Source organism: Pseudomonas sp. GW821-FHT01E10 (assembly GCF_059422365.1).
Genome location: NZ_JBWKWT010000004.1, coordinates 70,814 through 126,129, shown reverse-complemented (window position 1 = coordinate 126,129; position 55,316 = coordinate 70,814). Strand labels below are relative to the sequence as shown.

Sequence of the window (55,316 nt, the reverse complement as noted above, 5' to 3'; positions counted from 1 at the left end):
AAGCGCGTGGTGGCCGGCAGCATCGTGAAGATTCATGCACTGGTGAACGACATTCGCAGCAGCGGCGTGTCCCTCGACAGCCTGCAGAAAGACGTGTCGTCGATTGTCAGCGTGCTCGGGGTGATCCGTTCGATTGCCGAGCAGACCAACCTGCTGGCGCTCAACGCCGCCATTGAAGCGGCCCGCGCCGGTGAGGCCGGACGTGGTTTTGCGGTGGTCGCCGACGAAGTGCGGGCGCTGGCCAGTCGCACGCAAATCAGCACCCAGGAAATCCAGGGCATGATCGACCGCTTGCAGGCCGGCACCCAATCGGCGGTCGAGTCCATGCGCCGCTCCAGCGAGGCCGGCGACGGCACGTCGGCCCAGGCCAACGAGGCCGGGGCGTCGCTGGACGCCATGGCCCAGTTGATCGGCACCATCAACTCGATGAACGCGCAGATTGCCAGCGCCGCCGAAGAGCAAACCGCCGTGGCCGAAGAGATCAACCGCAGCGTGCACCAGATCGCCGTGGCGGTAGACAGCGTCGCCGACGAGACCCAGCGCGGTGCGCAAACCTCGCGCAGCCTGGCCGATCTCGGTCAGCGCCTGGGGCAATTGGTCGGGCAATTCCGTATTTGATTGATGTCGCTGAGAGCGTTTTGCGATCTGCAGCAGCTGCCGAGCCCGCGAGGCTGCTGCTACGGGGGAGCCACATCGCGACTACCCTCAATAGTAAGCAAACTCCGTCCAGGCATCTGTTTGAACCGGTTTCCGCAACGGGCGGTCATTTGCTTCAGGTGCCGCGCACCCGCGGCACCCGGACGACCCTAACCATGGAGTCAGACTCATGAACGACGGTACCTGCGACTGCCCGAAATGCTCCTGCAAACTGGGCGATCACCCCATCGTGCGTCACGGCAAGCACTATTGCTGCGAAGGCTGCGCCAAACATCACGAACACGGCGAAGAATGTTCCACCAAAGGCTGCAAGTGCGCTAAGCACTGACCGCTCATCCAAAAAAAGTGGAGCCGCTGCGGCTCCACTTTCAGTTCGAATATTCACCCTCCCGTTCAACGTTCAACTCGTCGGCCGCCAGGTCACGTTCTCGACGCCGAATTTTTCCGCCACAGGTTTGCTGGTCTTTTGCACCCGCTCACGGCCAAAACGAGGGATCCGGCCTACGCCGGCATCGCAACTGGCCCAGTGCCAGGCTTCTGCGTTGTCCATTTTGTCCTGGCGGATGATGAAAGACTTGGGCTTGCCATGAAGTGTGTATTCAATGACGAAAAGCTTTGCGTTGTTCATAAAGCCTGTATTCCTCCCTGTTGTTATAGAAGGATCGTGAGGCGCGCGAAAAATTCCGTCGGATTGTCAGTCGGTTACAGCGACTGGCGACACGTCGCACGCCTCGCTACCATGGAGCCTTTCCGTCCCCTAATGATCCTAGCCTATGGCCAAGGCCGCCCCCCCTGATTTAAGCGATACCGATGTGCCCGTGCAACCGCTGGCGCGTACTTACCCACGTGGGTTGTATATCGAGCCTCACGAACATGCGTGGGGCCAGTTGCTGTACGCGATGAGCGGCGTGATGTGGGTCGAGACGCCCAATGAAGCACTGGTGGTGCCGCCGCAACGGGCGGTCTGGCTGCCGCCGGGTGTGCCGCACGGGATTCGCGTGGTCTCTGACTTGCAGATGCGCAACATCTACCTGCGGCCGTCATTGGCGGCGACACTGGACGACAGTGTGCAAGTGATTGAAGTCGGCGGCTTGCTGCGCGAACTGATCGTCGGGTTGGTGGAGCAGGGCGACGACGGTGCCCCGGATTACTACGACGCGCTGGTCGGCCTGGCCTTGCTGGAGCTCAAGCGCGCCCGGCGCTCATTGCTGAAAATACCGCTACCGGACGATTCCGACCGGCGGCTGATGAACCTGTGCCAGGCGGTCATGGCCTCACCGTCGCTGGACATTCCCTTCGAGCAGCACGCCGAAAATGCCGGTGCCAGCGTGCGTACCCTGGCGCGGTTGTTCAAGGACGGTTTGGGCATGGGCTTCGCCGAATGGCGGCGGCAGGTGCAACTGGCGACCGCGGCGGCCGAATTGATTCAGGGCGTACCGGTCAGTGCGATAGCCCGGGAACTGGGTTATTCGCCGAGCAGCTTCAGCGACATGTTCCGCCGGGAACTGGGTGTCGCGCCTTCGCAGTTTTGCGTGAGCCAGCAACGGGGCGGCGCTGCGTAAAAAGCGCTTTGGCCGACATTCAGAAGTACTTGGCCGACGTCCGTGGCGACCTCTCTCTAGACTCTGCGCATACCCTCTTATGCCACGGAGTCTGTCATGAACTACCTTATCTCGTTGGGTATCGGTCTGGGCGTCGGCCTGCTCTATGGCGCGCTGGATTTTCGTTCCCCCGCACCGCCGGCCATCGCGCTGGTGGGCCTGCTGGGCATGCTTGCCGGTGAGCAGTTGTGGCCCTTGGGTCGGCAACTGGTGGCGGGCTGGATCTCCTGAAACCTCTTATCCATTTGGTGGAAATGCCCATGAAAGCACTGCAATTCGACAAAACCGGCGACCTCTCGGCCCTGCGCTACGTTGAGGTGCCCACCCCCGTTCCCGGCGCTGACGAAGTGCTGGTCCAGATCAAGGCGGCGGGCCTCAATCCCAGCGATGTGAAAAACGTACTGGGGCGCTTTCCCTACACCACATTGCCGCGGATTCCCGGGCGTGATTTCGCCGGTATCGTCGTCGAAGGCCCGCAGGCGCTGATCGGCCAGGAAGTCTGGGGCACCGGCCGGGAGCTGGGCTTCTTTGCCGACGGTTCCCACGCGCAATTCGTCAAACTGCCGGCCAATGGCGTGGCGCTGAAGCCGACGCATCTGAGCTTTGCCCAGGCTGCCAGCCTCGGTGTGCCGTACACCACGGCGTGGGATGCGCTGGAGCGCAGTCTTGTCACGACCGGAACGCGGTTGTTGGTGATCGGCGGCGGGGCGGTGGGCAGCGCAGCATTGGCGCTGGCCAAAGTCCGGGGCGCCCAAGTGCTGGCGGCGGCGCGGCGGCCGGAGCAGGTCAAGGATTTGCAGGCTCAGGGTTATCAGACGCTGCAACTGGATAAGCCTGAGGACCTGGGCGCACAGGTCAACGCCGTGTATGCCGGCGGTGCCGACGTGATCTTCGACACCACCGGTTTCTGGCTACCGGCCTCGGTCCCGGCGCTGGCCGCGTTCGGTCGCATCGCAATCATCGCCGCGCCGGCGGATGGGCATGTGCAATTGCCGGCCCTGGCGCTGTATCGCAAGGGCGGTTCGGTGGTAGGGATCAATTCGTTGCTGTACGGGGTTCAGGCGTGTGCGGCGATGCTCGAACAGTTCGGAAGCTTTTTCGATCAGGGCCTGTTGCCGTTGCCGGAAGGGCTAGTTGAATCGCCGTTGGCCGAGGGGCTGGAACGGTATGCCGAGGTGAATCAGGGCAGTGGCGACAAGGTGATTTTGTTGCCGTAAAGAGCTTCGCGGGCAAGCCTCGCTCCTACAGGTTGGTGTCGATTTCGAACCGTAGGAGCGAGGCTTGCCCGCGAAAGCGTCCTCAAGCCGAACTCAAACCTCAGGCACGCCTTTCTCCCAAGCCGACCAATTCTTTAAAATCTCCTGCACCAACGGATTCCCCGTGCGGTACAGGTTCTCCAGTGCCGGCACAAACCCGCCCTGATCGGCGTATTTGAGCAGGTTATCCACCTCGCTCTGGCCCGGCGCGGGCCGGTCGAAGTCGGAACCGGCGCGTACCACCGCCAAACGGCGGACATCCACCAGACCTTCGCGACTGGCCCGCAACAGTGCCTCGTAGGTGGAGTTGTCTTCCTGCTGAGTGGTGCAGTAGACACCTTCGTTGTTGGTCAGCAATTTTGTCCAGACTTCCGCCCGCTCACTCAAGCGCGTCCCGGAAAACCAGGTATTGCCCGCCAGCGTGTCGCACTGCGTCACCACCGGCGGCTGATTGGCCGGGGCCGACGGATACTTCAAGCGCCACGCCGCCGACTCCTTGCTCTCGCTCAGCTCGACCTTGTGGCTCAGGGCGAAGGCCTTGGCCTGCAGCTTTGGGTTGAGTTCGAAGACTTCGGTCTTGTAATCCAGCGGTGGTTTTTCGTTCGGGCCTTTGGTGTTGATGCCCAGGTAACCGGTCGGCCAGTCTTTCGGCGCGTCCCGGGAGTCCAGTTCCCACTGGGTGCCGAACTCCACCAGGTAGTGCGCCCACGCGGTGGTGCCGATGGTCCCGTGTTTCGGGCTGATGCCGGCAATCCCGGCGATCAGGAAGTAACTTTTGCGCAGGTCGAATTTTGGCGACAGCGCCAGGGCCAGGGTTGAGGCCGCCGCATTGGTCTGGCCCATGCCGGTGACCATCAGGCATACCTGTTCGATGTTGCAGCGAATGTTCGGGTACTCGGCGGAGAGGCCCGGTACTCGCACTTCCTGCTTGAGTTCCAGGCGATCGATCCAGTTCTGCGCCTCGGGAGCGAACATGGTGATCAGCATCACTTTCGGCTGGATCGGCGCTTCTACCGCCCAGGCAGAGGAAGAGAGCAGGGTGCTTGCCGCAAAACCGACAGACAGGGAAAGACGCGTCATTGCTTTCATAAAACCTCCTGATTCAAATGAGCCTTAAAACTGATAGCCGACACCGGCGTAGTAACCCCAGCCGTTGGAACGGGCGCGGAAGTCGCCGTCGCCGAAATTCAACTCACTGCCGTCCTCCCAGTTGCCGCCGTTGTGGAAGTAACGGCCGACCAGGGTGAAACGCAAGTGGGTGAAGGCGTAGAGCAACACGTTGGTGGCCACGGTGGCATTGGCGGTGCGGGCCGGGTTGTCCTTGTGCAGATCGGAGCCGAAGTCGAAGTTGGTGAAACCGATGTAGGTCAACGAAGCGCCGTTGCTGAAACTGCTGATGGGCACGATGTATTTGAGCTGGGCACGGTAGCCGTCCCACGAATACTCGTTACTGGCGCCGTAGTTTTCCCACTGGTAGCGACCGTAGAAGTTGGCCGACAGGTTGACCCGCGAATGGGTGTCGATGTCGGTGCCGAGGCCGCTGTACAGCGTGTTGGCGCGGTTGGCGCGGTTGCTGCCGTGGTCGTAGATCCAGTCGAACGCCACGTACCATTCCTTGAACGGCCCGACGGCCAGGCTGCGGCCGGAGAGGTAGTCGATGGAAATCCGCGGTTCGTGCTCCATGAACACTGGCGAGCCGTGGTCCCATACGCCTTTGTCATGGCTGTTGCCGATGTCGAAGATCTTCGGAATGTCGATGTAGCCGTACAACTCGAACGGCCCCTTGCGGCCGAAGTACTCGTATTCCAAGTAGATGTCGTCGGCCGGTTGCGGGCCGAAACTGATGTCCTTGCTGCCGATGACGGTCAGGTCCTGATTGAACCAGTCCGACAGGTACGCGCCTTTTTTTGGTGGGTTGGCTTCAGGACTGAGGGCTTCGCCCTGGGCGGACTCTTCGGTGGTGGCCGGTTGGGCCAGCGCGGAGCTGCTGAGTAGTCCTGTAACGCTGGCCAACAGCAAGGAAACAGCAAACGTGCGCGAGCAAGTCACGCGACTGGGGGTGCAATGCATTAAAAGTCCCTTTTCGTGCGGATCGAAGCCCCGGTGGTGCGGGCTTGTGCGGTTTAAGTGGCGAACAGGCCGGTATCGGCGGCTCGCAAACGTTTGCATAAGCTATACCAATTTTCGCAATGCGCTGAAAAGCCGGAGGAATTGGCGGTTTTGCTGTCCTTTTGGTCAAGGATTTCGAGGGGCGGGGGAAAGGCGGGGGAGCTGAATGCACCAAAGTGAGTTTCGCTGCACAAAGATCGTTCTTACGCGGCTTCTGCCAAATGGGGTTGCTGTAGAATCCTCGCCATTGACTTCACAAGGTGCATCCCATGAGCGAGCCGATACGTCTGACCCAATACAGCCACGGCGCAGGTTGCGGCTGCAAGATTTCGCCCCAGGTGCTGGAGGTGATTCTGGCCGGCAGCGGGGCGCAGAACCTGGACCCGAAACTCTGGGTTGGCAACGCCTCGCGCGATGACGCGGCGGTGTATGCCATCGATGAAGAGCGCGGCGTGGTGTCGACCACTGACTTCTTTATGCCGATCGTCGACGATCCGTTCGATTTCGGCCGTATCGCCGCCACCAACGCCATCAGCGACATTTACGCCATGGGCGGCGATCCGTTGATGGCGATTGCGATCCTCGGCTGGCCGGTCAATGTGCTGGCGCCGGAGATTGCCCGGGAAGTGATTCGCGGCGGGCGGTCGGTCTGCGATGAAGCGGGAATCCCCCTGGCCGGCGGCCATTCCATCGACGCACCTGAGCCGATCTTCGGCCTGGCCGTGACCGGACTGGTGGAAAAGCGCCACATGAAGCGCAACGACACTGCCACCGCCGGATGCCTGCTCTATCTCACCAAACCCTTGGGCATCGGCATCCTCACCACCGCCGAGAAAAAGGGCAAGTTGCGCAATGCCGACATCGGCCTGGCCCGCGACTGGATGTGCACCCTGAACAAACCCGGAAGCCGTTTTGGCAAGCTCGATGGCGTGACCGCAATGACTGACGTCACCGGTTTCGGCCTGCTCGGGCATCTGGTGGAAATGGCCGACGGCAGCAACGTGACCGCCCGCATCGGCTATGACCGTGTGCCGCGCCTGCCGGGCGTCGAGTATTACCTCGATCAGGGCTGCGTGCCCGGCGGCACACTGCGCAATTTCGACAGCTACGCCAGCAAGGTCGGTCGGCTCCAGGAGTTGCACAAACGCGTGCTCTGCGACCCGCAGACCAGCGGCGGTTTGCTGATTGCGGTCAAGCCCGAAGGCGACGCAGCGTTCCTGGCGGTGGCGGCCGAACTTGGGCTGGCCCTTCAGCCGATCGGCGAACTGGTTGAGCGACAGACCCACGCGGTTGAGGTGGTTTGATGTCCAGAGACTTCACCGATTACCGCGACATCTTCCTCAACGACCGGCCGATGATGGATGTGCGCGCGCCGATCGAATTCCTCAAGGGCTCATTCCCTGGTGTGGTCAACCTGCCGCTGATGAATGACCACGAGCGGCAACGGGTCGGCACTTGCTACAAGCAACACGGTCAGCAAGCAGCCATCACGCTGGGGCATCAATTGGTGGCCGGCGCGACCAAGGCCGAGCGTATCCAGGCCTGGGCCGATTTTGCCCGGGCGCATCCGGATGGTTATTTGTATTGTTTTCGCGGTGGGCTGCGTTCGCAGATCACCCAGCAGTGGCTCAAGGACGAAGCGGGCATCGACTATCCGCGGGTCGGTGGCGGCTACAAGGCCATGCGCACCTTCTTGCTCGACACGCTCGACCAGGCCGTTGCCCAGTGCGATTTCGTTTTGCTGGGCGGCATGACCGGCACCGGCAAGACCGAGGTGCTCACGCAATTGAGCAACGCGCTGGACCTTGAAGGTCATGCCCATCATCGCGGCTCCAGCTTCGGCAAACGCGCCACCGGCCAACCCTCCAACATCGACTTTGAAAACCGCCTGGCCGTGGACGTGCTGAAAAAGCGTGCCAGCGGTATCGAGCAGTTTGTGCTCGAAGACGAGAGCCGCGCGATCGGCAGTTGTGCGCTGCCGTTGCCGCTGTATCAGGGCATGCAGCAGTTTCCGATGGTCTGGCTGGAAGACAGCCTGGAAGGGCGCGTCGAGCGGATCCTGCGCGATTACGTGGTGGATTTATGCGCCGAGTTCACCGAGGTGTATGGCGATGAAGGCTTCGCGCTGTTTTCCGAGCGGATGTTGGCGAGCCTGAACAATGTCCAGAAACGCCTGGGCGGCGAACGTCATCGGCGGATGCTGACCTTGATGGAGGATGCGCTGGCGGAACAGGCCAATAGCGGCGCGGTGGATTTGCACCGGGGCTGGATCGAAGGGTTGCTGTGTGAGTATTACGACCCGATGTATGTGTTTCAGCGGGAGAAGAAGGGGGCGCGGATCGAGTTTGTCGGGGATCGGGGGGCGGTTCTCGAATATTTGCGGGAGCGGGGTAAGCAGCGGGGGTGATGTTGTTTTTACTGGCCCCTTCGCGAGCCTGCTCGCGATGAGGCCTGGCAGGTGCCCGACCGCTTACGTCGGACAAGTCTCCGGGCCGTTATTGAGCCCTTGCTTATAGAGGTGGCTCTGCAGGCTGGCCTTGCCGTTGTGCCAGGTCAGCGTGAGCACGTACAGCGAGTCATAGTCGCTGGATGCCCAGTCATCGGTGATGCGCTGTTCTGAGCCGACGGCTTCCCCGGCGACCTTGTTGATCAGCTCGGGCAGGTAGCCATGAGACCAGGCGGTATAGATGATCGAGTTGTGATACTTGTCGCGAAGCAGTTCATCGGCCAGGTCGCTGGTGTCGTTGGCCGAAAATTCGATGTTCACCGGCAAGCCGAGCTTGATCGCGCTGGGGCTGATGGTCATCAGGGGGCGAATGTAACTGTAGGAATTATCCAGTTCGCCTTCCTCTACATTGCGCGTCGGGTTGGCGGCAAACACGTAGTTGGCCTTGCCGAATTTTTCCGGCAGCAAGGTGGCCAGGTCGATGGCGCGGTTCAGTCCCTGACAATTGAGCTGACCCAGGCCGCCGGCCGGTTTTTCCGCGTGACGCAAAAACACCAGCGTCTGTGTACCGTCCACCGGTTGGGCGCGGCTTACACTGGACTCCAGTGACAAAAACAACGCGCTGGCCGCCAACAGAGCGGGCAGGAAGATATAAGCGCGATGTTTGAAGCGGTTGGTGAGTTTCAAAGGATTCATCATCGAATAGGTAATCTTCAGCGCATTTGGTTAAGGCCGACAAACCTTGACACCTCAAGTGCCTAGCATAGGGTGTTTGCCATGTCGTTGACCCGGTCCATTTCTAACAGGGCAATGCTCAGAGTCCGCTGAAGCCCTTTTGGTTCGATTCGAGCTTCGATCCGGGCCAGGTGCCTGGCACTTTAGCGGCAACCTTGAACGGATTGGGGGGAAGGTTATCGACAGGATGTTTCGGATTGATGGGCACAGTACACATGTTAGCCCCGTCCCCCTTATGATCTTCACTCCGACTTTCCCGTGGAAGCTCCCGATGACCGATTTGTCTGCATTCCCCATCACTCGAAAATGGCCGGCCCAGTACCCGGAGTGGATCCAGCTCTATTCCTTGCCAACGCCCAATGGCGTCAAGGTTTCGATCATGCTCGAAGAGATCGGGCTGCCCTACGAGCCGCATCGTGTGAGCTTCGACACCCAGGATCAGCTGTCCCCTGAGTTTCTGTCGCTGAACCCCAACAACAAGATTCCGGCGATCCTCGACCCCCACGGCCCGGGCGACCAACCGCTGGCGCTGTTCGAGTCCGGGGCGATTCTGATTTACCTCGCCGACAAGAGCGGGCAACTGCTGGCCCAGGAGTCGGCAGCGCGTTACGAGACCCTTCAGTGGCTGATGTTTCAGATGGGCGGTATCGGGCCGATGTTCGGCCAGCTCGGCTTTTTCAACAAATTCGCCGGCAAGGACTACGAAGACAAGCGTCCCCGTGATCGTTACGTCGACGAAAGCAAGCGCTTGCTCAAGGTCCTCGATGGCCGTCTGCAAGGGCGCGACTGGATCATGGGCGAGCGCTACACCATTGCCGACATCGCGACTTTTCCGTGGGTGCGTAACCTGATCGGCTTCTACGAGGCCGGTGATCTGGTCGGCATACAGAATTTCCCCAATGTCACTCGCGTGCTGGAGCGTTTCCTGGCAAGGCCGGCGGTGATTCGTGGGCTGGAAATCCCCAAGCAATCCCTTTGAATCCCTCATCACCAAGGCAGGCAATGAGCTCATTCGATTTCAAGCAAGTAGATGTCTTCAGCCACGTCGTGCTCAAGGGCAACGCGCTGGCGGTGGTGTTCGGCGCAGACAAGCTCAGCGATGAACGCATGGCGGCGTTCGCGAACTGGACCAACCTCAGCGAAACCACTTTCGTGCTCGAACCTCGAGACCCCCGGGCCGACTATCGGGTACGCATCTTCACCACCCTGCAAGAGTTGCCGTTCGCCGGTCATCCGACGCTGGGCACCTGCCATGCCTGGCTCGAGGCCGGTGGGGTGCCCAAAGGCGAGGAGATCATTCAGGAATGCGGTGCCGGGTTGGTGCGAGTGCGTCGGCAGGGGGCGGAGCTGGCGTTTCTCGCGCCACCGTTGCTCAGGTCCGGCCCGGTGGACGCCGGGCTGGTCGAGCGTGTACGGCTGGGCCTCGGATTGGCGCCGGGAGCGATTGTGCGCACGCAATGGGTCGACAACGGTGCCGGTTGGCTGGCGGTGATGGTCGAGGACCGCCAGCAGATTCTGGACTTGCAGCCGGATCATGCACAGATGCTCGGCCTCGCCGTCGGTGTCATCGCGCCATGGCACCCCGAGCGCGATGGTGCTGAGGCGCAGTTCGAAGTGCGTGCATTCATCTCCGGCGACGGCATGCCGGAAGACCCGGCCACCGGCAGCCTGAACGCCGGAATCGCTCAATGGTTGCTCAGCGAAGGGCTGGCCCCGGCATCTTATGTCGTCAGTCAGGGCCTGACCATGGGCCGCGCCGGGCGGATTCGGGTGGAGCAGGTGGGAGATGAGATTTGGATTGGTGGTGCTGTCGTGACGTGCATTGCCGGAACGCTGACGATCTAACCTGTGAGAGCAGGCGGTATTCGATGCGGGCGATTGTTGCCGTCGCGGTAACGTTGTCTTGAGCGATCGAGGTTTGTGTCCCGCACCTTGCAGGGCATAAGCTCTGCGCCCTACGAATTTCGTCTCTTCAGGAAGGTCCATGTCCAGTCAGTTCCCCGAAGCACGTCCACGCCGTCTGCGCCGCAATGCGAGCCTGCGCAGCCTGTTCCAGGAAACCGAGTTCAGCTTGAATGACCTGGTGCTGCCGATTTTCGTCGAGGAAGAGATCGACGATTTCGTGCCGATCAAGAGCATGCCCGGGGTGATGCGCATTCCCGAGTCGAAACTGGCCGGCGAGATTGAGCGTTACGCCCGGGCCGGGATCAAGTCGGTGATGACCTTCGGCGTGTCTCATCATCTGGACAGCAACGGCAGCGACACCTGGAACGATAACGGCCTGGTGTCGCGCATGTCGCGCATCGCCAAAAACGCCGTGCCGGAAATGATCGTGATGTCCGACACCTGTTTTTGTGAGTACACCGACCACGGCCATTGCGGCGTGTTGCACCAGCACGAAGTCGATAACGACCAGACCCTGATCAACCTCGGCAAACAAGCCGTGGCCGCCGCCCGGGCCGGCGCCGATGTGATCGCGCCGTCGGCGGCGATGGACGGGCAGGTCCAGGCGATTCGCCGGGCGCTCGATGCGGCGGGTTTCAGCCAGACGGCGATCATGGCCTATTCGACCAAATTCGCCTCGGCGCTTTATGGCCCGTTCCGCGAAGCCGGCGGCAGTGCGCTCAAGGGTGACCGCAAAAGCTATCAGATGAACCCGATGAACCGTCGTGAAGCGGTGCGTGAGTCGTTGCTGGACGAACAGGAAGGCGCCGACGCGCTGATGGTCAAGCCGGCCGGCGCGTACCTGGACATCATCCGCGACATCCGCGAAGCCTCGCGTCTGCCGTTGTCGGCGTATCAGGTGAGCGGTGAATACGCGATGATCAAATTCGCCGCCCAGGCTGGGGCGATCGATGAAGATCGCGTCGTGCGTGAGAGTCTGGGGGCGATCAAAAGGGCGGGGGCGGATTTGATCTTCACCTACTTCGCAATGGACCTGGCCCTGGCCGGGATCTAACAAATCAAAAGATCTTCAGGTGATATAAGGCCGTATCCCATGATCGCGGAAATACCGTTCGATCACCTTCGGATCGGCGCTGTAATCGGCGATCGCCACATAGGTATCGGGGCGCAGCAGGTAAAACCCGTTGCGCGCCAGTCCCACGGTTTCAAACACCGGTCGCCAGTCGAACACCTGCAACGGCAGGTGATGCGCGCTGCACCAGGCGATCATCTCGTCGCTGGTTTCGCCATACACATGCACCTGCCAGGTCAGGTATTTCAGCGATTCGAAGTTGTCCCCTTCATCGTCGTGGGCCCAGGGCAGGCGATCACCGCCGTGAATATGGCCGGTAACGCCCTCACTCAACGGCATGCCGCGATAGTTGAGGGTGGTCTGTGACACCGTGCGAAACAGGAACTCCCGGACGGCCTCGAACGAGATCATTTTCGGGATCAAAAAGGGCGCCACGCGCATGCGCATTACGTCGGCAATTGGCCCATCGGCCGTGACAAAATTGAACACCCGATCAGTGGTGGCCACCAGGCGCTGGGCAAAGGCGATGCGTTCGGTTTCATAACTGTCGAGCAGTTTGGCCGTGGCGCTGCCGCTTAACACCGCCGCGAGCTTCCAGGCCAGATTGATCGCGTCGCCAATCCCGGTGTTCATGCCCTGGCCACCCGCCGGGCTGTGGACATGGGCGGCGTCACCCAACAGAAACGCGCGTCCGGTACGAAAGTGATCCGCTACCCGGTGATGCACGCGGTAGGTCGAGAACCAGTTCACCTGATCGATCTGCACCTTTAAATTCTCGATGGCCCGCCTGCTGACGTCTGCAAACTGGAGGGTTTCGGCGCGCTCGGCGCGTTCGTCGCGAACCGTGCCGATCAGTCGGGCGCGACCTTCGCTGGACAAAGGAAAAATGGCGAGAAAGTCGGCTTCGTCGAGGTCCACATGCAATTCACCGTTGAACGTCGGGCCGCGGGCCTGCACATCCGCCACGTAGAAAATCTGTTGGTAGGTGCCCCCCGGAAAATCGGTGTCCAGGGATTTGCGCACGATCGAGCGGGCGCCGTCGCAGCCAGCGAGGTAGCAGGCCTGGCAGGTTTGCTGCTGGCCATCGGGCAAGCGCAGCGTTGCGGTGATGCCATCGCCAGTTTCCTCGAAACTGTGCAATTCGGTGTTGCGCTCCACCGTAATGCCAAAGGTCTCCAGGCGTTCGATCAGCAGTTGTTCATGCTCGTCTTGCGGATAGATTTCCAGGAACGCATAGGGCGTCAACCCCTCGCCGATGGCGCTCAGCGGCAGGTGTGCGACCGGTTCGCCCTCGACCCAGAAATTCGCGGCGCACACTTTATGGCCGTTCTGCACCACGGCGTCGCTGAGGTCGAGCTGGCGATACAGCTCCAGCGTTCGGGCCTGTACTGCCAACGCGCGTGAGGTAGTACCGGGGGCCGAGGTCTTGTCGATAATCCGCACCCCAATCCCCAGCTTGCTCAGCCACAGTGCCAGGACCAGCCCGGTCGGGCCGGCGCCGATGATCAGCACGTCGCTACGGTTCATGAGCCTGTCCTCCTCGGTGTGTGGATCAAGTATGGTTCAACCGGGGGGCACTCGCAGGCTCGACAGCTGCTACGGCGAACGAGTTGCTACGGAACAGGGAGAGGGCGGGATAGTCATAGCCTGCGCCATGCCATTGATCGTATGGTTAACCCGGCTCAACGGATTTGATGGAGCACCATGCAAGCCAATCGATTGATCATGAGCGTGGCCGCGCTGTTGGTACTGGCCGGTTGCGGCACTCAGCGCCCTCAGGAACCGCCGGCCCGCAAGCCTGCCGAGGTCAAGGCCGAGATCGTCAGCCTGCTGCCGGCCAAAACGGTCGACCGTCAGGGCTGGGCCACGGACATCTACGCAGCATTTGCCGCGCAAAAGATTTCGCCGACCACGCAAAACCTGTGTTCGGTACTCGCGGTCGCTGAGCAGGAGTCGACGTTTCAGGCTGACCCGCTGGTGCCAGGCCTGGGCAAGATCGCCCGGGATGAAATCGACCGCCGCGCCGATAAGGCCCACATCCCCGGCTTGCTGGTCAGCGGTGCCTTGCAGGTGCGTTCACCCAACGGCAAAAGCTACAGCGACCGGCTGAATGCCGTGCGCAGCGAAAAAGAGCTCAGCGAGATTTTCGATGACTTCATCGGCATGGTGCCCATGGGCCGGACCTTGTTCGGTGGCTTCAACCCGGTGCACACCGGCGGGCCGATGCAGGTCAGCATCGACTTTGCCGAGCAGCATGTGCGGGATTATCCCTACCCGGTGAACGGCTCGATTCGTCACGAAGTGTTCACCCGTCGCGGTGGCCTGTATTTCGGTATCGCCCACTTGCTCGGCTATCCGGTGAGCTATCAGCAGCCGCTGTATCGCTTCGCCGATTTCAACGCCGGTTGGTACGCCAGCCGCAATGCGGCGTTTCAGAACGCGGTCAGTCGTGCGACGGGTATCCCGCTGGCGCTGGATGGCGACCTGGTGCGCTACGACTCGATCATGCCCGGCACCACGGAACTGGCGGTGCGCACCCTTGGCAAGCAATTGGACATGCGCAACCCGACCATTCGGGATCAACTGGAGGAGGGCAAAAGTCTTCAGTTCGAGGACACCACGCTCTATCAACGCGTCTTCGCTTTGGCCGAACAGGCCGAAGGCCGGCCATTACCCCGGGCGGTGTTGCCGGGGATCGTGCTGCAAAGCCCGAAAATCACCCGAAAACTCACCACGGCGTGGTTTGCCAAGCGGGTCGACGAGCGCTATCAGCGCTGTATGAAGCGCGCGGGAGGGTAACCGGGCAAGCTCGCTCCCACATGGTTCGTGCGCAGTCTTTGGCATCTGCTACAAAGAGAGAGTCGCAGAGGAGATTTAGTCATGTACCAGCTCTATGGGCATCAGAATTCGGGGGCGGCCGCCATCGAAGCCGCGCTGGAACTGTGCGAGGTTCCTTATCGCTTCATCGACGTTTCATCGTCCCCGCAGGCGCTGCATGCGCTGGAGAAGCTCAACCCGCTGAAGCAGGTTCCCACTCTGCAACTGCCTGATGGCGGCGTTCTTACCGAGAGTGCGGCCATCCTGATTCACCTGGGCCTTACGTTTCCGGAGTCGAATCTGTTGCCGGAAAATCCGATCAAGCGCGATCAGGTGATTCATGGCCTGGTGTATATCGTCAGCAATTGTTACACCGCCATCGGCATCATCGATTACCCCGAACGCTGGCTGGCCGAGGCGGACGAGTCGTCCCGGCAAAACCTCATGGCCGGTGCCCGCCAACGCCTGCATTGGCATTGGGAGGTGTTTGCCGATCAGTTCGCCGGCAAGTTGTACCTGGACGATGGAAAACCGGGCGCGCTGGATATTCTGGCAGCGGTGGTAACGCGGTGGGCGGGCACCCGGGAACACTTGCGCATTGCGCGGCCGGGGTTCTTCGCCTGGCTCGAACGCTTCGACCGCCACCCTGCATTGGCGCCGGTCTTCTCTCGGCATTGGCCATAGGAACACCGCCAAACACATGTTGTGGGGGAGGGGCGGGCTTATCTGTGGCGAGGGAGCTTTTGTGGGGGGGGGGGGAAGCCCCCCCCCACAAAAGCCCCCTCGCACAGTGTGCAATCACTCGCCGCGAATGTACTGCTCCAGCTGCCGAATCAGTTCAGCCTGTTCGGCAATGGCTTCCTTGACCAGGTCGCCGATCGACAGCAAGCCCATCAGCTCACCGTCCTCCACCACCGGCAAATGCCGCAGGCGTTTGTCGGACATGATGCCCATGCAGGTTTCGACGGTTTGATGGGTGTCCACGGTGATCACCGGCGACACCATGATGTCGCTGACCGGTGTGCCGACGGAGGAGCGCCCCTTGAGCACCAGTTTGCGCGCATAGTCCCGCTCACTGATGATGCCGACGACCTTTCCGTCTTTGAGGACCGGTAACGCGCCGACGTTTTTGGCGGCCATCACCATCAGCGCTTCCAGCACCATTTGATGAGGCGCAATGGTGTGGACTGCCTGATTCTGTTGGGCCTTTAACTTGAGCAACTGGGCGACGGTTTTCATGACGGCTTCTCGGGTGTTGTCGTTGTTCTTGAAGAATCGTAGAGACACGCTCACAGAGCAAGGGAGAAAGCGGCAGATAACACGCAAATAGCGTCATTCAGGCTTTTTTTTCATAACCCCCCCCGATTCATCGAGAGAATGTGTCGATTAGCAGGATAGGCTCAGGCCCGGAGGGCGTTCAGTTTTGTCGCGTGTCGACCGGGGAGACCGGGTAACGGGGATTATGGGTTTTTTGGTTAATACCTTGAAATAGAGGGAGGAAAATCGAATAAAGAAATTCGGGTAGGCTCATACCTCTAATAAGTCATGGATGACTCGTCATTATGTTTGATGCTCTAACGGCTGCTGAATCTACGCAGCGTTCACTTCCTGAGTCTATGACTCAGAGTCCGCACATACCTTTTATTGCCAAGTCTATTCCAGACTGGCTATTGAGCACCCGTGCAGAAAATCGCACCGCTTTAAAACAGAATGTTGGACCTGCCATGCCCTGGTATGACATGGCGTCGGCGCAATTACGTGGTGAGATGAAAAGGGCGTTTGAGGACAGTTGGGTATCACAAAACGAAACTGATAGAACCCTGAACAAAATTCAGGAAGTCGAAACGTTCGCAGAACAGCTTTTAATCACTGCGCTGAAAGATAAATACGGCATTACCCTGGATGTCAAAGCGACCTACCTGCGGCTTTACTGCCCCAAGGGCATTGTCGTCGGGTTTGATGTGCGGACGCTGTCACTGCTTGAGGCCTCGCTGCATAACTTCGAAGTTAAAGAAACCCGAGCGGGTTATTTCGACAGGGCGAGCGACTTCATTACGAAGCCTTCCGCTTCCGGGCAATTCGACGTCGTGCCGATCAAACATAAACTGTCTGTCGAGGCCTTTGCAGCGCTGTGTCGTGAACTGGATATCGGGGCTCGATACCAAGCTTACCTGAAGGCATTCATGGGGTTCACCAACCCGGTGGCAAGGGCGGTGTTACAACATAAAGTACAGGCCAGCCAACAGGATGCGTTGCGTGCGGCCAGTGTTCTGGCGCTCATGAAACAAGACATCGATCACGATACTCACCGCATGCTGTTGAATCTGGTTGCGGGGCATCAAGCACTGACTTTGCAGGGCCAACCCATGCACTGTTACGAGTTGAGGATGATGGATACGGCCCTGACAGGCATTGTTCTGATTGCGGCGGACCTCGATAGCAGCCGTCAGATTGAACAAGTCATCGCCTATGTCCCCCATGATCCGGAACATCCGGTCAAACAATACCCCTCCCTGGCCAGCTTCCATAGAGAACTGATCTCACAATTACGCGTGCCTGAGTATCAGCGCTTTTTCAGCCGGTTTGTCCCTCATCAACAGCGAGGCACCTTCTTTTTCCAGCTCAATAACCGGCTTTCAAGCATTCAATGGCATGCATCCTTGCCGTTTGAACAAAAGCCGGCGTGGCGTGAGGAGCCGAATATCAATCCTGATTTGCGGATGACCTATCTGCGAAACAGCGGTGACTTCTGGCCCCGTGACTTTCACCAGAAACTGAACAAGATCCTCAATGACGCTCGGGCGATGGCGGTTCCCACTGGCGATGAAGATGAAAAAACTCGTTGGGCGCGTTGGGATAGTTTTCAAAAGGTCGCCGCAGTCGTTCTTGAAGCGGCCACTTTTGTGGCGACGCTCTTTGTACCGTTACTTGGCGAGCTGATGCTGGCCTATACCGCCTATCAACTGCTTGATGAAACGTTCGAAGGGATTGTCGAGTGGTCAGAGGGACAGAGAAGCGAAGCTGCCGGGCATTTGATCGGTGTGGCTGAAAGCCTGATCCAGTTGGGTGCATTCGCGGCAGGAGGCAAAGTAGTGGGCACCCTGTTGCCGCTCAAGTCGTCGCCCTTTATCGAGGGCATGAGGGTCGTAGAAAAGAGCGATGGCAGGTCGCGGTTATGGGACGCGGATCTGCAGCGCTACGCACAGTCGATTACCCTTGATGAGTCTGTCCGGCTGGATGAAAAGGGCATTTATCGACATTCCGGACAGGAGGTGCTGCCGCTCGATGGCACGCAGTTTGTGATTGAGCCTGATCCTGGATCGGATCAGTACCGCATCCAGCATCCCCGTCGGGGCGACGCCTATGCCCCCCGTCTTGTACACAATGGCGTTGGTGCGTGGGCGCATGAGGCTGAGCGCCCTCAGACCTGGCAGGGCGTCACCCTGATGCGACGCCTGGGACATCGCGTCGATTCGTTTTCCGATCAAACCCTGGAGCTGATCCGGATCGTCAGCGGTGTTGACGACGCGGTATTGCGCAAACTACATGTCGAGCATGAGCGGCCGCCGGCGTTGCTGGTGGCAACCATCAAGCGTTTTACCGCTGACCAGGAGGTTAAAACTTTCATCGAGCGAATAAGTAGCCGTGACCCGCAGGTGTATGGTCAGGCCGATGTGCAGACTCAACTGAAGCTGCTGACGGGTCATCGCAAATGGCCCAAGAACCGCACCGTGCAGTGGCTCGATGCGCAAGACAAGGTGCTCTGGCAATCTTCGCCAGACCTGGGCGAATCGATCATCAAGGTCAGATCCGGGCAGACCGGTTACCACGATCTGGCCGCAACGATGCTCTCCCAACTGCAGGAACAGGAGGTCAAGACGCTGCTGGATGAAGCGTTTGGCAATGGAATCATCGCCCTGGATGTGCGGGCGGCCAGACTGCGTGCGCTTATCGCCACGGCGGCCAGTGAGCAAGAAACGACGTTGGTGGATGCTCGTTTCAGCCTTGATGAAGCTCCTGTCGGCCCCGACGTTGCGGCGCACGTTGGATGGTTGCGTAGTGAGTTTCCTCAATTGCCGGGTGCCATCATGGATGAGCTGCTGGTCGGTATCACCGAGGCGGAACAAAGACAGATGAGCGATCGACAGCATTTGCCGTTTCGTCTGCGGCAGGAGGTCCGCACGGCGATGCGCGAATGGCGGATTGTTCGGGCGTACGAGGGGCTGTATTTGCCCTCGAGCGCGAATCTGGATACCAGTCGGCTGGCGTTGCACAGCCTCGAGCGCCTGCCGGGCTGGTCGCCCGAGGTACGCATCGAAATTCGCAACCAGTCATTCGAGGGACCGCTGCTCGACAGTATCGGGCCGGAACGCGTGTCCATTCGCAAAGTGCTGGTGCGAACCATGGAAAACACCTTTCAGTCCCATGACGAAGAGGGTAATACGCTGCATGGCGGCGACGATTTCTATACCGCCCTGTTACAAGCCTTGCCTGACGCCGCGCGCAGAAAACTGGGCCACGAAATCGGCCAGGGCATCCAGTTGCGACAGACATTACAGAACGCACCGCTGACGCATGCGGCGTTGCGCGAAATTCTCCCGGATCCCTCCATTCGACATGTAATGGACACCGCGGCCGCAACCCGTTTGCGCGGAGCCGTTCAGGGGTATGCACGGATCAATGAGCCTCTGCTCGGTACAGGGGGGACCTTGAGTCTGGAGGATCGGTTCAAGGTGCTGTACCCGCAGGCGAGTGCGGATACGTTTGCCGATTTTGTCCGCTCATCCGGCTCGCAGACTCAGGCGTTGCGGGGCATCGGCGAACGGGAATTGGAGTTCGAGGAACTGACCAAAGCCCTGGATAGCTGGGTGGCGATCGAGAGAGGCGAGCTTCTGCCCATGGATCAACGCTACCACAAGGGACGTTTTGCCAAGGCGATCAAGCAATGCTGGCAGGCTGCACTAACTTCGGGGCCGGACGGCTACGCCCTGGATCTGAATTTTCACTGGACGAGTGATTTTCTGGAGTATCTGCCAGCATTGAATGCTGATTTCCGGCATGTCAGTTCGCTACAGTTCCGCCATGTCGAACTGCGTACCGATATCACCGGTTTTCTTCGTTATTTTTCCAACTTGAGGGCGCTGGATTTGAGTGATAACGCGCTGGTCGCCGCCCCTCGCTTGCAAGAAAGTCTGCCGGTGCTCGAGCATCTGAACCTGTCCAATAACCAACTGACGCTGACCGCTGACAGTGTGGCGGATCTGGCTGGTCTGACTCGTCTGCAAACACTGAGACTGGCCGGCAACCCGGCGCTGTCGCAGCAGCCGGATGTCAGCCGGATGGCTGAACTCCACCTGTTGGATTTGCACGATACCGGTATCACGGAGTGGCCCACCGGCCTGCTCACGCTGCCGCGACCGCGCGCCTTTGAACTGGATCTGCAGGGCAATCCGATCGAACAGGTCCCCCAAGTGACACCCGGTTCGGAGCAGGCACGGCTTGTTGCCCGCACCCGCTTGAGCCGCGACCGGTTGTCAGATCAAGGTCGTGAACAATTTCAGAGCTATATGCGTTCTGTAGGGTATGACCCGGCACGCAGTTACCCGCCCAAAGGCGAGGAAACCAGTGTGTACTGGCTGGAAGGTTTGTCTGGCGCAGAACGACAAAGCAGGCAAACGTTGTGGGATGAGCTTGAAGGGGAGCCGAATGCCCAGGGGTTTTTCGAGGTGCTGGAGCAACTCGCCGACTCAGCCGATTACGTCGAAGAAGCCAGTCGCCCGGAGCTGACACAACGAGTGTGGCGCCTGCTCGATGCCGCTGCCCAGGATACCCCGCTGCGCGAAGAACTGTTTCGCCTGGCGAGCAACCCTGATTCATGCGCCGACGCCGGTGCGCAGATTTTCAATGAAATGGGGTTCAAAGTACTGGTTCACGAAGCGTATCTGGCCGGCAGCCCTGAGCAGATCGAAACCAGCCTGATCAGGTTGGCGAAGGGCAAGTCCCGTCTGGATCAGGTCAATGAAATCGCGCGCGCCACTGTCCAGAGCCGATTGCAGGCCGGTGAAAGCTTTATGGCGGTCGATGAAGACGGGGACATCACCGGTACCATCGACGAAGTGGAAGTTTATCTGGCGTTTCAGACCGGTCTGGCGGATCGGCTTGATCTGCCATGGCAATCTCGGGGCATGTTGTTCCGGGAGATGGCCGAGGTCAGTGATGCGCAGATAGATCAGGCGCATGAATCGGTTTTGACGCTTGAGGCGGGTGAGGGGCTGGTGAACCGGATTATTGAGCAGCGGTTTTGGTGCAAGTACCTGAAGAGTCGCCATGCGCAAGCATTCGCACAGAATTCGACGGCGTTTAATGCTCGCTCAGAGGAGCTGCTCAATCGGCATTTGGCGGGCACCGTCTCACAGCAGGTATATGAGCGCGAACTTCTTGAGTTGGCCGAGGGGCGTAAGGGATTATTGAGGACGCTGACAGCGCAGGCGTGGAAAAAGGCCGCATAGCCTGCACGGTACCGCATCGCATCACGCGACCGGTCTGTCGTTGCGCACAGACCGGTTTTTTTGGGGCCGTTAGCGTGTTTGGCTCCAGAAGGATATTGCCCTACCGGTATTCCACTATCGCGCTGTTCCACTGGGACCGAGTCGTCGCCGTTCTCCCCGTCAAGACATCAAAGGCTGATGTATTGTCGTAGGACTCAAGCAAGATATGGGTGCAGTTGAAACAAGCGGGAAAGGCCTGCGCTGCTATCGCCCCTTGTAGTTTTTGCGTCACCACTTGAATGAGCGCCGGGTCGGTTGTCCCGGTCTGCGCTTTCTGGATATAAAGCGCCAGATTGGCCGCTTGAACTTCTGCGTGGGCGGCAGGGAGTCCACTGGATTGGGGCAGGTCACCTTCGCTTGCCGCTATATGACCTTGAATACGGTTCTTTATCAGCGGGTGAAGTGGCGTTTGTTCATACTCTATGCCGGCCAGGTCAATCGTTTCAGATGTCGTCCCTCGGTAGATTTTTACAGGAAGCGCAGGATCTTTGATTCGCTCGATATACCGGTTGCTCAAATATTCCGTATATCGATCAGGGTCGGTGAATCTCAGGATGCCACCTGTGACCGGATTGTCTCTACCGAGGCTATCATCCGCCTGTCTGTGCATCTCTACGCCATGTTTGGCTTTAGTGAGCGTTATATTTCTTTCCAAAGGGATATTGAAAAAGTCGGTGATGTAAATGGCATCGTCAGGTGTTGAGCCTTCAATCGCTACTCCCGCATGTGCGACAGCGACCTCGGATCTAAACGTTTTTGAGAACCGCGCATCTGGATGTGTCTTAAAGTGTTCTTCGCTTGCAGCCAGTTGTTTTGTCGCGGAGCCTTTCACTTTAGGCACCGGATGAGTGCGCGGCACCTCAAGCATGGCGGTGGTTCGGGCACTTACCCTCTGGTTAAGCGCGGCTCCTTTGGTAAGCCCAAGCCTATCGACAAAACTCATCGGGTTACTACCCACCATCTCATACAGATTCAACCCGTCCACTGTTCCCGCCGGGTCGGCACTGATCCAGCGTTGCAACCACGACGCGAAATAACGCCGTCCGTAGTAGTAAAGTCCGCTGTCATCCCGCTCCTTGCCCGAATAGCGGATGGTTTTATAACTGACTTCCCGCACCGAATCCGCTCTCAGCGAGGCCGTGCCGCCGAAGGGATAATAGTCCTCGTGACTGATCAGGCGGCCCGCTTGATCGAGCTCGATGAGGCTGGAACCCAGGCTGTCGTCGAGGCAGTAGCGCACCTGATTGGCATCAATGTCTTCCGGTTTACCCTGGAGCCAATGCAGGCAGCGTACGTTGCCTATTACGTTCGGCAAGGTGATGACGTGCAGCTCTTCACCCGTGTCGCGGCAGCGTATTTCCAATCCGGGAAGGTAGCGTACTTCGTGGAAATGGCTGGTCGATGATGTATGGGTTTCGTGGCGTTTATAGACACGTACGCCATTGCTGTAGCGAAAGGTTTCCGTATCGTGGAGGCCATTTTCGCGCTCGATCAGCGTGATGGAGGCCAGCTCATCATGGCTGTTCCATTGCAACGCCTGGCCCGGTTGCAAGGCCTGGAGATTGCCATGGCGGTCAAACAGCTTTGAAAAATCGGGTTCAGGATCCCCTTCTTTCCAGCGCACGCCACGGTTGCTGGACGGATCAATGCGCATCCGATGGGTGTAACCGCGTACCGCGCGGCTATGAGTAATCTTGATCAGGTTGTTGCCTGTATCGTACTCGAAGGTTTGTGTGTACTTCAGGAAGTTGTTGGGGTCGTTGGGCAGCGGCCTCCCCGGCATGCTGGACGGCGGGGGGCTATCATGACCGGTGGCGCTGACCAACCGGTACAGGGGGTCATATATGAATTCGCGGGCTCCATCAATGTACTGGTTGGCCAAGAACACCGGATTGAAGGTGTGATCCTTTATGCTCAGTACGTTACCGACCTTGTCATAGTCATATTCCAGATCTTGCCGCAGGTTCTGGCCAGGCACTCCCGCCTTCATGCGTGTCAGCCGACCATCCGCCTGGTCGTAGATCCAGGTTCTGGTCATGCCGTTGCCGAGTTGTTGCTCGATGACCTGGCCGGCGGCGTTGTACTGCGCGTTCTTGAGGATGTCCTGAGCGGAGTCGCTGGCATTGATTTGCAGTGTCACTTGCTTGAGTTGCCCGGCAACGTCGTAGCGTGAATGCTGCTGATGGTTGCCGGCATCTGTCTGGCTCAGCGCCTTGCCGTCTGCACCGTAGCGCCATCGTGTGGTGTAGACGCAGCCATCGAATAACGTGCGGGTTTCTTCTAAAGGCAGGTAATGCAAACTAAAGGAATCGAATGCAATCGAACCCGAAGGATCGACTTTCTTGATCAGCTGACCCCGCAAGTTTTTCCCGGGATCCGCATCGCCCCGCCCATAGGTCAAGACTTCGACGTTCGGTTGCGCATTGGCGTCAACCGCCAACATGCGCAGTTGATCATCGTAGGTATTTCGCCATTGATTGCCGCGCTCATCCCAGCGGCAGAGGACTTCACCGGCCACCCCGAGCAAGCTCAGACGCCAGCCGGAATCGACGCTGTCGACCTTCAGCGGTTGGCCGGTCAGCCCATGGACCGTCGTCAGGGTGGGCCTGGAGCCATACAGACGCGGATCCCAGTGTTCCACCGGTCTGCCGGTGACGTCATGACGCTGTCGGGTGATGAGCGCTTCCAGAGGCTCGCGAGCGCTATTGCGCAGGTAGGCCACATGGCGAACCGCCAGGCCGCGGCCATCATTGGCAGTAATCGAAGAGGTGTTCCGATGCACGGTGAGATCCATCTCTCTATCTCCTTCAATGCGTAGCATCGGTCACGGCAAGGATTTTCTCCAAGGCTCGATGCTATCAACGTACGAGGGGTGTGTAACCTGTCAGATATGACAGGTGACAAGGGACGCACCTATCCCAACGCATCCACACGGTTGCCCAATGACGCGTAGAATCACCCCTTGAATCAAATCGTTGAGGTCGCAGTGGTGGATTTACAGCAGGGCTTCGTCCTGACCCGGCATTGGCGCGATACCCCGGCCGGCACCGAAGTCGAGTTCTGGCTGGCGACCGATGCCGGTCCCCGGCGCATCCGCCTGCCGCATCAACCGTCGGTCGCGTTCATTCCACAGGCCATGCGCGAGCAAGCCGAAGCGGTGTTGCGCGGCGAAAAGAACGTTGAACTGCGGCCGTTGGCGCTGCTGGACTTCGAGCACCGCCCGGTGCTGGGCCTGTATTGCCAGCAGCACGGCCAGCTGATGCGCCTGGAAACCGCACTGCGCAAATCAGGCGTCGAGGTGTTTGAAGCCGACATCCGCCCGCCGGAACGCTACATGATGGAGCGGTTCATCACCGCGCCGGTTTTGTTCGGTGGCACGGCTGGCGCCGACGGCCTGCTGCTCGACGCGCAAATGAAACCCGCCCCCGGCTATCGGCCGAACCTGCGGCTGGTCTCGCTGGACATCGAAACCACCGCCCAGGGCGAGTTGTACTCCATCGCCCTGGAAGGCTGCGGCGAGCGTCAGGTGTATATGCTCGGGTCGCCCAATGGTGATGACAGTGGGGTGGATTTCCAGCTCGAATACTGCGATTCGCGAACCCTGCTGCTGAAAAAACTCAATGAGTGGTTCGCCCGGCATGACCCCGACGCCATCATCGGCTGGAACGTCGTGCAGTTCGACCTGCGCGTCCTGCACGAACATGCCCGGCGCCTGGCGGTGCCTTTGAAGCTGGGGCGTGGCGGCGAAGAAATGCAGTGGCGCGAGCACGGCAGCGGCAATCATTATTTCGCCTCGGCTGCCGGCCGGTTGATCATCGACGGCATCGAGTCGTTGCGCTCGGCCACCTGGAGCTTCCCCTCGTTCAGCCTTGAAAACGTCGCGCAAACCCTGTTGGGCGAGGGCAAGTCGATCGACAACCCGTACCAGCGCATGGATGAAATCAATCGCATGTTCACCGAGGACAAACCGGCCCTGGCCAAGTACAACCTCAAGGACTGCGAACTGGTGACGCGAATCTTCGCCAAGACCGAGTTGCTGACTTTCCTGCTGGAGCGCGCCAGCGTCACCGGATTGCCGGCGGATCGCAGCGGCGGCTCGGTAGCGGCGTTCACCCATTTGTACATGCCGTTGATGCACCGCCAGGGTTTCGTCGCACCGAACCTTGGCAATAAACCACCGCAGGCCAGCCCCGGCGGTTTTGTCATGGATTCGCAGCCGGGGTTATACGAGTCGGTGCTGGTGCTCGACTACAAAAGCCTCTATCCGTCGATCATCCGCACCTTCCTGATCGACCCGGTGGGCTTGATCGAGGGGCTCAAGCATCCTGACGACAGCGAGTCGGTGCCAGGCTTTCGCGGCGCACGTTTCTCACGGACCCGGCATTGCCTGCCGGCCATTGTCGCCCGAGTCGCCGAAGGCCGCGAAACCGCCAAGCGCGAACACAACGCGCCGCTGTCCCAGGCGCTGAAAATCATCATGAATGCGTTTTACGGTGTACTGGGTTCCAGCGGTTGTCGCTTCTTCGATACCCGGTTGGCTTCGTCCATCACCCTGCGCGGGCACGAGATCATGCTGCGTACCCGCCAACTCATCGAAGCTCAGGGCCACGCGGTGATCTACGGCGATACCGACTCGACTTTCGTCTGGCTGCGTCGCCCCCATGGTCAGGCCGAAGCCGCGCAGATCGGTCACGCGCTGGTGGACCACGTCAACCAATGGTGGCGCGAGCATGTGAAGCAGGAGTACGGGTTGGAAAGTGCCCTGGAGTTGCAGTTCGAAACCCACTACAAACGCTTTCTGATGCCGACCATTCGCGGTGCCGAGGAGGGCAGCAAGAAGCGCTATGCCGGATTGGTTACCCGTGCCGATGGCTCCGACGAGATGGTCTACAAAGGCCTGGAAACCGTGCGCACCGACTGGTCGCCGCTGGCCCGGCAATTCCAACAGGAGTTGTACCTGCGCATCTTCAACCGCAAGCCCTATCAGGATTACGTGCGTGACTATGTGCGCAAGACGTTGGCCGGTGAGTTCGATGAGCGCCTGATCTACCGCAAACGCCTGCGTCGGCCCCTCGATGACTATCAGCGCAATGTGCCGCCCCATGTGCGGGCCGCGCGGATCGCCGATGACTACAACGACCAACAGGGGCGGCCGCGGCAGTATCACAACGGCGGCTGGATCCGTTACGTGATCACGGTTGCTGGCCCCGAGCCGCTGGAAGTGCGCAGCACGCCGATCGACTACGACCATTACATCACCCGGCAGCTGCAACCGGTGGCGGATGCCATCCTGCCGTTCGTGGATGACGATTTCTCAACGCTGATTGGGGGGCAGCTGGGCCTGTTTTGAGTCCAGCAGCGACAGCGTCCAGTCATCCGGTATGCCGTGAAAGTACTGATCCAGCGCCTGATGGAACAGGCTGCCTTTTGGCGAAACCTGGGCGAACAGCGTCATCGATGAATGAAACTTGAGGTTGTCGGGGTGCCCGAAAATCTTGGTGATCGAACGTTGAGGAGCATCCAGCACCAATTGCGTGCAGGTGCGCAAGCGCGGCCCCAGCAACGGATGCTCGAGGTACGCCGCGGCCTCTTCACTGGAGCGAATGGCAAAGTAGCGGGACATTTCGCTGTCACCCAATCCGGCAAACTGCGGAAAGATGAACCACATCCAGTGTCGGCGCTTTTGGCCGGCGCGCAGTTCATCCTGAACCCACTCGAACACAGGATCCTGCGCCTGGACGAAGCGTGGCAAATTGAAAGAGTCGAGCTGATCGGTACTTCTCATGCCGATGCCCTCTGATAGATCCGCGATGGCTCAGACCATGGCCAACCGCTGCTTGCGTTGTGGCGCGCGAAACGCTTGGTCCAGCGCCTCCAGATCCCCAGCCTCCAGACGCAATTGCGCCGCTTGTGCGTTGAGCCGCACATGCTCGGGGTGGACCGCTTTGGGGATGGCGATCACTCCGTTCTGACGCAGAATCCATGCCAGCGCTACCTGCGCGGGTGTCGCCTCGTGACGGGCGGCAACTTGTTTGAGTATTGGATTGGCCAGCATGTGTCCGCCCTGGCCGATCGGACAGTAGGCCATCACCGGCATCTTTTGCCGTTGGCTCCAGGGCAGCAGATCGAATTCGATGCCGCGCTCTTCCAGGTTATACAGCACCTGATTGGTGGCGCAGGCCGGTGAGGCCAGCTCTTCCAGATCATCCAGATCGAAATTGGACACGCCCCAACGGCCAATCTTGCCGTCTTCGCGCAGGCGTTCGAAGGCCTCGACGGTTTCCTCAAGGGGATACTCGCCGCGCCAGTGCAACAGATAAAGATCGATGTAATCGGTATTCAACCGCCGCAGGCTGCGTTCACAAGCCTGGGGGATGCCTCTGCGGCTGGCGTTGTGAGGGTAGACCTTACTCACCAGGAAAACCTGGTCGCGCAGGCCTGTGATGGCTTCACCCACCACCTCTTCGGCGCCCCCTTCAGCGTACATCTCAGCGGTGTCGATCAGGGTCATGCCCAACTCGATACCCAGGCGCAGCGCTGCAACTTCCCTGGTGTGTCGGGAGCGTTCCTCTCCCATGTGCCAGGTGCCTTGGCCGATGACCGGCACAGGGCGGCCGGCCAGCTCAAGAGTCCGCATGAATCCTCCTTGTCGAAGTCCGATCGATACTACAGTTGGCAGCAAAATAGCAGGGTGGTTCCGTCGTCATCATGAAAGATCGCAGCCTGCGGCAGCTCCTGCGAGGGCGGGGCACACCCGCGATATCACGGGTGTATCCAGCCCCCTGGAGCTGCCGAAAGCTGCGATCTTTTGATCTACCGGGCGGAGAACCTGAACACGGTGGTCTGGGCATAGGTCTTGCCCGGATCCAGCCGCGTGGACGGGAAGCTCGGCTGGTTCGGCGAGTCCGGATAATGCTGGGTTTCCAGAGTAAAGGCACCCCAATGCGGGTAAATCTTGCCGGCCTTGCCCTTGACCGAGCCGTCGAGGAAGTTGCTGGTGTAGAACTGTACGCCAGGTTCGGTGGTGTAGAGCTGCAAGCGACGGCCGGATTGCGGATCGCTGACATCGGCGGCGAGTTTGCCCAGGTCACCCTTGGCGTCCAGCACCCAGTTGAAGTCAAAACCGCCTTGTTTCGGTTCGGCGAATTTCAACTGTGGGTGATCGGCCTTGATGTGTTGACCGATGGCGGTCGGTTGAGTGAAGTCCATGGGCGTGCCGGCGACCGGGGCCAGTTCACCGGTGGGGATCAGTTTGCCGGTGACTGGCGTGTAATGGGCGGCGTGCAAGGTCGCCAGCTGCTTCAGCACATCGCCGTTACCCGCGCCGGCCAGGTTGAAATAGCTGTGGTTGGTCAGGTTCAGCACCGTGGGCTTATCGGTGCTGGCCTTGTAGTCGATGCGCAGCTCATTGTTCTCGGTGAGGCTGTAGGTGACCTCGGTTTTCAGGTTGCCGGGGAAACCCATTTCGCCATCCGACGACAGGTACGTCAGCGTCACGCCCACCGAATCCTTGCCCTTGCTCGGTTCGGCTTTCCACACCCGCTTGTCGAAACCTTGGGCCCCGCCGTGCAGCGAATTGCTGCCGTCGTTGAGCGGCACTTGAAAGCGCTTGCCATCCAGCTCGAAGGCGCCGTTGGCCAGGCGATTGCCGAAGCGGCCAATGGTCGCGCCGAAAAACGCCGTGCCACTTTGATAACCCTGCACGTCGTCGAAACCGAGCACCACATCGTCAAGCTTGCCGTTTTTATCCGGCACTTTCAGCGACTGGAGAATCCCGCCGTAAGTAATGACCGTGGCCTGCAGGCCATGGCTGTTGCGCAAAATGTATTGCTCGACGGGCGTGCCGTCATTGGTTTTGCCGAAGGCTTTTTGTTCGCTGGACAAACCAGTGGCGTGAGCGGAGAGGGTGGCGATCATCAGGGACAGTCCGAGGCCGGAGAGCAGGTGTCGGGATTGAAGCATGGTTGACCTTCCTTTTTGTTGTTTTTAAGAAGTAGTCATACTAATGATCGTGTTTAAGTGCGATCAAGGAAGGATTTATAGCTTATGTCTTGAACATTGCAATTAAAAGTATGACTAATAAGAGATCGCTTTCATGGTGACCAGAGCTTACGGACCACCGGCACTGCACTTTTTCAGCTTTCACGGTTCTATCCTTGGCCAGCCCGCGGCGATCCCCACTGCCGGCCCATGCCCAAGTTCAAGAACCCATGGCTCGAGTTTTACCCCGTTTTACCCTGCACATTCGCCGTCATTGCTTGCTGCTGATTAGCCTGTCGATGCTCCTCGCCAGTGGTTGCAGCCATCAGCCGGGCAACGATGTCATCAGCCAGTTTCGCGATGGCAAACCCCAGGAACTCCTCCAGACCAGCGTCGACCGCATGGCGACCCTGACGATGCGCGACAACCTCGAAAGCCTCTACCTGCTGATGAACAAGCTCTACCTGCGCAACCCGCAGGAGCTGAAAAAATCTGGCTTCCTCGATGTCGGCACCGCAGAAAAACAGGTGCGCATGGCCATCGAACAGCAAGAGCCGCTGCCCACCCTCGGCGGCAAAAAAGACCTCGCGGCGCTGAGCTTCGCCATGAGCCCGGAATTCCTCGGTGACCGGGTCGGCGCATTCATCTATGCGATTGGCAGCATGCTGGTGACGGCCCATGGCAATCGGCTGGAGTTCTACATGACGGATGCGCTCAACCCGACCTTCGTCAGCAATGCCGCGCGCAACATCGAAAAAGCCACCTGGATCTTGAGCCAGCGGCAAAACAGGCAAGGCGAGCCTTTGCTGTTCTCCAACGAAATTTCGGAGGAGGGCAGCAACCTGAGTTTTGCCGTGGAGTTCGGCAAAATCGTCGCGCGACTGGACCTGCTGACCCAGATGCTCGATGAGCGGTACCGGCGGATCGGCCTGAACTACGCCCAGAGTCTGCTGTTCCTGAATTTTTTGCCGGTGCAGTGAGATGTCGGATAAAGCGCAATTCTTGTGGGGTTGGTATTGAGTGGGGAGTCGCTGTTTCAAATCGGTGAATTGGCATAACGATAGACCGCATCGATATATGTGGTTATAAGAAAAATCGCTATGCTGCTGACCGGTTTGTTTCCTGCGAATTTCTGGGCGTATTAATGGATTTCGGTAATTTCGGGTTGGTCGTAGCGGGTCTGGTGGTCGGCTTTATTGTCGGCATGACCGGTGTTGGGGGCGGTTCGTTGATGACGCCAATCCTGCTGTGGTTCGGCGTTAACCCGGCCACGGCGGTGGGCACGGATTTGCTGTACGCGGCCATTACCAAATCCAGTGGTGTGCTGGTTCATCGCAAGAACAAGAACATCGACTGGGCAATCACTGGTTGGCTGACCCTCGGCAGCGTGCCGGCGGTAGCCCTGACGCTGTGGTTCCTGAGCACTTTGCAGACCTCGCCCGAGGCGATGAACGCCGTCATCAAACAGGCGCTGGGCTTCGTATTGTTCGCCACGGCGCTGGCGATTTTCTTCAAGAAACGCTTGCTCGATTTCGCTCACAAACGGGCGGGCGGTCACTACAACCCCAGCGGTTCCCGGTTGAATGCACTGACCGTGATCACCGGTCTGGTGCTAGGCACCATGGTGGCCCTGACCTCCATCGGCGCTGGCGCCCTGGGCACCGTTGCGCTGTTCATTCTGTATCCGCTGCTGCCCACTCGTCGCCTGGTCGGCACCGAAATCGCCCACGCGGTGCCCCTGACCCTGGTCGCCGGCCTGGGCCACGCGAGCATGGGCAATATGGATTGGCACGTCCTGGGCTTCTTGCTGGTCGGTTCGCTGCCAGGGATTTACCTGGGCAGCCATTTGACCGGGCGCATCTCCGACGAACTGCTGCGTCCGTGCCTGGCCACGATGCTGGTGCTGATCGGCTATAAACTGGCGTTCTGATCCGATACCGCTTCCCGAGTAAAAATCTCCAGCAGATGCCCGTCCGGGTCATCGAAATACACCCGCCGGCCACCGGCGTAATCGTTGATCTCGTTGGGCCGCTGCTTACCGGGGTCGGCCCACCACGGCTGCTTGATCGCCTGCAGGCGAGCGAAGGCCGCATCGAAGTCGTCGTCTCCAATCAAGAACGCATAGTGCTGGGACGCGATGGGCGGGTCGTTGTTGTAGAAATCCAGCGACACCCCGTTATCAAACTTGACCACCAGCATCGGCCCGAACGGCTCGGGATCGGGCAGGCCGAGGAGGTCGGTCAGGTAGCGTGCCGAAACCTGTTTGTCACGGCACCAGACGATGGTGTGGTTCAGCTGAGCGCTCATGGATAAACCCTCACGATGAATCAGCTATGAGATTAGCTCAGGCTGTTGCGCAATGACCGCCCTGACCTAAGCTTGGGCAAGGCGGAACACAATCGCGGTGCATCGCCCGGAACGATCACCGCGATGCGCAATCATTAGAGCGTGGATATCAAAAGGAGATGCGCATGCTCATCAGGTCTTTGACCCTGGCTACCCTGTTGGCTTTCGTCGGTCCTTCATTTGCCGCCGATGACGATTCCCCTCTGGTTAAAGACGTGGGCCGGGCTCGTCCCCTGATAGTCATCGCGCCCAGTTCGGTGGACCCGGTTTGGCTCAACCTGAAAAAGTCACTGGACGACTCTGCCAACCGCAAAGGCTTCACCGATCGAAACATGGTGCTGTACACCGTGATCAATACGATGGGCCAACGGGACGGCAAAGACCTCGACCCGCAATCGACGATGGCGTTGATCCGCTCACTCAAGCTGGGCGCCGGGGCGAAGAGCAAAATCATCCTGATCGGCAAGGATGGCGAAAAGAAGCTTGAGCAGTCGGATGCGGTCGAGTTGAAAGAGATATTCAACACCGTCGACCAGCTGCCGACGGCCGAGAAGGAAGCAACAGTACCGGTGCCAGCGCCGGTGGCTGAAGTCGCACCGGTCAAAGGTGCTAAAGGCACCAAAGGCAAACCGGCGAAGCCCGCCAAGCCGGCTGAGCAGCCGGATGATTGAATTGAGCTGAGTAGTGGTGAGAAGGCTTACCCCAATGGGCGACCCGACAGGTCGCCCATTTTGTTTGCCAACGGAAATCCGAAACTTGGTGATCCATTGTGGCGAGGGAGCTTGCTCCCGTTCGGCTGCGCAGCAGTCGTAAACCCTGCACCCTAGGCCTATCTGATGTACCGCGGTGACTGGTTTGGGGCCGCTGCGCAGCCCAGCGGGAGCAAGCTCCCTCGCCACAGGTTCTGTGCCAATCCGGCCAATGATTTCCAGGCTCGGCAGCTGCTACGGAATTGGGGCGTCCTAGGACGTTAAGTCTGCGCCTTCGTTTGCGTCGGACATTTCCTGCAAGACGTAGCGCATTCCATGAACTATCGCCCCGTCGACTGCCCGGATAACCTTCTTCTGCCGCTGCAAAATCAGTGGTCGGATGTGGAAGTCCGTGGTCAGAGATACTTTCCAACGCTTGTAAAGCGCATGGCGACATTTTTTATGTCAACATTGCCGCGTTATGGCGGCTGTGCGCGGGAGCACCTTCGGGTGCGCCGGGTTTTGGTGAGTTTCCCTGGTCTTCCACACCTGCGTACAGCTGCCACCCTCATGTGGAAGTGAGATGGGTAGCTCCCCCTGAAACTCAACAGAGTACTTCCCATATGAAGAAACAAACGCCTAACCCTCCCGAAACCCAAGCCGATGATGATTCCCTAGATCCCGTCGAACTTTCCGAAGTGACCGAACCCGCCATCAGCGCTCGCTTACGTAACCCCAGGCGCGCCGACCCGATCAGCCACATCTTCACCATCGTCCCCGGTGTCCACACAGAAACCCTGCTAAGCCACGCCTGCGAAACCCTCGCGTCCCTGAATGTCCTGATCACCGATCTGGCCTGCAAGCTGGAAAGCTCCAACCGCAACGTGGCGCTGACGATTCAGCAGTTGGCGGTAGTCGCCGAATTGTTGGTGAACCGCGCACTGGACACTATCGATCCGCCCGAAGGCGCAACTGCAGTTCAGCCAGGCACTCAACATTGATCAGGGAGGTTCAGTTATGGCTCGATACATGCCGATAACGGGCATCGACTGCAAAATCCCGTCGTTGCTGATTGATACCGAAGCACCTGTGGATGTGTTGCATGACACGGCGGCCTACCGCATCAGAAGCGTGACTCAACTACTGGAAACCCTCTCCATCGGCGAGGGGATCAGCCGCGATGCATTGCTGTTGCAGGACTTCGCGCGGGTGCTGGCGATTCCGCTGCGCGACGGCTGTGATTTGATGGATGTGATCGGGCGACGATTGCAGGCACAGATTTAAATGCAGTAACGAAAATGGGCGACCTCAACAGGTCGCCCATTTTGTTTACCAACGGAAATCTGAAACTTGGTGATCCATTGTGGCGAGGGAGCTTGCTCCCGTTCGGCTGCGTAGCAGTCGTAAACCCTGCACCCTAGGCCTATCTGATGTACCGCGGTGACTGGTTTGGGGCCGCTGCGCAGCCCAGCGGGAGCAAGCTCCCTCGCCACAGGTTCTGTGCCAATCCGGCCAATTATTTCCAGGCTCGGCAGCTGCTACGGGGCGTCGCCCTCGGCTATTTGGTCAGCGCACTCAGAATCTGGTAGGCGATTTTGATCCGCTCCGGGTTCGGGTAGTTTTTGTTGGCCAGGATCACGATGCCGATGTCCTTCGCCGGGATAAAAGCGACGTAGGCGCCAAAGCCGCCGGTTGAGCCGGTTTTGTTGATCAGCACGGTGTCGCGTTGAGGTTGTGGCGGGGTCAGCCACCGGACTTCATGGGCCTCAAGCGCCATCTGCGACGAGTTGCCGGCCAGTAGGGTGTCGAGCGTCACCGGGTAGTTGTAGAGCTCCCATCCCAACCCTTGAGTCATCTCGCCAACCCGGTAATACCCGGTGTGAGTGCTGGCGATGGCTTGCTGCAAAGGCTTTTCCAGCGACGCGGGATTCATGTTCGCCTCAACATAGCGAAGCAGGTCCGCGGCGCTGGTTTTCACGCCGTACGCTTCGGAATCCAGCGCACCCGGCTCGACCCGCACAGGCTTGTCATCCTTGCTGTAACCCTGGGCGTAAAGCGCCATCTGATCCTGCGGCACCTTGAGGTAGCTGTGCTTGAGGCCGAGTTTCGGCAGCAAGGTTTTCTCCATCAGCTCATCGAACGGCGCCCCCATGCTCTGGGCTGCCAGATAACCGAACAGCCCGAGGCTGGGGTTTGAATACTGGCGATGAGTGCCGGCGGCGTAGGTCGGTTTCCACTGCTTGAAATAGCCGAGCATCTTGTCCTGACGGTCTGCCTCGCCAGGGAATTGCAGGGGCAGGCCGCCGGCGGTGTAGGTGCCGAGTTGCAGCACGCTGATGTTATCGAACGCGCTGCCGCGCAAGGCCGGGAGTACCTGGCTGGCGTTGTCCGACAAGGACAGTTTGCCGCTCGCCTGGGCATAGGCGGCGAGGGTGGCGGTGAAGGTTTTGCTCACCGAACCGATCTCGAACAGGGTGTTTTCGGTGACGGCTTTACCGTTTTCTTTCGAGGCCACGCCGTAGTTAAAGTAATGCGGCTGACCATGGACGGTGATTGCGATCGCGAGGCCGGGGATCTTCTGTTGCTGCATCACCGGTTCGATGGCGGCTTTAACGATGGTTTCGATGCGCTCGTCAGCAAAGCTGTGGCTGGCACCGAGGAGAAGTGCGAAAGCGCTGTAGGATATGAGTTTCTTCTGATTTTTTTTACGCATGATTGAGACGCTGTCCATGATTGTTCGTGGTGTTAACCGCTACACTCCGAGCGGTTTTTAAAGGCGGTCCGCTGTTGGGCGAGCCAAATCTAGGCAGTTTGGCGAAGACCGGCAAACGACGATATTTCGGATGAGCCATTAGAAAATTTTGGGGGCTGGCATGATTCGACCTCATTTGCCGCTGAATGCGTTGCGTGCTTTCGAGGCTTCGGCGCGCCATTTGAGTTTCACCCGGGCGGCCGTGGAGTTGTGCGTCACGCAGGCGGCGGTGAGCCATCAGGTCAAAAGTCTTGAAGCCCAGCTTAACGTGACTTTGTTCAAACGCCTGCCCCGCGGCCTGATGCTGACCAGCGAAGGTGAAACCCTGCTGCCGGTATTGCGCGAATCCTTCGACCGGATTGCCGAAACCCTGGAGCGTTTCGAGGGTGGGCATTTTCGTGAAGTGTTGACGGTGGGCGCCGTGGGGACGTTCGCGGTCGGTTGGCTGTTGCCGCGATTGGCGGATTTTCAGAAGAAACATCCGTACATAGATTTGCGCCTGTCGACCAATAACAACCGGGTGGATGTGGCCGCTGAAGGCCTGGATTACGCCATCCGCTTTGGCGCGGGGGCGTGGCATGGGATTGAAGCGGTGCGGTTGATCGAGGCACCACTGTCGGTGCTCTGTGTGCCGGAGATCGCCCGGCAATTGCAGGCGCCAGAGGATCTGTTGCAGCAAACGCTGTTGCGCTCCTATCGCACGGATGAGTGGCCGGAGTGGTTTCAGGCGACCGGTCTTTCGGCCCATGCCGTGCTGCCCCGGAGCATCGTCTTCGATTCCTCGCTGGCGATGATGGAGGCTGCGTTGCAAGGTGCAGGTGTGGCATTGGCGCCACCGCTGATGTTTGCCCGGCAACTGGCGGCGGGCGCAATCGAGCAACCGTTCGCCATCGGGATCACCACCGGCAGCTACTGGCTGACCCGCTTGCAGTCGCGTCCCGAAACGTCGGCGATGGCTGCGTTCCGGGGCTGGCTGCTGCAAACGGCCCAGATGAAATAGTGGAAACACCACTCCTTGTGGGAGCGGTGTTTCCAGAGGTTTAGCGCACCAGGCACGGCCGCTTGTTATCGAACTTCCATCCCGGAATCAGAAACTGCATCGCCACGCTGTCATCCCGCGCGCCGAGCCCCATGCCTTGGTACAGCTCATGGGCCTTGGCCAGTTGATCCATGTCCAGCTCAACCCCCAGGCCAGGTTTTTTCGGTACTTGCACGCAGCCGTCGACGATTTGCAGCGGTAACTGGGTCAGGCGCTGGCCGTCCTGCCAGATCCAGTGGGTGTCGATGGCTGTGATCTCGCCCGGCGCGGCGGCCGCGACGTGGGTGAACATGGCCAGGGAAATATCGAAGTGGTTGTTGGAATGCGAGCCCCAGGTCAGGCCCCACTCGTGACACATCTGTGCTACCCGCACCGAGCCCTGCATGGTCCAGAAGTGCGGGTCCGCCAAAGGAATGTCCACCGACTGTAGCTGGATCGCGTGGCCCATTTCCCGCCAGTCGGTGGCGATCATGTTGGTCGCGGTTTTCAGGCCCGTGGCACGACGAAATTCAGCCATGACTTCGCGGCCCGAGTAACCGTTTTCCGCCCCGCAGGGGTCTTCGGCATAAGCCAGAACATGATGCTGATCACGGCACAGGCGGATCGCTTCCTTGAGCGACCAGGCGCCATTCGGATCGAGGGTAATGCGCGCATCGGGAAAGCGCTCGGCGAGGGCCGTGACCGCTTCGATTTCCTCGTCGCCGCTCAACACGCCGCCCTTGAGTTTGAAGTCCTTGAAGCCATAGCGGGCGTGAGCGGCGACCGCCAGGCGCACCACGGCGTCGGCGCTCATGGCTTTTTCGTGACGTACGCGGAACCAGTCATTGTCGGCATCCGGTTCATCGCGATAAGCCAGATCGGTTTCGTTGCGATCACCGACGTAAAACAGGTAGCCGAGCATCTTCACTTCATCACGCTGCTGGCCTTCGCCGAGCAAAGCGGCGACCGGCACGTCCAGGTGCTGGCCAAGCAAGTCGAGCAGGGCCGCTTCCAGGCCGGTGACCGCGTGAATGGTGATGCGCAGGTCGAACGTTTGTAAACCGCGACCGCCGGCATCGCGATCGGCGAAGGTCTGGCGCACTTGATTGAGGATCTTCTGGTAGGTGCCGATCGGGCTGCCGACCACCAGTGCGCGCGCGTCTTCCAGGGTCTGGCGAATGCGCTCGCCACCGGGTACTTCGCCGACGCCGGTGTGACCGGCGTTGTCCTTGAGGATCACGATATTGCGGGTGAAGAACGGGCCATGGGCGCCGCTCAGGTTGAGCAGCATGCCATCGTGGCCGGCCACCGGCACAACCTGCATGCTGGTGATGATCGGGGCTTTTGCGGCTTCTTGTGGGTTCATTTTTTTGTCCTTTCAACCAATATTCAAGCGTGATTCGGCGCTGGTTTGCCCAGTGCAACGGCCGGTGCGGGTTTCGGTTTATTGCGCGCGGCGAAGACGATGATCGCGGCGATGATCGAGGTGGCGGCCAGGCCGTAGAGCCCGCCCTGGATTGAACCGGTGTGCTCTTCCAGCAAACCGAAGGTGGTCGGCGCCACGAAGCCGCCGAGGTTGCCCACCGAGTTGATCAGCGCGATCACGCCGGCAGCGATCCGCGCATCCAGGTACGCCTGGGGAATCGGCCAGAACAGCGACGAAGCCGATTTGAAACCCAATGCGGCGAAGCAGATCGCAACGAAGGCGAAGATCGGCCCGCCGGTGGTGGACATGAACATTCCCGCCGCAGCGATCAGCAGGGCAGTGGCGACCCAGGCTTGCTGGTGCTTCCATTTGCCCGACAGCGAGGCAAAGGCGTACATGCCGACGATCGACAGCAACCACGGAATCGAGTTGAACAAGCCGACCTGGATGTCGCTCAGGTCGCCCATTTTCTTGATGATGCTCGGTAGCCAGAAGGTCGCGGCATAGATGGTCAATTGAATGAAGAAGTAGATCAGGCAGAACAGGATGATCTGGCGGTCCTTGAGCAGTGTGCCCAGCGACGGTTTGATCGGCGTCGCGGCTTCGCGGGCCAGTTGTTCGTCATCGATGGCTTTGACCAGCGCGTCCTGTTCAGCCAGGGTCAGCCATTTGGCGTCGTGGGGTTTGGAGTCCAGCCAGCACCAGACGAACACGCACAACCCGACCGAGAACATGCCCTCGATGAAGTACATCCACTGCCAGCCGTGCATGCCCCAACCGTTGATTTGCAGCAGCAGCCCCGACAGCGGGCCGGAGATCAGCGAAGCAATCGCCGAGCCGCTGAGGAAGATCGCAATCGCCTTGCCGCGTTCCACACCGGGCAACCAGCGGGTGAAGTAATAGATCACCCCGGGAAAGAACCCGGCTTCAGCCACGCCGAGCAGAAAACGCAGGATGTAGAAGTGGGTTTCGTTCTGGATGAACGCCATGCAGGCGGCCACCAGGCCCCAAGTCAGCATGATGCGGGTCAGCCAGATTCGCGCGCCGACTTTTTGCAGGAGGATGTTGGAGGGCACTTCGAACAGCGCGTACCCGATGAAGAACAGACCGGCCCCGAGGCCGTAGGCGGCAGCGCCAATCCCTAAGTCATGTTCCATGTGGGCGCGGACGAAGCCGATGTTCACCCGGTCGATGTAGTTGACGATGAACATGATCACGAACAGCGGCAGGACGTGGCGTTTCACTTTCGAGATGGCGGACTTCAGGACCGAATCGGCGCCATCGTTCATCCCGGATATGGATGTATTCACTTCGTTTTCTCCCACTCGTTATTTTTATGCGGGGTGTGGCTGGGTATTGCGATGTTGATAGACATCATACAACTGAATTTTTCGATTCGACAAGCACTGTAGTCCAATAAAATGGCTATTTGTCGGATGATTTCTATGCTTTTTTGGGTCGGGTGTGGGGTTGTGATGGTGTTCGAATGGTGAATTTGTTGAGTGTTGTCATACAAGTTTGAGGCTGTTTTCTGGGGATTCCAATCGATTCCGGTGCTACGATCCGGATAGCCCTGCCTTACGGATAATCACCATGCAAGAAGACATCGACGCACCCGCCCGCAAGCGCGCTCACAACCTGGCCCATGATCTGGTGGCCAAGCTGACCCAGAGCATTTTGCTCGGCCAGATGCTGCCGGGGGACAAGCTGCCTTCGGAGAATTCGATTGTTCAGGAGCATGGGGTCAGCCGTACGGTGGTGCGCGAGGCGATTTCGAAATTGCAGGCTTCAGGGCTGGTGGAAACCCGTCACGGCATCGGCACCTTTGTCATCGAGCGTGCGCCGGAGCAGGGGTTGCGGCTGAATGTCGATACCGCGCTGGGGGTGCGCAGCATTCTGGAGTTGCGCATGGGCCTGGAAACCCAGGCCGCCGCGCTGGCAGCGGTGCGTCGTACCGATCAGCAATTGGCGCAGATGCGTGAAGCGCTGGATGACTATCAAAGTTTGCTGGCCAACAACGACAGCTGCGTCGAGGCCGACAAACGTTTCCACCTGCTGATCGCCGAAGCCACCGGCAATGTATGCTTCACAGAGATCATGCAGCACTTGGGCAATGCGATGATTCCCCGCACCCGCGTCAATGCCGCCGAGCGCGGGTCAGCGGATTTGAGCAAGCTGGGGCAACTCGCCAACCTTGAACACGAGGCGATTCTCAACGCCATCAAGCGCCAGGATCCGGATGCGGCGCGGGCAGCCATGTGGTTGCACCTGACCAACAGCCGCGACCGCTTTTCGGCGGGCGGCAGCTGATTCGTCAGTGCGTAGGAGCGAGCAGTGCGGCGATCCGACTTGTCCGCGAAGAATACACCGCGTTTTTTCAGGTATTACGCGTCATCGTTCTTCGCGGGCAAGCCTCGCTCCTACAGGGGCGCTATATCGCGCATCAGCAATCCATAACGCAAATCCACCGCATCCGGAATCGGCAAATACACCGTGTGCCCATCCCCAGGCGCCACTTCAATCGCCTCGCCCCTGAGGTTCTGCAGTTGATGCAGGTCGAAGTGGAAGTTGCCCTTGGGCGTCATCAGTTCCATGTGATCGCCCAGGCCAAAACGATTCTTCACCCGTACCTCGGCCAGCCGGTCGCGGCGTTCGCCGGTCAACTCCCCAACGAACTGTTGGCGCTCTGAAACCGAGCTGCCGTTCTGGTAGTTCTGGTATTCGTCATGCACGTGCCGGCGTAGAAAACCTTCGGTGTAGCCGCGCTGAGCGAGGGACTCCAGATCAGTCATCAAGCTGCGATCGAACACTCGGCCAGCCACCGCATCGTCGATCGCGCGGCGGTAAACCTGGGTGGTGCGCGCGCAATAGAAATGCGATTTGGTCCGGCCTTCGATCTTCAGTGAATGCACGCCCATCTGTGTCAGGCGCTCGACGTGCTGGACGGCGCGCAGGTCCTTGGCGTTCATGATGTAGGTGCCGTGTTCATCCTCGAACGCCGGCATCAGTTCGCCGGGGCGATTGGCCTCTTGCAACAGGAACACCTGATCGGTCGGCGTGCCGAGGCCCAGGGTCGGTTCGGGAGAGTGGTGCTGGACGATTTCACCCAGTTGATTTTCGCTGGCCGGTGTCGCCGAGTATTTCCAGCGACAGGCATTGGTGCAGCTGCCCTGATTGGCGTCACGCTTGTTCATGTAGCCCGACAACAGGCAGCGCCCGGAATAGGCCATGCACAATGCGCCGTGCACAAACACTTCCAGCTCCATCGCCGGGACGTGCTGGCGGATTTCGGCGATTTCTTCCAGCGACAGTTCGCGGGACAGGATGATCCGGCTCAAGCCCTGTTGCTGCCAGAACTCGACGCTGGCCCAGTTCACCGTGTTGGCTTGCACCGACAGGTGGATCGGCATCTGCGGGAAGTGCCGGCGCACCAGCATGATCAGGCCGGGATCGGACATGATCAGCGCGTCCGGCGCCATGCCGATCACCGGTTCCAGATCCTTGAGGAACGTTTTCAGCTTGGCGTTGTGCGGGGCGATATTGACCACCACATAAAAACGCTTGCCCTGAGCCTGGGCCTCGGCGATGCCGAGCGCGAGGTTGGCGTGATCGAATTCGTTATTGCGCACTCGCAGGCTGTAGCGCGGTTGGCCAGCGTATACCGCATCGGCACCGTAGGCGAAGGCATAACGCATGTTTTTCAGGGTGCCGGCAGGGGCGAGCAGTTCCGGGGGGATGAGTGGCATGGCGCAAGTCATGGCAGTGTCGATCGCAAAAGCCGGCAAGGGTAAGCGGCCTGCACGCGGGGTTTATTGATCTGGATCTATGCTTGACCAACAAACAGATGGCACTCGCGCCAACCGTGGCGGACTAAACATAAGGACGCGAATTTTCGCCTCTGCGCATTGGCATGGACCGGACATGAACGAAACGAAGCTCCAGAACACTTCGCTGATGGTCTTGCTGGCTGTGGTGACCGTTGCCTTCGTCTGGATTCTGCTGCCGTTCTACGGTGCGGTGTTCTGGGCGGCCATCCTCGGCATTCTGTTTGCGCCCTTGCAGCATCAGTTGCAGCTGAGATTCGGTTGGTCACGCAACCTGACGGCCCTGTGCACCTTGAGTCTATGTGTGCTGATTGCGATCCTGCCGGTAATCATCATCAGTACCTTGCTGGTTCAGGAGGGCGCGGCGCTTTATGGCCGAATCGAAAGCGGCGAACTGGACATTGCCGGGCATGTGTCGCAGTTCAAACACAGCTTGCCGCCGTACTTTCAGCACTTGCTCGATCGTTTCGGCATGGGTGAACTGAGTGGGCTTCGCGAGAAAATCATCAAGAGCATGATGCAAGGCAGTCAGTTTCTGGCGTCCCAGGCGTTCAGTTTTGGCCAGGGGACGTTCGATTTCGTGGTGGGTTTTTTCATCATGCTGTATCTGCTGTTTTTCTTTCTGCGGGACGGGTCTGAACTGGCGCGCAAAGTGCGCGCGGCGATACCGCTGGAAGATAACCAGAAGCGTCGCTTGCAACTCAAATTCAATCGGGTGGTGCGGGCCACGGTGAAGGGCAGTTTGCTGGTGTCGATCACGCAAGGGGCGTTGGGCGGGTTGATTTTCTGGTTTCTGGATATCCCGAGCGTGCTGCTCTGGGCGGTGTTGATGGCATTCCTGTCGCTGTTGCCGGCGGTGGGGGCGGGTATCGTCTGGGTGCCGGTGGCGGCGTATTTCCTGCTCAGCGGTGCGATCTGGCAGGGCACGGTGCTCGCGTTGTTCGGGGTGTTCGTGATCGGGTTGGTGGACAATATCCTGCGACCGATTCTGGTGGGCAAGGACACCAAAATGCCTGACTACCTGATTCTCATCTCGACCCTGGGTGGCCTGGCGATTTTCGGCCTGAACGGTTTTGTCATCGGCCCGTTGATTGCCGCGTTGTTTATGTCGAGCTGGGCGATTTTCGTCGATACCAAACAGCGGGTTCAGCTGCCTTAAGCGTTGAGCTGGCCTGAGCCGATACGTTGCGACAGGGCTTGGGCGTCGGGAAGCGAAGTGAGCGGGCCGCTGATCGGTTCGCCGTCCTGTACGAGATACCAGCAGGCAAGCAATCCCAGTGCTCTGAGCGGTGCGGGAACGGCGCTGCCGATAACGGACATAATCTGAACCTGAGCCATAAGTACCTCCATCAATCTGTGGGGTTACCTTACGGATCGGACGCTTGAGTGGAAAATCAACGCTTTCGATAGTCGTCATTGATGCCAGTGAGTGTTGGCGATCAGTCCACGACTTGATCGAGCATATGCACGACTTCCTGTTCATTGAGCAGGCCTTTGCGCACCAGGTTTTCCGCCAGCAGCGAGAGAAACTTGGCGCTGCGATGGCCTTCTAGGTGCTTGAGCTCGGTCAGTGCGTTGTACACCTTGCTGGATGTGCACAAGCCGACAATGCGGTGCGGGTTTTGTGTGGGCATGAGGTCGTCCTTGTTTTTATCAACCTGTTGTTTATGGACAGATCAAGCTTGCGGGCCTGTCATGACATAAATATGACCGACTTTACCTGCCGGTACTGTCCCGACAGCGACCTTGACGAGATTTATTCAGACTCCGTTCGCCTTGCGGCCACAAAAAAGGCCCCGCTGTTGAGGCGGGGCCTGATGAGTCTGTTACCAGCGGTCGTCACGGTAATAACCATGGGGATGGCCATAGTAGCCGCGCGGTGGGCCATAGTAGCCGCGTGGTGGACCGTAATAAATCGGTGCCGGGCGGTAGTACATCGGTTGTTGGACATAGACCGGCGCCGGTTGGTAGTAAACGGGCGGTGGCTGTACGTAAACCGGTTGAGGCTGAGCGTAAACCGGTTGCTCTACATACACCGGCCGGTCGCGGCCGATAATTGCCGAGCCGATGATTGCCGAGCCGACGATCGCACCAAACACAGCCGGACCTTCCCAGCCACGACCACCTGCTTCTGCCTGCCCTGCGATAGCGAGAGCACCGATCAGCAAGGCTACTGTGGGGATTTTACGGATCATGATAAGTCCTCGGTTCTTCGACCCGGCGCTTGGGTCTGCAATAGACACAAGTTGTCGCGGGGATACTTCTAAGACAGCAATTTTTTGAAAATCAGCACAGCCGTTGGGTAAATTTTGTGTAAGGTCTGTACCGGTTTCTTTACGGTGCTGTCTGGTACAGACATACCCTTATGATCGACCACAATCCGGTGGAATTGTTAATTCCGTCCATCTGAAAGTGCTACTGAAGGAGATTCGGATGCAGATGAACCCCAACAAAGACACCCAGTTGTGCATGTCACTCTCGGGCCGTCCCGGCAATTTCGGCCTGCGGTTTCACAATCATCTGTACGAACAACTGGGGCTGAATTTTTACTACAAAGCCTTCAGCAGTCAGGACCTGACGGGGGCTGTCAGCGGCATTCGTGCGTTGGGTATTCGGGGTTGCGGCGTGTCGATGCCGTTCAAGGAGGCCTGCATCGCGCTGGTCGATGAGCTGGATGCATCGGCCGAGGCTATTCAATCGATCAACACTATCGTCAACACCAACGGCCACCTCAAGGCCTACAACACTGATTACATCGCCGTCGCCCAGTTGCTCGAAACCCACCAGGTGCCCAAGGATTCGACCTTTGCCCTGCGCGGCAGCGGCGGCATGGCCAAGGCTGTGGCCAGTGCCTTGCGCGATGGCGGCTACAAAAACGGCTTGATCGTGGCCCGCAACGAACGCGCCGGGCGTGCCCTGGCCGAATCGCTGGGTTACCAATGGCAGGCGGAACTGGGTGCTCAACGCCCGCAGATGCTGATCAACGTCACGCCGATCGGCATGACCGGTGGCCTGGAAGCCGATCAACTGGCGTTTCCCCCTGAAGCCATCGCTGCCGCCGAAACGGTTTTCGATGTGGTGGCGATTCCCTCGGAAACACCGCTGATCGTGCGTGCTCGTGCCGAAGGCAAACGGGTGATCACCGGGCTGGAAGTGATTGCCATCCAGGCGCTGGAGCAGTTCGTGTTGTACACCGGCGTGCGACCGACCGATGAGCAGTTTCAGAAAGCCGTGGCGTTTGCCCGGAGCTGAATTCCGATTATCGGTTGGACCTGTGGCGAGGGAGCTTGCTCCCGTTGGGTCGCGAAGCGGCCCCAAAGCAGTCAGCACACCGAGTTTGCCGGCCTTGCGACTGCTTCGCAGCCGAACGGGAGCAAGCTCCCTCGCCACAGGGAACTCGGTACATCGGGAAGGGTTATTCGAGGCGCGCCAGGCGTTCTTCCAGTGCCGCAATCCGCGCTTCAAGCTCTTCGATTCGCTCAACCGACACACCGCCACCGGTGCCACGTTCCACCGGATTCTGTCGGGCCGCGAGGATCGCTTCGATATCCGCCGGATCACCCAGCGCATGCATGTAACGATCTTCGCGCTGACCGGCCTGGCGCGGGATCAACAGCGCCAGGCCTCGGGCGATCAAACGCTCCAGTTGATGCACCACTTGTTCGGCATCTTCGAAGTCATGCATGCGGCCGCTGCGGGTCAGCAGTTCGTTGACCGTCTGCGGACCGCGCAGGAACAACAGCCCCGTCAGAATCACCTGCGCCGGCACCAGTTCCAGCGCCTTGTCGACCCGATGTTCCCAGCGGTCGGCACGGCTGCCCATCACCAGCCGGGTGAAGCCGCGACCTTCAAGGGCGCGCAGGCTCTGGCCAACCTGGCCCTGGCTGAGGTTCATCACCGGTTCGCGGCTGGTTTTCTGGTTGCAGGCAATCACCAGGGCATTGAGGGTCAGCGGATAGGTTTCCGGGCTGGTGGCCTGTTTTTCGATCAACGAGCCCAAAATGCGGATTTCCGTGCTGTTGAGCCGCGGTTCGTCGAAGGTCGTCTCTTGTTCAGTGCTCATCGCGCTTTTCCCTAGGCAGTCGAGCCGCCTAGCCTAATCCTTGCTGGATAAAAGACAAGTCGCAGGGCGCGCCGGCATGGCTATAATCGCTCCACGTTTTTTACTCCCGTCACCACACGAGACTGCCATGACTATTTCCCTGTACGCCGCATCCGTTCCGGTTTTCCAGCAAATGCTCAACGCCCTGAGCAACAACCTGAGCAAGGCCGAAGCCCACGCTACCGCGAAAAACATCGACCCGAACGCATTCCTGCAGGCCCGTCTGTACCCGGACATGTTCCCGCTGGTGCGTCAGGTGCAGATCGCCGTTGATTTCGCCAAGGGTGTTTCGGCGCGTCTGGCTGAAATCGAACTGCCGAAATACGACGATACCGAAACCACCTTCGCCGAACTGCAAGCGTTGATCGCCAAGGTTCTGGCCTTCATCGGCGAGATCAAACCCGAGCAAATCAACGGCAAGGAAGGCATCGAAATCGTGACCCGTCCTGGCACCCCTAAAGAGAAGCGCTTCACTGGCCAGGCTTACCTGCTGAGCTACGGTCTGCCGCAGTTCTTCTTCCACGTCACCACTGCCTACGCGTTGCTGCGTCACAACGGTGTGGAAGTGGGCAAGCGCGATTACATGGGCGCGTTCTAAACCACCCAGGTACAAAAAAGCCCGCCAAGGTGTAAGCCTTGGCGGGCTTTTTCGTTTTCGTCGGTGCGTTTACGCCAAACGCTGCGCCTTCAACTCTTCACCCTGGCAAGCCGCCGCGGTGAACAGCACGTCGGTGGAGGAGTTCAGCGCGGTTTCCGCCGAGTCCTGCAACACACCGATGATGAAGCCGACCGCCACCACTTGCATGGCGATTTCGCTCGGGATGCCGAACAGGCTGCACGCCAGCGGAATCAGCAACAACGAACCGCCCGCCACGCCCGAGGCGCCACAGGCACAAATTGCCGCGACGACGCTGAGCAGAATGGCCGTCGGAATATCCACGGCGATGCCCAGGGTGTGCACGGCGGCCAGGGTCAGCACAGTGATGGTGATCGCCGCGCCGGCCATGTTGATGGTCGCGCCGAGCGGGATCGATACCGAATAGGTGTCTTCATGCAGGCCCAGGCGTTTGCTCAATTCCAGGTTGACCGGAATGTTCGCCGCCGAGCTGCGGGTGAAGAAGGCGGTGATGCCGCTCTCGCGCAGGCAGGTGAGTACCAGCGGATACGGGTTGCGGCGCAGTTTCCAGAACACGATGACCGGGTTCATCACCAACGCGACGAACAGCATGCAGCCCAGCAGCACCGCCAGCAGGTGCATATAGCCGATCAATGCGCCGAAACCGGAAGTGGCGAGGGTCGAAGCCACCAGACCGAAGATCCCCAGCGGCGCAAAGCGAATCACCAGGCGCACGATCACGGTCACGCCATTGGACAGGTCGCCCAGCACTTCGCGCGTCGTCTCGCCAGCATGGCGGATCGCAATGCCCATGCCGATCGCCCACGCCAGAATGCCGATGAAGTTGGCGTTCATCAGTGCGCTGACCGGGTTATCGACCACGCTCAGCAACAGACTTTGCAGCACTTCGCTGATGCCGCCCGGCGCGGTGACCGCAACGTCCTGGGTCGACAGCACCAGGCTCGACGGAAACAGCGTACTGGCGATCACTGCAACCACGGCTGCGGCGAAGGTGCCCAGCAGATACAGAAACAGGATCGGCCGGATATGGGTTTCCTGGCCGTGCTTATGATTGGCAATCGAGGCCATGACCAGCACGAACACCAGAATCGGCGCGACAGCCTTGAGCGCCGACACGAATACTTTGCCAATGAAGGCGGTGGACTTCGCCACCTCAGGCGCGAACAGGGCCAGGGCAATCCCGGCGATCAGGCCGATGATGATTTGCGTGACCAGGCTGCTGCGTTTCAGGCGTTGCAAAAGAGAAGGGGATGAAGCGGTCATAACGGTATCTCTGATTTTATTAGGGTGCAGGGTTCCTTGGCTCATGCAGCAAAAAGCCGGGCAGGCTACATGGAGGGAACCGAAGGGGTCGCCACATCAATGCCAATCAATGGCCGATGAGCAAGGTGTCAATCTCGCGGGTCGCGGACTTTATCACAGCGTAGCCGCGATCCTTCAGACCTGTGACGATCTGCCACCCGATTGTTCAACGCGATTTGCAGGTTCGTGCAACTTCGTTTGGAAACACTCTGTTAAGCTTCGCCATCCTCATTTTCTAGTTCTGCCAGTGGGCCTTCGGGCTGTCGCTGGTGTCGTCGTTTTCCTGGAGTTCTGCATGCTGTTGCCCATTCTTCTGTTGTCCGCCGCCGGTTTCACGGTGCTGACCACGGAATTCATCATCGTCGGCCTGTTGCCGGCAATCGCCCGTGACCTGGACGTCAGCATCCCTCAAGCGGGTTTGCTGGTGACCCTGTTTGCGTTCACCGTGGCCGCGTTCGGGCCGTTCCTGACAGCGTATTTCGCAAGGTTTGAACGGCGCAAACTGTTCATCAGCGTGTTGATCATGTTCGGCCTGGCCAACACGCTGGCGGCGTTTGCGCCGAACATTTGGGTGATGGCCATTGCCCGGTTGATTCCGGCGCTGGGGTTGCCGGTGTTCTGGGCGTTGGCCAGTGAAACCGCGGTGGACATCGTCGGACCGGACTACGCCGGGCGGGCGATTGCCAAGATTGGTTTCGGCATCGTCTGCGCCACCGTATTCGGCATTCCGGTCGGCACGTTGATTTCCGATGCGTTCGGTTGGCGCAGTGCTTTCGGCATTCTGGCGGTGATTGCGTTTGCCAAGGCGCTGCTGCTGTTTATCTATTTGCCGAAAACCAGCCTGCACCAGCATCAGGTGAGTTTTCGTTCGCAATTCAAGATCTTGCGCAGCCCGCTGATGCTGGGTCATGTTCTGCTGTCGATCCTGGTGTTCAGCGGCATGTTCACCGCCTACACCTACCTGGCCGACATTCTTGAACGCCTCGCCGGTTTCAACGGCACCGTGGTCGGCTGGTGTCTGATGGGCTTCGGCGCGGTCGGGCTGATCGGCAACTCGCTGGGCGGTCGCGCGGTGGATCGTCACCCGCTGATCGCTTCTATGACGTTTTGCGCATTCATGATTGCCGGCATGGTGACGCTGGTGCCGAACATTCACTCGCCGCTGGGGCTGGCGGCGGCGATGGGGATTTGGGGGGTGACCCAGGCGGCGTTGTTCCTGGTCAGTCATGTGCGGTTGATGAAGGCGGCGCCTGAAGCGCCGGCCTTCGCGGCGTCGTTGAACATTGCCGGGGCCAACCTCGGGATCGGCCTGGGCGCCATGGTTGGCGGCCGGGTGATCGACAGTGTGGGCCTGGGTGGACTGGGTTTCGCCGCAGCCGGTTTTATCCTGGTTTCGATTCTCCTGGCCATGGCGCTGATGACCTTCAAACCTCGCGAAGTCTGCGCCTGAGGCTTTACATCTCGGTGAACAGCTCGCGTCGGGCACCTTCGGTAATGGCGACAATGCCGGGGTGCTTGACCTTGCGTTCCACCGAAATGGCATAGAACGACTCGCGCACCGCGTCGGTCTGGCCGATCAACTCCACACCGCATTGGCGTTTCACCTCGTCGGCAATCACGCTCGGGCCGATGAAAATCCCGCTACCGGATTGGCCGAAAGCCTGCATCAAAGCGCTGTCGTCGAACTCGCCGACGATTCGCGGCTGGATCTGCTGTTCGGCAAACCAGCGTTGCAAGCGACTGCGCACCACGGTTTCCGGCCCGGGAATCAACAACGGGGCGCCGTGCAGGCTGCGGGGGAAATCCTGGCCGTATCGCGCCGTCAGTTCAGCGGTGGCAAAGAAGCTGATACCGCATTCGCCGAGCTTCTGGCTATAGCCCTTGATATCCAGATGCGAGGGCATCGGGCTGTCGGAAATCACCAGGTCGAGGCGTTGAATCGCCAGGTCGGCGAGCAATCGTTCCAGTTTGTCTTCGCGGCAGGTGATGCGTAGCGGCTCGTTCAACTCCATGGTCGGCGCGATCAGGCGATAGACGATGGATTTGGGCACCACATCGGCGACGCCCACCCGAAACAGAATCTGTTGCTCATTGGGCTGCGCCCGCAGCATCAGCTCCAGCTCGCCCCCGAGTTGAAACATCTGCTCGGCGTAGGGCAGGGTCTGACGCCCGGCTTCGGTGAGTTCTAGCTGCCGCCCGACCCGGCGAAACAATTCAATGCCATAGGTTTGTTCGAGCAGGGAAATCTGCCCGCTGATGGTCTGTGGTGTCAGGTTCAACTGCTCGCAGGCGCGCACGATGCTGCCGGTCTTGGCCACCACCCAGAAATAATGCAGCTGTCGATAATTCAGCATTCATGTTCCCCGTAGCGTGTGTTTTGCTATGGATTCGTAAAAACCGAAGTATAACCGCTGAAAATACGAATTTTCCTGAAGTGTTTGCCTCTTTAGACTGCCTCGCTATCGACGGATCGCCTTTCGGGTTCTGTCTGTCCTATCGAGGAAAGCATCATGAAGCTTAAAACCACCGCGCTGCTGATCACCTCTTTACTGGTGTTGGCCGGTTGCGACCAGGCCGAGAAAAGTGCTCAGCAATTGATGGGCAAGGCCGCCGAAAGCGCCAAACAGGCGATTGACGATACCCACAAAGCCGCCGAACAAGCGTTGAGCGAGGCCACGAGTGGCCTGATCAGCAAGAAAGAACAACCGGCCAAAGAGACGGGCAAAACCGACTCTTCGTCCCAGGAAATCTAAACCGTCTACAACGAGTCAGGACTGACCCATGGAATACCTTTTAGAACTCGCTGCAAGCCCCACCGCCTGGGTCGCCCTGGCCACGTTGGTGGTGATGGAAATCGTGCTCGGCATCGATAACCTGATCTTCATCTCGATCCTCACCAATAAGCTGCCCGAGCAGCATCGCCAGAAGGCGCGGCGCATTGGTATCGGCATGGCGTTGATCCTGCGCCTGGCGCTGTTGAGCACCATCGCGTTTATCGTCCAGTTGACTGAACCGGTGATCGACATTCTCGGCCACGCGTTCTCCTGGAAGGACATGATCCTGATCGCCGGCGGCCTGTTCCTGTTGTGGAAGGCGACCACCGAGATTCATCACAGCATGGACCCGTCGCCGGTAGACCCGACGTCGGCCACCTCGACCGTGACCCTGGGCTTTGCCGCCGCCATCGGTCAGATCCTGATGCTCGACATGGTGTTCTCCATCGACAGCATCATTACCGCTGTCGGCATGACCGAGCATTTGCCGATCATGATCATCGCGGTGGTGGTGTCGGTCCTGGTGATGTTGCTGGCTGCTGACCCGTTGGCCAAGTTCATCAACGACAACCCGACGGTGGTGATGCTGGCGCTGGGCTTCTTGATCATGATCGGCATGACGCTGATCGCCGAAGGTTTCGGCGCCCACGTACCGAAAGGCTATGTCTACGCGGCCATGGCGTTCTCGGCGACGATCGAAGGCTTGAACATGCTGTCGCGGCGGGCCAAACAGAGGCGCGTTGCCGCAGAAGCTTAATCGCCGATAAACGAAACGGCCGCCTGAACTTGCGAGAGTCCAGGCGGCCGTTTTTTGTTTGTACGACTGAAAAGCGCCAGTCAGTGCGCGGTGATGGGGTGTGTAGCCGGTTTATCGGTTTTGGCCGCGGGCGCCGATTTAATCGGGTGGTGATGGTGCCGACGGGTAATGCGCAAAACGCCCCACAACATGGCGGCGGCCACTGCCAGCCAGCCGGAAATCAACATCACAATGGTCATTGTCAGGCTCATCAGTGCCTCCTCTTTGCCCTGCCGCGGGCGCACACTCTTCCTTGGTAAAGGACAGTCTAGCCGTTGCTGTGTTTCAGGCTATTGACCAAAGGTCGCCTGTCATCAACCCGTTCGCTCTATCAAATGCAAACAACTGCCGGTTAAGGCTATACCGCTGTCGCGCGGCATCCTATGATCGACGGCCAAGCCGGCTGCGTGATCGCCTGGCGTCTGAACAAGAGAGTGATGATGGTGCGGGTATTTTCTCGAATTCGATCTTTGGCACTGATCGTTGGCTGCGTTGCCGGCCTGGCTGGCTGCGCGGGGAGCGTAGCGCCTGAGATCAAGCGTCTGCCGGAGCGTGTCGAACTCAGCGGTACGTTCTACCGTGGGCAAAGTTATCAGAGCGGGCCTCAAGTGCTGGCCAGCCTGTTGTCCCAACAGGACATCGTGATAACTCCAGGGTTGCTCGAAAAGCCCCTGAATTTACCGGGCGCCGAAGACCGGTTGCAGCAGAACATGCAAAACCTCGCCCGCGAATACGGGATGGTGGTCTATCCCCTCGACAGCCAATTGCCGGCGCTGCTGACCCAGGTCGCAGCCGGTTATCCGGTGATGGTACGCATTACTGAAGGCTCGGCCTTCTGGGCCGGGCCGCGATACGCCATTCTTGCCGGTTACAACCGTCAGAAGCAGACCGTGTTGCTGCGCACCGGGATGGATCGTCGGTTGCTGATGGGGTTCAGCGCCTTTGAGTCGGCGCTCGAGAATGCAGGCGGTTGGGCCGTTTTGATCCAGAAGCCGGACCAGATTCCGGCCAACGTCGATCAGCAGCGCTGGCTGAAAGCGGCGAACGATCTTGCCCAGTCAGGTCAGGAGCAGGCGGCAGCCAGGGCGAAGAAGGCGCTGACCGCGCAGTAGTTTCCGTTTGTCATCCGCCGGGCACTACTCGACGTTGTTCGCCTCTGATGTAAAGGGCCCGGGTTTCTCGCCGGGCCGTGACCAGGAGGCGTCCATGGCTCAATCCAATACCCCCGTCGGCCCACACTCGTCCGAGCATTCGTCCGATAATGAGTTGGGGTTCGACCCCGACTCTCCGGACGTTGCTGATCCTCAGGTCGACCCCATCGGACCTGCCAGGGCACCCAAAGATATAAAACCGGGTGAAGAGGGCAAGAAGACACCGGCAAAGCCTTACGACCCGCTCGGTAATCTGAAACCCAAGTCTTAGTCAGAGGTGCATATGTCTACCGATTCGAGCTTCGACGACAAACATTCGGACCCTCCCGAAAACGTTCCAACAACCCCCGAGGCGGACCTGGACCCGGTGATGGATCCGGACAGCCCGCTAAGGGATCCCTTGGCCAGGCCGACCGTGGTGCCGACGAAGCATCCGCAGGGCTGGCGAGACCCGAGTGCCGGGGACGGCATTCCGGATGACGATCAGATGCCGTTGCCCAATGATTGACCGCCGGACAAAAAAAGCCCCGAATATTCGGGGCTTTTCATTTATGGATGTTTCGACCTTATTTTGAGGCTTCAATCACACCGCTCTGGCGATGCTTGAGGTTCTTGTCTGACTTGTATTGCAGGGCGACGGACGGCACGTTGGTGCTCTTGCCGGTTTCAACCCAGCTGCGAATACGGGTTGCATCGGCAAAGTGCGTGTACTTGCCGAAGGCATCGAGAATCACCAGCGCAACCGGACGGTTGCCCATGCTGGTCACCAACACCAGGCAGTGGCCGGCCTGGTTGGTAAACCCGGTTTTCGTCAGCTTGATGTCCCAGTTCGGCTTGTTGATCAAGTGGTCGGTATTGTGGAAACCCAGGCTGTAGTTGGGTTTACGGAATGTAACGGTTTTTTCCTTGGTCGTGCTCAGCTCGGTCAAGAGTGGGTACTTGTGCGCGGCGATCAGCAGTTTGCTGAGGTCGCGGGCGGTGGACACGTTGCGCGGGGAGAGACCCGTCGGTTCGACGAAATGGGTACTGGTCATGCCCAGCGCCTTGGCTTTGGCGTTCATGGCGGCAATGAACGCGACGTAACCGCCCGGATAGTGATGCGCCAAGGTTGCGGCGGCACGGTTTTCCGATGACATCAGGGCGATCAACAGCATCTCGCGGCGCGTCAATTCGCTTTGGAGTTTGACTCGGGAGAACACGCCTTTCATTTCCGGGGTGTCGCTGATGTTAACGGGAATATATTCGTCCATGTTCTGCCGCGCTTCTACGACCACCAGGCCGGTCATCAGTTTGCTGACGGAGGCGATGGGTACGACGACGTCAGGATTGCTGGCATAGATGACTTTGTTGGTTTGCAGATCCATCAGCAAAGCGCTGCCGGAAGCGATCTTCAGTTGTGCAGTGTCTCGTGGTGCCGCGGTGGTTTCACCGGCGTTGACCGTTGGCGTGATGAAAGTCCCTGTAACTGCAAAAACTAGGCTCAGGATGGAAAGACGGATTTTCACGCTGGCAGACTCATAAAGGGTGGATATGCCGTTCTGTAACGGGCTGTTTCTTAAAAACGACGCATTTTAGGAGTATGTGCCAGGAAAGCCATAGGCGCCTGCAAGACGGGGGGTAAAAGTGAAGAATATTTAATGCTGTAACTCTTTCTTTACTATTTGGCTTTGCAGTTGTCCGACCTCTGTGATCGAGCTGTTTGCTACAGGCAAAAAGAACCCCGCGATGGGCGGGGTTCTTTTGGGTGCAGCAGGGTGAGAGTTAACTCAGCTGTGCAGTGTTTCGGCGGCGTACAACGTGTTTTCCAGCAGGCAGGCGCGGGTCATCGGGCCGACGCCACCCGGTACCGGAGTGATCCAGCCGGCACGGGCCAGGGCGGATTCGTAAGTCACGTCGCCGACCAGTTTGCCGTCTGCCTGACGGTTGATGCCGACGTCGATCACGATCGCGCCTTCCTTGATCCACTCACCTTTGACCAGGCCCGGCTTGCCGGCGGCAACCACTACCAGGTCGGCGCGACCGACGTGGCCGGCCAGATCCTTGGTGAAGCGGTGGGTGACCGTCACGGTGCAACCGGCCAGCAGCAGTTCCATCGCCATCGGACGACCAACAATGTTGGAAGCCCCGACAATGACCGCGTCCATCCCGTAAAGATTGACGCCGGTGCTTTCCAGCAGCGTCATGATGCCTTTGGGCGTGCACGGGCGCAGCAGCGGAATGCGCTGGGCCAGGCGACCGACGTTATAAGGGTGGAAACCGTCGACGTCCTTGTCGGGACGAATGCGCTCCAGCAATTTGGAGGCGTCCAGGTGTTCAGGTAGAGGCAGCTGAAGCAGAACGCCGTCGATTGCCGGGTCGTCGTTCAGGCGATCGATCAGATCGGTCAGCGCTGCTTGAGTGGTGTCGGCAGGCAGGTCATAGGCTTGGGATAGGAAGCCGACCTCTTCACAGTCTTTACGCTTGTGCGAGACATAAACCTGAGAGGCAGGATCGCTGCCGACCAGGATCACCGCGAGGCCGGGTGTGCGCAGGCCTTGCTGGCGACGCTCGGCAACTCGTTTGGCGATCTGCTGGCGCAGGCTGGCGGCGATCGATTTGCCGTCGATTAGTTGTGCAGTCATTGCGCGTGATTAACCATCGAGAGGGGAAAAAAAGAGAGCGCATTCTCGCATGTCACGAGGTGAGGGCAAAGGCGCTTGGTCTGCAAATTCCCCTAACTCCTTTAATTAAATGAATTTTTTTCAAAAAGGATTTGACGACCTTCAGGGGGCTCTATACTATTCGTCGCACTTGTCGGGCACAGCCTAGCACTGGTTAAGAAGGTCGAGCGGAGTTACGGTTCCGCAAGGCTGAAAAGCACTTAGTTTGTAGTCCTTCAAGGGTACAGATTAACAAGGCGCCCGTAGCTCAGCTGGATAGAGCATCCGCCTTCTAAGCGGATGGTCGCAGGTTCGAGTCCTGCCGGGTGCGCCATTAGGCAGCATTGGCACAAGTAGCGCGATATGGTGGGCGTAGCTCAGTTGGTAGAGCACGGGATTGTGACTCCCGTTGTCGTGGGTTCGATCCCCATCGTCCACCCCATATTTCGAAAGGCGCCAGATTAATAGTCTGGCGCCTTTGCTTTAACAGCTTCAACCCGCGGATGTGGTGGAATTGGTAGACACACTGGATTTAGGTTCCAGCGCCGCGAGGCGTAAGAGTTCGAGTCTCTTCATCCGCACCAAATAAAGCTTCACTCATGCCGATTGGCATGATTGAGGTTCAACAAAGAAGTTGTTTGGCTTCTTTGTCACGCAATATGGTGGGCGTAGCTCAGTTGGTAGAGCACGGGATTGTGACTCCCGTTGTCGTGGGTTCGATCCCCATCGTCCAC

54 protein-coding genes and 4 tRNA genes (1 of these 58 cut by a window edge) are annotated in these 55,316 nt (G+C 59.1%); 34 read left to right on the top strand and 24 right to left on the bottom strand.

What is annotated here, in order from left to right:
- Positions 1-618, top strand: partial view of a methyl-accepting chemotaxis protein CtpM gene (gene ctpM / locus AC07V0_RS09790; RefSeq protein ID WP_064618971.1) — the end only. 1,065 nt of this gene lie to the left of the window's left edge; 618 of the gene's 1,683 nt are visible here — the last part of the coding sequence; its start codon lies off the left edge, out of view; its stop codon occupies positions 616-618.
- A gap of 208 nt (positions 619-826) precedes the next feature.
- A complete protein-coding gene (locus AC07V0_RS09785; protein WP_086945083.1) occupies positions 827-985 on the top strand; it encodes a metallothionein in 159 nt (52 codons plus the stop codon).
- 72 nt (positions 986-1,057) lie between these two features.
- Here AC07V0_RS09785 and AC07V0_RS09780 read toward each other — a convergent pair whose 3' ends face one another.
- Positions 1,058-1,285 carry a DUF6555 family protein gene (locus AC07V0_RS09780; protein WP_086945082.1) on the bottom strand — a complete coding sequence of 76 codons (228 nt, stop codon included), beginning with the start codon at positions 1,283-1,285 and terminating at the stop codon, positions 1,058-1,060.
- A 145-nt stretch (positions 1,286-1,430) separates the two neighbouring features.
- Here AC07V0_RS09780 and AC07V0_RS09775 point away from each other — a divergent pair, with 145 nt between their 5' ends.
- The 3 genes from AC07V0_RS09775 to AC07V0_RS09765 all read left to right on the top strand — a co-directional run bounded on the left by AC07V0_RS09775 (position 1,431) and on the right by AC07V0_RS09765 (position 3,475).
- On the top strand, positions 1,431-2,219 hold the full coding sequence (locus AC07V0_RS09775) for an AraC family transcriptional regulator (protein ID WP_086945081.1): 789 nt from the start codon (positions 1,431-1,433) through the stop codon (positions 2,217-2,219).
- A 96-nt stretch (positions 2,220-2,315) separates the two neighbouring features.
- The gene (locus tag AC07V0_RS09770) at positions 2,316-2,489 is read left to right on the top strand and encodes a DUF1427 family protein (protein WP_007933035.1); all 174 of its coding nucleotides are present in this window, start codon (positions 2,316-2,318) and stop codon (positions 2,487-2,489) included.
- A 29-nt stretch (positions 2,490-2,518) separates the two neighbouring features.
- A complete protein-coding gene (locus AC07V0_RS09765) occupies positions 2,519-3,475 on the top strand; it encodes a quinone oxidoreductase family protein (protein WP_018925381.1) in 957 nt (318 codons plus the stop codon).
- A gap of 93 nt (positions 3,476-3,568) precedes the next feature.
- Here the strand turns inward: AC07V0_RS09765 and AC07V0_RS09760 are convergent, their stop codons facing one another.
- The gene (locus AC07V0_RS09760; RefSeq protein WP_086945080.1) at positions 3,569-4,603 is read right to left on the bottom strand and encodes a purine-nucleoside phosphorylase; all 1,035 of its coding nucleotides are present in this window, start codon (positions 4,601-4,603) and stop codon (positions 3,569-3,571) included.
- 24 nt (positions 4,604-4,627) lie between these two features.
- Positions 4,628-5,584: a nucleoside-specific channel-forming protein Tsx gene (locus AC07V0_RS09755; RefSeq protein ID WP_086945079.1), complete on the bottom strand. Its 957-nt coding sequence runs from the start codon at positions 5,582-5,584 to the stop codon at positions 4,628-4,630.
- A gap of 308 nt (positions 5,585-5,892) precedes the next feature.
- Here AC07V0_RS09755 and selD point away from each other — a divergent pair, with 308 nt between their 5' ends.
- Together selD and mnmH are read left to right on the top strand one after the other, a co-directional pair.
- Complete coding sequence (gene selD, locus AC07V0_RS09750; protein ID WP_018925384.1) at positions 5,893-6,927, top strand: selenide, water dikinase SelD; 1,035 nt, start codon at positions 5,893-5,895, stop codon at positions 6,925-6,927.
- Entirely contained in the window at positions 6,927-8,030 is a 1,104-nt protein-coding gene (gene mnmH, locus AC07V0_RS09745; protein ID WP_064618962.1) for a tRNA 2-selenouridine(34) synthase MnmH, read from the top strand. Before selD ends, mnmH begins: the two co-directional genes overlap by 1 nt.
- Positions 8,031-8,093: 63 nt before the next feature.
- Here the strand turns inward: mnmH and AC07V0_RS09740 are convergent, their stop codons facing one another.
- The gene (locus tag AC07V0_RS09740) at positions 8,094-8,768 is read right to left on the bottom strand and encodes a histidine phosphatase family protein (RefSeq protein WP_086945078.1); all 675 of its coding nucleotides are present in this window, start codon (positions 8,766-8,768) and stop codon (positions 8,094-8,096) included.
- 307 nt (positions 8,769-9,075) lie between these two features.
- Between AC07V0_RS09740 and AC07V0_RS09735 the strand changes: the two genes are divergently transcribed.
- From AC07V0_RS09735 to hemB, 3 genes are all read left to right on the top strand, one after another.
- Positions 9,076-9,783: a glutathione binding-like protein gene (locus AC07V0_RS09735; RefSeq protein WP_086945077.1), complete on the top strand. Its 708-nt coding sequence runs from the start codon at positions 9,076-9,078 to the stop codon at positions 9,781-9,783.
- A gap of 23 nt (positions 9,784-9,806) precedes the next feature.
- Complete coding sequence (locus AC07V0_RS09730; RefSeq protein WP_064618953.1) at positions 9,807-10,649, top strand: PhzF family phenazine biosynthesis protein; 843 nt, start codon at positions 9,807-9,809, stop codon at positions 10,647-10,649.
- A gap of 139 nt (positions 10,650-10,788) precedes the next feature.
- On the top strand, positions 10,789-11,763 hold the full coding sequence (hemB, locus tag AC07V0_RS09725; protein WP_018925389.1) for a porphobilinogen synthase: 975 nt from the start codon (positions 10,789-10,791) through the stop codon (positions 11,761-11,763).
- A 15-nt stretch (positions 11,764-11,778) separates the two neighbouring features.
- Here hemB and AC07V0_RS09720 read toward each other — a convergent pair whose 3' ends face one another.
- Entirely contained in the window at positions 11,779-13,308 is a 1,530-nt protein-coding gene (locus AC07V0_RS09720) for an FAD-dependent monooxygenase (protein ID WP_495019549.1), read from the bottom strand.
- Positions 13,309-13,485: 177 nt separating this feature from the next.
- On the opposite strand from AC07V0_RS09720, the gene AC07V0_RS09715 reads away from it, so the two are divergent.
- Both AC07V0_RS09715 and AC07V0_RS09710 read left to right on the top strand, forming a co-directional pair.
- Positions 13,486-14,580 carry a DUF1615 domain-containing protein gene (locus AC07V0_RS09715; RefSeq protein WP_064618944.1) on the top strand — a complete coding sequence of 365 codons (1,095 nt, stop codon included), beginning with the start codon at positions 13,486-13,488 and terminating at the stop codon, positions 14,578-14,580.
- Positions 14,581-14,661: 81 nt separating this feature from the next.
- The gene (locus AC07V0_RS09710) at positions 14,662-15,282 is read left to right on the top strand and encodes a glutathione S-transferase N-terminal domain-containing protein (RefSeq protein ID WP_018925392.1); all 621 of its coding nucleotides are present in this window, start codon (positions 14,662-14,664) and stop codon (positions 15,280-15,282) included.
- A gap of 114 nt (positions 15,283-15,396) precedes the next feature.
- On the opposite strand, the gene AC07V0_RS09705 is transcribed toward AC07V0_RS09710, so the two are convergent.
- Complete coding sequence (locus AC07V0_RS09705; protein WP_007939416.1) at positions 15,397-15,837, bottom strand: CBS domain-containing protein; 441 nt, start codon at positions 15,835-15,837, stop codon at positions 15,397-15,399.
- Positions 15,838-16,322: 485 nt separating this feature from the next.
- On the opposite strand from AC07V0_RS09705, the gene AC07V0_RS09700 reads away from it, so the two are divergent.
- Positions 16,323-21,107, top strand: a complete 4,785-nt coding sequence (locus AC07V0_RS09700; RefSeq protein ID WP_158245533.1) for an NEL-type E3 ubiquitin ligase domain-containing protein — start codon at positions 16,323-16,325, stop codon at positions 21,105-21,107.
- Positions 21,108-21,207: 100 nt separating this feature from the next.
- Here AC07V0_RS09700 and AC07V0_RS09695 read toward each other — a convergent pair whose 3' ends face one another.
- Positions 21,208-23,940, bottom strand: a complete 2,733-nt coding sequence (locus tag AC07V0_RS09695; RefSeq protein WP_087126078.1) for an RHS repeat-associated core domain-containing protein — start codon at positions 23,938-23,940, stop codon at positions 21,208-21,210.
- A gap of 195 nt (positions 23,941-24,135) precedes the next feature.
- On the opposite strand from AC07V0_RS09695, the gene AC07V0_RS09690 reads away from it, so the two are divergent.
- Entirely contained in the window at positions 24,136-26,496 is a 2,361-nt protein-coding gene (locus tag AC07V0_RS09690; RefSeq protein ID WP_173861184.1) for a DNA polymerase II, read from the top strand.
- Here the strand turns inward: AC07V0_RS09690 and AC07V0_RS09685 are convergent.
- The 3 genes from AC07V0_RS09685 to AC07V0_RS09675 form a co-directional block, all read right to left on the bottom strand.
- A complete protein-coding gene (locus AC07V0_RS09685; protein WP_018925394.1) occupies positions 26,461-26,931 on the bottom strand; it encodes a DUF1810 domain-containing protein in 471 nt (156 codons plus the stop codon). The genes AC07V0_RS09690 and AC07V0_RS09685 overlap by 36 nt on opposite strands.
- Before the next feature lie 30 nt (positions 26,932-26,961).
- Positions 26,962-27,783: an aldo/keto reductase gene (locus tag AC07V0_RS09680; protein ID WP_064618935.1), complete on the bottom strand. Its 822-nt coding sequence runs from the start codon at positions 27,781-27,783 to the stop codon at positions 26,962-26,964.
- Between the two features lie 176 nt (positions 27,784-27,959).
- A complete protein-coding gene (locus tag AC07V0_RS09675) occupies positions 27,960-29,108 on the bottom strand; it encodes an aldose epimerase family protein (protein ID WP_064618933.1) in 1,149 nt (382 codons plus the stop codon).
- Positions 29,109-29,356: 248 nt separating this feature from the next.
- On the opposite strand from AC07V0_RS09675, the gene AC07V0_RS09670 reads away from it, so the two are divergent.
- Positions 29,357-30,106 carry a hypothetical protein gene (locus tag AC07V0_RS09670; RefSeq protein ID WP_018925397.1) on the top strand — a complete coding sequence of 250 codons (750 nt, stop codon included), beginning with the start codon at positions 29,357-29,359 and terminating at the stop codon, positions 30,104-30,106.
- A 164-nt stretch (positions 30,107-30,270) separates the two neighbouring features.
- Positions 30,271-31,056 carry a sulfite exporter TauE/SafE family protein gene (locus AC07V0_RS09665; protein ID WP_018925398.1) on the top strand — a complete coding sequence of 262 codons (786 nt, stop codon included), beginning with the start codon at positions 30,271-30,273 and terminating at the stop codon, positions 31,054-31,056.
- Here AC07V0_RS09665 and AC07V0_RS09660 read toward each other — a convergent pair.
- Positions 31,038-31,433, bottom strand: coding sequence for a VOC family protein (locus AC07V0_RS09660; protein WP_007939410.1), 396 nt, complete (start codon positions 31,431-31,433; stop codon positions 31,038-31,040). The genes AC07V0_RS09665 and AC07V0_RS09660 overlap by 19 nt on opposite strands.
- A 164-nt stretch (positions 31,434-31,597) precedes the next feature.
- Between AC07V0_RS09660 and AC07V0_RS09655 the strand changes: the two genes are divergently transcribed.
- The 3 genes from AC07V0_RS09655 to AC07V0_RS09645 all read left to right on the top strand — a co-directional run bounded on the left by AC07V0_RS09655 (position 31,598) and on the right by AC07V0_RS09645 (position 33,445).
- Positions 31,598-32,143, top strand: a complete 546-nt coding sequence (locus AC07V0_RS09655) for a DUF4174 domain-containing protein (RefSeq protein ID WP_019579989.1) — start codon at positions 31,598-31,600, stop codon at positions 32,141-32,143.
- A 641-nt stretch (positions 32,144-32,784) separates the two neighbouring features.
- Positions 32,785-33,162, top strand: a complete 378-nt coding sequence (locus AC07V0_RS09650; protein WP_018930331.1) for a DUF6124 family protein — start codon at positions 32,785-32,787, stop codon at positions 33,160-33,162.
- Between the two features lie 16 nt (positions 33,163-33,178).
- The gene (locus AC07V0_RS09645) at positions 33,179-33,445 is read left to right on the top strand and encodes a hypothetical protein (RefSeq protein ID WP_007941174.1); all 267 of its coding nucleotides are present in this window, start codon (positions 33,179-33,181) and stop codon (positions 33,443-33,445) included.
- 274 nt (positions 33,446-33,719) lie between these two features.
- On the opposite strand, the gene ampC is transcribed toward AC07V0_RS09645, so the two are convergent.
- Entirely contained in the window at positions 33,720-34,874 is a 1,155-nt protein-coding gene (gene ampC / locus AC07V0_RS09640; RefSeq protein WP_281253752.1) for a class C beta-lactamase, read from the bottom strand.
- A 160-nt stretch (positions 34,875-35,034) separates the two neighbouring features.
- Between ampC and AC07V0_RS09635 the strand changes: the two genes are divergently transcribed.
- Positions 35,035-35,913 (top strand): LysR family transcriptional regulator, encoded by an 879-nt coding sequence (locus AC07V0_RS09635; protein WP_018925401.1) that lies wholly within the window; start codon positions 35,035-35,037, stop codon positions 35,911-35,913.
- Between the two features lie 40 nt (positions 35,914-35,953).
- Here the strand turns inward: AC07V0_RS09635 and gudD are convergent, their stop codons facing one another.
- A complete protein-coding gene (gene gudD, locus AC07V0_RS09630) occupies positions 35,954-37,297 on the bottom strand; it encodes a glucarate dehydratase (protein WP_064618924.1) in 1,344 nt (447 codons plus the stop codon).
- Between the two features lie 23 nt (positions 37,298-37,320).
- A complete protein-coding gene (locus tag AC07V0_RS09625; protein WP_026286354.1) occupies positions 37,321-38,667 on the bottom strand; it encodes an MFS transporter in 1,347 nt (448 codons plus the stop codon).
- Between the two features lie 283 nt (positions 38,668-38,950).
- Between AC07V0_RS09625 and AC07V0_RS09620 the strand changes: the two genes are divergently transcribed.
- Positions 38,951-39,667 carry a FadR/GntR family transcriptional regulator gene (locus AC07V0_RS09620; protein WP_007940425.1) on the top strand — a complete coding sequence of 239 codons (717 nt, stop codon included), beginning with the start codon at positions 38,951-38,953 and terminating at the stop codon, positions 39,665-39,667.
- Positions 39,668-39,777: 110 nt separating this feature from the next.
- Here the strand turns inward: AC07V0_RS09620 and trhP are convergent, their stop codons facing one another.
- Positions 39,778-41,103: a prephenate-dependent tRNA uridine(34) hydroxylase TrhP gene (gene trhP, locus AC07V0_RS09615; protein ID WP_064618918.1), complete on the bottom strand. Its 1,326-nt coding sequence runs from the start codon at positions 41,101-41,103 to the stop codon at positions 39,778-39,780.
- Between the two features lie 175 nt (positions 41,104-41,278).
- On the opposite strand from trhP, the gene AC07V0_RS09610 reads away from it, so the two are divergent.
- Positions 41,279-42,340, top strand: a complete 1,062-nt coding sequence (locus tag AC07V0_RS09610; protein ID WP_018925405.1) for an AI-2E family transporter — start codon at positions 41,279-41,281, stop codon at positions 42,338-42,340.
- Here AC07V0_RS09610 and AC07V0_RS09605 read toward each other — a convergent pair.
- From AC07V0_RS09605 to AC07V0_RS09595, 3 genes are all read right to left on the bottom strand, one after another.
- Complete coding sequence (locus AC07V0_RS09605; protein ID WP_018925406.1) at positions 42,337-42,519, bottom strand: hypothetical protein; 183 nt, start codon at positions 42,517-42,519, stop codon at positions 42,337-42,339. The two genes, AC07V0_RS09610 and AC07V0_RS09605, sit on opposite strands and share 4 nt — an antisense overlap.
- 101 nt (positions 42,520-42,620) lie before the next feature.
- The gene (locus AC07V0_RS09600) at positions 42,621-42,815 is read right to left on the bottom strand and encodes a hypothetical protein (RefSeq protein ID WP_018925407.1); all 195 of its coding nucleotides are present in this window, start codon (positions 42,813-42,815) and stop codon (positions 42,621-42,623) included.
- A gap of 192 nt (positions 42,816-43,007) precedes the next feature.
- A complete protein-coding gene (locus tag AC07V0_RS09595) occupies positions 43,008-43,376 on the bottom strand; it encodes a hypothetical protein (protein ID WP_018925408.1) in 369 nt (122 codons plus the stop codon).
- A 238-nt stretch (positions 43,377-43,614) separates the two neighbouring features.
- Between AC07V0_RS09595 and AC07V0_RS09590 the strand changes: the two genes are divergently transcribed.
- A complete protein-coding gene (locus AC07V0_RS09590; RefSeq protein WP_086945074.1) occupies positions 43,615-44,433 on the top strand; it encodes a shikimate 5-dehydrogenase in 819 nt (272 codons plus the stop codon).
- Between the two features lie 163 nt (positions 44,434-44,596).
- Here AC07V0_RS09590 and AC07V0_RS09585 read toward each other — a convergent pair whose 3' ends face one another.
- Positions 44,597-45,244, bottom strand: coding sequence for a YceH family protein (locus tag AC07V0_RS09585; protein WP_018925410.1), 648 nt, complete (start codon positions 45,242-45,244; stop codon positions 44,597-44,599).
- 127 nt (positions 45,245-45,371) lie between these two features.
- Between AC07V0_RS09585 and AC07V0_RS09580 the strand changes: the two genes are divergently transcribed.
- Positions 45,372-45,881: a DUF1993 domain-containing protein gene (locus AC07V0_RS09580; RefSeq protein WP_019579999.1), complete on the top strand. Its 510-nt coding sequence runs from the start codon at positions 45,372-45,374 to the stop codon at positions 45,879-45,881.
- 69 nt (positions 45,882-45,950) lie between these two features.
- Here AC07V0_RS09580 and sstT read toward each other — a convergent pair whose 3' ends face one another.
- Positions 45,951-47,183: a serine/threonine transporter SstT gene (sstT, locus tag AC07V0_RS09575; RefSeq protein ID WP_064618915.1), complete on the bottom strand. Its 1,233-nt coding sequence runs from the start codon at positions 47,181-47,183 to the stop codon at positions 45,951-45,953.
- Between the two features lie 334 nt (positions 47,184-47,517).
- Here sstT and AC07V0_RS09570 point away from each other — a divergent pair, with 334 nt between their 5' ends.
- Complete coding sequence (locus AC07V0_RS09570) at positions 47,518-48,672, top strand: MFS transporter (RefSeq protein WP_018925413.1); 1,155 nt, start codon at positions 47,518-47,520, stop codon at positions 48,670-48,672.
- Between the two features lie 4 nt (positions 48,673-48,676).
- Here AC07V0_RS09570 and nhaR read toward each other — a convergent pair whose 3' ends face one another.
- Positions 48,677-49,576 (bottom strand): transcriptional activator NhaR, encoded by a 900-nt coding sequence (nhaR, locus tag AC07V0_RS09565; protein WP_086945073.1) that lies wholly within the window; start codon positions 49,574-49,576, stop codon positions 48,677-48,679.
- Between the two features lie 156 nt (positions 49,577-49,732).
- Between nhaR and AC07V0_RS09560 the strand changes: the two genes are divergently transcribed.
- Complete coding sequence (locus AC07V0_RS09560; protein ID WP_007940414.1) at positions 49,733-49,975, top strand: hypothetical protein; 243 nt, start codon at positions 49,733-49,735, stop codon at positions 49,973-49,975.
- Positions 49,976-50,003: 28 nt separating this feature from the next.
- The gene (locus AC07V0_RS09555) at positions 50,004-50,753 is read left to right on the top strand and encodes a TerC family protein (protein WP_086945072.1); all 750 of its coding nucleotides are present in this window, start codon (positions 50,004-50,006) and stop codon (positions 50,751-50,753) included.
- Between the two features lie 80 nt (positions 50,754-50,833).
- Here AC07V0_RS09555 and AC07V0_RS09550 read toward each other — a convergent pair whose 3' ends face one another.
- Positions 50,834-51,004 carry a hypothetical protein gene (locus AC07V0_RS09550; RefSeq protein ID WP_173861183.1) on the bottom strand — a complete coding sequence of 57 codons (171 nt, stop codon included), beginning with the start codon at positions 51,002-51,004 and terminating at the stop codon, positions 50,834-50,836.
- Positions 51,005-51,175: 171 nt separating this feature from the next.
- Here AC07V0_RS09550 and AC07V0_RS09545 point away from each other — a divergent pair, with 171 nt between their 5' ends.
- From AC07V0_RS09545 to AC07V0_RS09535, 3 genes are all read left to right on the top strand, one after another.
- On the top strand, positions 51,176-51,904 hold the full coding sequence (locus AC07V0_RS09545) for a cysteine peptidase family C39 domain-containing protein (protein WP_018925417.1): 729 nt from the start codon (positions 51,176-51,178) through the stop codon (positions 51,902-51,904).
- A gap of 94 nt (positions 51,905-51,998) precedes the next feature.
- Positions 51,999-52,214 (top strand): DUF6021 family protein, encoded by a 216-nt coding sequence (locus tag AC07V0_RS09540; protein ID WP_086945071.1) that lies wholly within the window; start codon positions 51,999-52,001, stop codon positions 52,212-52,214.
- Positions 52,215-52,226: 12 nt separating this feature from the next.
- Positions 52,227-52,451 carry a hypothetical protein gene (locus AC07V0_RS09535; protein WP_018925419.1) on the top strand — a complete coding sequence of 75 codons (225 nt, stop codon included), beginning with the start codon at positions 52,227-52,229 and terminating at the stop codon, positions 52,449-52,451.
- Positions 52,452-52,509: 58 nt separating this feature from the next.
- Here AC07V0_RS09535 and pbpG read toward each other — a convergent pair whose 3' ends face one another.
- Together pbpG and folD are read right to left on the bottom strand one after the other, a co-directional pair.
- A complete protein-coding gene (gene pbpG, locus AC07V0_RS09530) occupies positions 52,510-53,448 on the bottom strand; it encodes a D-alanyl-D-alanine endopeptidase (RefSeq protein ID WP_018925420.1) in 939 nt (312 codons plus the stop codon).
- A gap of 261 nt (positions 53,449-53,709) precedes the next feature.
- Complete coding sequence (gene folD / locus AC07V0_RS09525) at positions 53,710-54,564, bottom strand: bifunctional methylenetetrahydrofolate dehydrogenase/methenyltetrahydrofolate cyclohydrolase FolD (protein WP_018925421.1); 855 nt, start codon at positions 54,562-54,564, stop codon at positions 53,710-53,712.
- Between the two features lie 275 nt (positions 54,565-54,839).
- Here folD and AC07V0_RS09520 point away from each other — a divergent pair.
- From AC07V0_RS09520 to AC07V0_RS09505, 4 genes are all read left to right on the top strand, one after another.
- Positions 54,840-54,916: transfer RNA gene (locus AC07V0_RS09520), tRNA-Arg, on the top strand.
- 32 nt (positions 54,917-54,948) lie between these two features.
- Positions 54,949-55,024 (top strand) — tRNA-His (locus AC07V0_RS09515).
- A gap of 57 nt (positions 55,025-55,081) precedes the next feature.
- Positions 55,082-55,166, top strand: a tRNA-Leu gene (locus tag AC07V0_RS09510).
- 78 nt (positions 55,167-55,244) lie between these two features.
- Positions 55,245-55,316: transfer RNA gene (locus AC07V0_RS09505), tRNA-His, on the top strand.

Coding starts and splice junctions, on each gene's coding strand:
- AC07V0_RS09785 (WP_086945083.1), top strand. CDS start 827: ATGAACGACGGTACCTGCGACTGCCCGAAATGCTCCTGCAAACTGGGC.
- AC07V0_RS09780 (WP_086945082.1), bottom strand. CDS start 1,285: ATGAACAACGCAAAGCTTTTCGTCATTGAATACACACTTCATGGCAAG.
- AC07V0_RS09775 (WP_086945081.1), top strand. CDS start 1,431: ATGGCCAAGGCCGCCCCCCCTGATTTAAGCGATACCGATGTGCCCGTG.
- AC07V0_RS09770 (WP_007933035.1), top strand. CDS start 2,316: ATGAACTACCTTATCTCGTTGGGTATCGGTCTGGGCGTCGGCCTGCTC.
- AC07V0_RS09765 (WP_018925381.1), top strand. CDS start 2,519: ATGAAAGCACTGCAATTCGACAAAACCGGCGACCTCTCGGCCCTGCGC.
- AC07V0_RS09760 (WP_086945080.1), bottom strand. CDS start 4,603: ATGAAAGCAATGACGCGTCTTTCCCTGTCTGTCGGTTTTGCGGCAAGC.
- AC07V0_RS09755 (WP_086945079.1), bottom strand. CDS start 5,584: ATGCATTGCACCCCCAGTCGCGTGACTTGCTCGCGCACGTTTGCTGTT.
- selD (WP_018925384.1), top strand. CDS start 5,893: ATGAGCGAGCCGATACGTCTGACCCAATACAGCCACGGCGCAGGTTGC.
- mnmH (WP_064618962.1), top strand. CDS start 6,927: ATGTCCAGAGACTTCACCGATTACCGCGACATCTTCCTCAACGACCGG.
- AC07V0_RS09740 (WP_086945078.1), bottom strand. CDS start 8,768: ATGATGAATCCTTTGAAACTCACCAACCGCTTCAAACATCGCGCTTAT.
- AC07V0_RS09735 (WP_086945077.1), top strand. CDS start 9,076: ATGACCGATTTGTCTGCATTCCCCATCACTCGAAAATGGCCGGCCCAG.
- AC07V0_RS09730 (WP_064618953.1), top strand. CDS start 9,807: ATGAGCTCATTCGATTTCAAGCAAGTAGATGTCTTCAGCCACGTCGTG.
- hemB (WP_018925389.1), top strand. CDS start 10,789: ATGTCCAGTCAGTTCCCCGAAGCACGTCCACGCCGTCTGCGCCGCAAT.
- AC07V0_RS09720 (WP_495019549.1), bottom strand. CDS start 13,308: ATGAACCGTAGCGACGTGCTGATCATCGGCGCCGGCCCGACCGGGCTG.
- AC07V0_RS09715 (WP_064618944.1), top strand. CDS start 13,486: ATGCAAGCCAATCGATTGATCATGAGCGTGGCCGCGCTGTTGGTACTG.
- AC07V0_RS09710 (WP_018925392.1), top strand. CDS start 14,662: ATGTACCAGCTCTATGGGCATCAGAATTCGGGGGCGGCCGCCATCGAA.
- AC07V0_RS09705 (WP_007939416.1), bottom strand. CDS start 15,837: ATGAAAACCGTCGCCCAGTTGCTCAAGTTAAAGGCCCAACAGAATCAG.
- AC07V0_RS09700 (WP_158245533.1), top strand. CDS start 16,323: ATGCCCTGGTATGACATGGCGTCGGCGCAATTACGTGGTGAGATGAAA.
- AC07V0_RS09695 (WP_087126078.1), bottom strand. CDS start 23,940: ATGGATCTCACCGTGCATCGGAACACCTCTTCGATTACTGCCAATGAT.
- AC07V0_RS09685 (WP_018925394.1), bottom strand. CDS start 26,931: ATGAGAAGTACCGATCAGCTCGACTCTTTCAATTTGCCACGCTTCGTC.
- AC07V0_RS09680 (WP_064618935.1), bottom strand. CDS start 27,783: ATGCGGACTCTTGAGCTGGCCGGCCGCCCTGTGCCGGTCATCGGCCAA.
- AC07V0_RS09675 (WP_064618933.1), bottom strand. CDS start 29,108: ATGCTTCAATCCCGACACCTGCTCTCCGGCCTCGGACTGTCCCTGATG.
- AC07V0_RS09670 (WP_018925397.1), top strand. CDS start 29,357: ATGGCTCGAGTTTTACCCCGTTTTACCCTGCACATTCGCCGTCATTGC.
- AC07V0_RS09665 (WP_018925398.1), top strand. CDS start 30,271: ATGGATTTCGGTAATTTCGGGTTGGTCGTAGCGGGTCTGGTGGTCGGC.
- AC07V0_RS09660 (WP_007939410.1), bottom strand. CDS start 31,433: ATGAGCGCTCAGCTGAACCACACCATCGTCTGGTGCCGTGACAAACAG.
- AC07V0_RS09655 (WP_019579989.1), top strand. CDS start 31,598: ATGCTCATCAGGTCTTTGACCCTGGCTACCCTGTTGGCTTTCGTCGGT.
- AC07V0_RS09650 (WP_018930331.1), top strand. CDS start 32,785: ATGAAGAAACAAACGCCTAACCCTCCCGAAACCCAAGCCGATGATGAT.
- AC07V0_RS09645 (WP_007941174.1), top strand. CDS start 33,179: ATGGCTCGATACATGCCGATAACGGGCATCGACTGCAAAATCCCGTCG.
- ampC (WP_281253752.1), bottom strand. CDS start 34,874: ATGCGTAAAAAAAATCAGAAGAAACTCATATCCTACAGCGCTTTCGCA.
- AC07V0_RS09635 (WP_018925401.1), top strand. CDS start 35,035: ATGATTCGACCTCATTTGCCGCTGAATGCGTTGCGTGCTTTCGAGGCT.
- gudD (WP_064618924.1), bottom strand. CDS start 37,297: ATGAACCCACAAGAAGCCGCAAAAGCCCCGATCATCACCAGCATGCAG.
- AC07V0_RS09620 (WP_007940425.1), top strand. CDS start 38,951: ATGCAAGAAGACATCGACGCACCCGCCCGCAAGCGCGCTCACAACCTG.
- trhP (WP_064618918.1), bottom strand. CDS start 41,103: ATGCCACTCATCCCCCCGGAACTGCTCGCCCCTGCCGGCACCCTGAAA.
- AC07V0_RS09610 (WP_018925405.1), top strand. CDS start 41,279: ATGAACGAAACGAAGCTCCAGAACACTTCGCTGATGGTCTTGCTGGCT.
- AC07V0_RS09605 (WP_018925406.1), bottom strand. CDS start 42,519: ATGGCTCAGGTTCAGATTATGTCCGTTATCGGCAGCGCCGTTCCCGCA.
- AC07V0_RS09600 (WP_018925407.1), bottom strand. CDS start 42,815: ATGCCCACACAAAACCCGCACCGCATTGTCGGCTTGTGCACATCCAGC.
- AC07V0_RS09595 (WP_018925408.1), bottom strand. CDS start 43,376: ATGATCCGTAAAATCCCCACAGTAGCCTTGCTGATCGGTGCTCTCGCT.
- AC07V0_RS09590 (WP_086945074.1), top strand. CDS start 43,615: ATGCAGATGAACCCCAACAAAGACACCCAGTTGTGCATGTCACTCTCG.
- AC07V0_RS09585 (WP_018925410.1), bottom strand. CDS start 45,244: ATGAGCACTGAACAAGAGACGACCTTCGACGAACCGCGGCTCAACAGC.
- AC07V0_RS09580 (WP_019579999.1), top strand. CDS start 45,372: ATGACTATTTCCCTGTACGCCGCATCCGTTCCGGTTTTCCAGCAAATG.
- sstT (WP_064618915.1), bottom strand. CDS start 47,183: ATGACCGCTTCATCCCCTTCTCTTTTGCAACGCCTGAAACGCAGCAGC.
- AC07V0_RS09570 (WP_018925413.1), top strand. CDS start 47,518: ATGCTGTTGCCCATTCTTCTGTTGTCCGCCGCCGGTTTCACGGTGCTG.
- nhaR (WP_086945073.1), bottom strand. CDS start 49,576: ATGCTGAATTATCGACAGCTGCATTATTTCTGGGTGGTGGCCAAGACC.
- AC07V0_RS09560 (WP_007940414.1), top strand. CDS start 49,733: ATGAAGCTTAAAACCACCGCGCTGCTGATCACCTCTTTACTGGTGTTG.
- AC07V0_RS09555 (WP_086945072.1), top strand. CDS start 50,004: ATGGAATACCTTTTAGAACTCGCTGCAAGCCCCACCGCCTGGGTCGCC.
- AC07V0_RS09550 (WP_173861183.1), bottom strand. CDS start 51,004: ATGAGCCTGACAATGACCATTGTGATGTTGATTTCCGGCTGGCTGGCA.
- AC07V0_RS09545 (WP_018925417.1), top strand. CDS start 51,176: ATGATCGACGGCCAAGCCGGCTGCGTGATCGCCTGGCGTCTGAACAAG.
- AC07V0_RS09540 (WP_086945071.1), top strand. CDS start 51,999: ATGGCTCAATCCAATACCCCCGTCGGCCCACACTCGTCCGAGCATTCG.
- AC07V0_RS09535 (WP_018925419.1), top strand. CDS start 52,227: ATGTCTACCGATTCGAGCTTCGACGACAAACATTCGGACCCTCCCGAA.
- folD (WP_018925421.1), bottom strand. CDS start 54,564: ATGACTGCACAACTAATCGACGGCAAATCGATCGCCGCCAGCCTGCGC.